Source organism: Nocardioides bruguierae (assembly GCF_023656415.1).
Lineage (GTDB): Bacteria > Actinomycetota > Actinomycetes > Propionibacteriales > Nocardioidaceae > Nocardioides > Nocardioides bruguierae.
Genome location: NZ_JAMOIL010000010.1, coordinates 1 through 55,838 on the forward strand (window position 1 = coordinate 1; position 55,838 = coordinate 55,838).

Annotated in this window: 52 protein-coding genes and 3 tRNA genes (1 of these 55 running past the window's edge); 26 read left to right on the plus strand and 29 right to left on the minus strand. The window is 73.6% G+C overall.

Translation table 11 applies throughout. From position 1 onward, the window contains the following. Positions 1-166 precede the first annotated feature (166 nt). Positions 167-1,960, minus strand: coding sequence for a methionine--tRNA ligase (metG, locus tag M8330_RS08810; RefSeq protein WP_250827035.1), 1,794 nt, complete (start codon positions 1,958-1,960; stop codon positions 167-169). Between the two features lie 56 nt (positions 1,961-2,016). On the opposite strand from metG, the gene M8330_RS08815 reads away from it, so the two are divergent. Together M8330_RS08815 and M8330_RS08820 are read left to right on the plus strand one after the other, a co-directional pair. After that, entirely contained in the window at positions 2,017-2,727 is a 711-nt protein-coding gene (locus M8330_RS08815; RefSeq protein ID WP_250827036.1) for a GOLPH3/VPS74 family protein, read from the plus strand. Between the two features lie 72 nt (positions 2,728-2,799). Continuing rightward, positions 2,800-4,140, plus strand: coding sequence for a DUF2254 domain-containing protein (locus tag M8330_RS08820; protein WP_250827037.1), 1,341 nt, complete (start codon positions 2,800-2,802; stop codon positions 4,138-4,140). A gap of 42 nt (positions 4,141-4,182) precedes the next feature. Here the strand turns inward: M8330_RS08820 and M8330_RS08825 are convergent, their stop codons facing one another. Both M8330_RS08825 and M8330_RS08830 read right to left on the minus strand, forming a co-directional pair. Further along, positions 4,183-4,818, minus strand: a complete 636-nt coding sequence (locus tag M8330_RS08825) for a mycothiol-dependent nitroreductase Rv2466c family protein (RefSeq protein ID WP_250827038.1) — start codon at positions 4,816-4,818, stop codon at positions 4,183-4,185. An 82-nt stretch (positions 4,819-4,900) separates the two neighbouring features. Beyond that, positions 4,901-6,640, minus strand: coding sequence for a CHAP domain-containing protein (locus M8330_RS08830; protein ID WP_250827039.1), 1,740 nt, complete (start codon positions 6,638-6,640; stop codon positions 4,901-4,903). Positions 6,641-6,847: 207 nt separating this feature from the next. On the opposite strand from M8330_RS08830, the gene pepN reads away from it, so the two are divergent. Next, positions 6,848-9,391, plus strand: a complete 2,544-nt coding sequence (gene pepN / locus M8330_RS08835) for an aminopeptidase N (protein WP_250827040.1) — start codon at positions 6,848-6,850, stop codon at positions 9,389-9,391. A 111-nt stretch (positions 9,392-9,502) separates the two neighbouring features. Here the strand turns inward: pepN and M8330_RS08840 are convergent, their stop codons facing one another. Together M8330_RS08840 and M8330_RS08845 are read right to left on the minus strand one after the other, a co-directional pair. Next, the gene (locus M8330_RS08840; protein ID WP_250827041.1) at positions 9,503-9,907 is read right to left on the minus strand and encodes a DUF5130 family protein; all 405 of its coding nucleotides are present in this window, start codon (positions 9,905-9,907) and stop codon (positions 9,503-9,505) included. Beyond that, positions 9,894-10,250: a hypothetical protein gene (locus M8330_RS08845; RefSeq protein WP_250053906.1), complete on the minus strand. Its 357-nt coding sequence runs from the start codon at positions 10,248-10,250 to the stop codon at positions 9,894-9,896. The genes M8330_RS08840 and M8330_RS08845 overlap by 14 nt, the downstream gene beginning before the upstream one ends. A gap of 150 nt (positions 10,251-10,400) precedes the next feature. On the opposite strand from M8330_RS08845, the gene M8330_RS08850 reads away from it, so the two are divergent. Next, positions 10,401-11,441 (plus strand): mechanosensitive ion channel family protein, encoded by a 1,041-nt coding sequence (locus tag M8330_RS08850; RefSeq protein WP_250053908.1) that lies wholly within the window; start codon positions 10,401-10,403, stop codon positions 11,439-11,441. Positions 11,442-11,511: 70 nt separating this feature from the next. Here the strand turns inward: M8330_RS08850 and M8330_RS08855 are convergent, their stop codons facing one another. Beyond that, on the minus strand, positions 11,512-11,937 hold the full coding sequence (locus M8330_RS08855; protein ID WP_250053910.1) for an OsmC family peroxiredoxin: 426 nt from the start codon (positions 11,935-11,937) through the stop codon (positions 11,512-11,514). 147 nt (positions 11,938-12,084) lie between these two features. On the opposite strand from M8330_RS08855, the gene M8330_RS08860 reads away from it, so the two are divergent. From M8330_RS08860 to M8330_RS08870, 3 genes are all read left to right on the plus strand, one after another. Further along, on the plus strand, positions 12,085-12,465 hold the full coding sequence (locus M8330_RS08860) for a globin (protein ID WP_250053912.1): 381 nt from the start codon (positions 12,085-12,087) through the stop codon (positions 12,463-12,465). Between the two features lie 187 nt (positions 12,466-12,652). Then, entirely contained in the window at positions 12,653-13,648 is a 996-nt protein-coding gene (locus M8330_RS08865; RefSeq protein WP_250827042.1) for a hypothetical protein, read from the plus strand. A 9-nt stretch (positions 13,649-13,657) separates the two neighbouring features. Further along, on the plus strand, positions 13,658-14,218 hold the full coding sequence (locus tag M8330_RS08870) for an RNA polymerase sigma factor (protein WP_250053916.1): 561 nt from the start codon (positions 13,658-13,660) through the stop codon (positions 14,216-14,218). A 35-nt stretch (positions 14,219-14,253) separates the two neighbouring features. Here the strand turns inward: M8330_RS08870 and M8330_RS08875 are convergent, their stop codons facing one another. Then, a complete protein-coding gene (locus M8330_RS08875) occupies positions 14,254-15,156 on the minus strand; it encodes an acyl-CoA thioesterase (protein WP_250827043.1) in 903 nt (300 codons plus the stop codon). A gap of 109 nt (positions 15,157-15,265) precedes the next feature. Between M8330_RS08875 and M8330_RS08880 the strand changes: the two genes are divergently transcribed. Both M8330_RS08880 and M8330_RS08885 read left to right on the plus strand, forming a co-directional pair. Further along, positions 15,266-16,480 (plus strand): acetyl-CoA C-acetyltransferase, encoded by a 1,215-nt coding sequence (locus M8330_RS08880; RefSeq protein ID WP_250827044.1) that lies wholly within the window; start codon positions 15,266-15,268, stop codon positions 16,478-16,480. A 91-nt stretch (positions 16,481-16,571) separates the two neighbouring features. Continuing rightward, positions 16,572-17,099: a MarR family winged helix-turn-helix transcriptional regulator gene (locus M8330_RS08885; RefSeq protein ID WP_308195983.1), complete on the plus strand. Its 528-nt coding sequence runs from the start codon at positions 16,572-16,574 to the stop codon at positions 17,097-17,099. An 86-nt stretch (positions 17,100-17,185) separates the two neighbouring features. Here M8330_RS08885 and ettA read toward each other — a convergent pair whose 3' ends face one another. The 5 genes from ettA to M8330_RS08910 form a co-directional block, all read right to left on the minus strand. Further along, a complete protein-coding gene (gene ettA, locus M8330_RS08890; protein WP_250053922.1) occupies positions 17,186-18,868 on the minus strand; it encodes an energy-dependent translational throttle protein EttA in 1,683 nt (560 codons plus the stop codon). A 68-nt stretch (positions 18,869-18,936) separates the two neighbouring features. Then, entirely contained in the window at positions 18,937-19,443 is a 507-nt protein-coding gene (locus tag M8330_RS08895) for a single-stranded DNA-binding protein (RefSeq protein ID WP_250827045.1), read from the minus strand. Between the two features lie 171 nt (positions 19,444-19,614). Further along, on the minus strand, positions 19,615-21,258 hold the full coding sequence (locus M8330_RS08900; protein ID WP_250827046.1) for a GTPase: 1,644 nt from the start codon (positions 21,256-21,258) through the stop codon (positions 19,615-19,617). 87 nt (positions 21,259-21,345) lie between these two features. After that, entirely contained in the window at positions 21,346-23,091 is a 1,746-nt protein-coding gene (locus M8330_RS08905; RefSeq protein ID WP_250053928.1) for a dynamin family protein, read from the minus strand. Further along, complete coding sequence (locus M8330_RS08910; protein ID WP_250827047.1) at positions 23,088-24,209, minus strand: PrsW family intramembrane metalloprotease; 1,122 nt, start codon at positions 24,207-24,209, stop codon at positions 23,088-23,090. Before M8330_RS08910 ends, M8330_RS08905 begins: the two co-directional genes overlap by 4 nt. Before the next feature lie 203 nt (positions 24,210-24,412). Here M8330_RS08910 and M8330_RS08915 point away from each other — a divergent pair, with 203 nt between their 5' ends. Both M8330_RS08915 and M8330_RS08920 read left to right on the plus strand, forming a co-directional pair. Beyond that, a complete protein-coding gene (locus M8330_RS08915) occupies positions 24,413-25,834 on the plus strand; it encodes an aminopeptidase P family protein (protein ID WP_250827048.1) in 1,422 nt (473 codons plus the stop codon). Positions 25,835-25,983: 149 nt separating this feature from the next. Continuing rightward, on the plus strand, positions 25,984-27,105 hold the full coding sequence (locus M8330_RS08920; RefSeq protein ID WP_250827049.1) for a YibE/F family protein: 1,122 nt from the start codon (positions 25,984-25,986) through the stop codon (positions 27,103-27,105). A 7-nt stretch (positions 27,106-27,112) separates the two neighbouring features. Here the strand turns inward: M8330_RS08920 and M8330_RS08925 are convergent, their stop codons facing one another. After that, a complete protein-coding gene (locus tag M8330_RS08925; RefSeq protein ID WP_250827050.1) occupies positions 27,113-29,485 on the minus strand; it encodes a TPM domain-containing protein in 2,373 nt (790 codons plus the stop codon). Positions 29,486-29,695: 210 nt separating this feature from the next. Here M8330_RS08925 and M8330_RS08930 point away from each other — a divergent pair. Next, positions 29,696-29,769: transfer RNA gene (locus tag M8330_RS08930), tRNA-Arg, on the plus strand. A gap of 96 nt (positions 29,770-29,865) precedes the next feature. Here M8330_RS08930 and M8330_RS08935 read toward each other — a convergent pair. Then, positions 29,866-30,600, minus strand: coding sequence for a helix-turn-helix transcriptional regulator (locus tag M8330_RS08935; protein ID WP_250053938.1), 735 nt, complete (start codon positions 30,598-30,600; stop codon positions 29,866-29,868). 172 nt (positions 30,601-30,772) lie between these two features. Between M8330_RS08935 and M8330_RS08940 the strand changes: the two genes are divergently transcribed. Further along, complete coding sequence (locus tag M8330_RS08940; RefSeq protein WP_250827051.1) at positions 30,773-31,555, plus strand: PIG-L deacetylase family protein; 783 nt, start codon at positions 30,773-30,775, stop codon at positions 31,553-31,555. A gap of 15 nt (positions 31,556-31,570) precedes the next feature. Here the strand turns inward: M8330_RS08940 and M8330_RS08945 are convergent, their stop codons facing one another. The 3 genes from M8330_RS08945 to M8330_RS08955 form a co-directional block, all read right to left on the minus strand. Then, positions 31,571-32,692 carry an adenosine deaminase gene (locus tag M8330_RS08945; protein ID WP_250827052.1) on the minus strand — a complete coding sequence of 374 codons (1,122 nt, stop codon included), beginning with the start codon at positions 32,690-32,692 and terminating at the stop codon, positions 31,571-31,573. A gap of 110 nt (positions 32,693-32,802) precedes the next feature. Further along, a complete protein-coding gene (locus M8330_RS08950; RefSeq protein ID WP_250827053.1) occupies positions 32,803-33,537 on the minus strand; it encodes a DsbA family protein in 735 nt (244 codons plus the stop codon). A gap of 94 nt (positions 33,538-33,631) precedes the next feature. Next, the gene (locus M8330_RS08955) at positions 33,632-34,195 is read right to left on the minus strand and encodes a MauE/DoxX family redox-associated membrane protein (protein WP_250827054.1); all 564 of its coding nucleotides are present in this window, start codon (positions 34,193-34,195) and stop codon (positions 33,632-33,634) included. Between the two features lie 158 nt (positions 34,196-34,353). Between M8330_RS08955 and orn the strand changes: the two genes are divergently transcribed. From orn to M8330_RS08970, 3 genes are all read left to right on the plus strand, one after another. Beyond that, the gene (orn, locus tag M8330_RS08960; RefSeq protein ID WP_250053948.1) at positions 34,354-34,980 is read left to right on the plus strand and encodes an oligoribonuclease; all 627 of its coding nucleotides are present in this window, start codon (positions 34,354-34,356) and stop codon (positions 34,978-34,980) included. Positions 34,981-35,105: 125 nt separating this feature from the next. After that, positions 35,106-35,181, plus strand: a tRNA-His gene (locus M8330_RS08965). Between the two features lie 148 nt (positions 35,182-35,329). Further along, a complete protein-coding gene (locus M8330_RS08970; protein ID WP_250053950.1) occupies positions 35,330-35,554 on the plus strand; it encodes a hypothetical protein in 225 nt (74 codons plus the stop codon). A gap of 160 nt (positions 35,555-35,714) precedes the next feature. Here M8330_RS08970 and M8330_RS08975 read toward each other — a convergent pair whose 3' ends face one another. Then, positions 35,715-36,575: a sigma-70 family RNA polymerase sigma factor gene (locus M8330_RS08975; RefSeq protein WP_250827172.1), complete on the minus strand. Its 861-nt coding sequence runs from the start codon at positions 36,573-36,575 to the stop codon at positions 35,715-35,717. A 172-nt stretch (positions 36,576-36,747) separates the two neighbouring features. Between M8330_RS08975 and M8330_RS08980 the strand changes: the two genes are divergently transcribed. The 3 genes from M8330_RS08980 (at position 36,748) to M8330_RS08990 (ending at position 39,443) form a co-directional block, all read left to right on the plus strand. Beyond that, complete coding sequence (locus M8330_RS08980; RefSeq protein ID WP_250827055.1) at positions 36,748-37,647, plus strand: GNAT family N-acetyltransferase; 900 nt, start codon at positions 36,748-36,750, stop codon at positions 37,645-37,647. Positions 37,648-37,668: 21 nt separating this feature from the next. Beyond that, a complete protein-coding gene (locus tag M8330_RS08985; protein WP_250053954.1) occupies positions 37,669-39,255 on the plus strand; it encodes a phytoene desaturase family protein in 1,587 nt (528 codons plus the stop codon). Between the two features lie 115 nt (positions 39,256-39,370). Then, positions 39,371-39,443 (plus strand) — tRNA-Lys (locus M8330_RS08990). 75 nt (positions 39,444-39,518) lie between these two features. Here M8330_RS08990 and M8330_RS08995 read toward each other — a convergent pair. Continuing rightward, entirely contained in the window at positions 39,519-39,869 is a 351-nt protein-coding gene (locus M8330_RS08995) for a winged helix-turn-helix transcriptional regulator (protein ID WP_250827056.1), read from the minus strand. 99 nt (positions 39,870-39,968) lie between these two features. Between M8330_RS08995 and M8330_RS09000 the strand changes: the two genes are divergently transcribed. The 3 genes from M8330_RS09000 (at position 39,969) to lplB (ending at position 42,156) form a co-directional block, all read left to right on the plus strand. Beyond that, positions 39,969-40,580 carry a malonic semialdehyde reductase gene (locus tag M8330_RS09000; RefSeq protein ID WP_250827057.1) on the plus strand — a complete coding sequence of 204 codons (612 nt, stop codon included), beginning with the start codon at positions 39,969-39,971 and terminating at the stop codon, positions 40,578-40,580. Between the two features lie 62 nt (positions 40,581-40,642). Further along, positions 40,643-41,065, plus strand: coding sequence for a PPOX class F420-dependent oxidoreductase (locus tag M8330_RS09005; protein WP_250827058.1), 423 nt, complete (start codon positions 40,643-40,645; stop codon positions 41,063-41,065). A 38-nt stretch (positions 41,066-41,103) separates the two neighbouring features. Continuing rightward, positions 41,104-42,156, plus strand: a complete 1,053-nt coding sequence (gene lplB / locus M8330_RS09010) for a lipoate-protein ligase small subunit (RefSeq protein WP_250827059.1) — start codon at positions 41,104-41,106, stop codon at positions 42,154-42,156. Between the two features lie 93 nt (positions 42,157-42,249). Here lplB and M8330_RS09015 read toward each other — a convergent pair whose 3' ends face one another. From M8330_RS09015 to M8330_RS09035, 5 genes are all read right to left on the minus strand, one after another. Beyond that, positions 42,250-42,951 (minus strand): nucleoside/nucleotide kinase family protein, encoded by a 702-nt coding sequence (locus tag M8330_RS09015; RefSeq protein ID WP_250827060.1) that lies wholly within the window; start codon positions 42,949-42,951, stop codon positions 42,250-42,252. Positions 42,952-42,998: 47 nt separating this feature from the next. Beyond that, a complete protein-coding gene (locus M8330_RS09020) occupies positions 42,999-43,868 on the minus strand; it encodes a sugar phosphate isomerase/epimerase family protein (RefSeq protein WP_250827061.1) in 870 nt (289 codons plus the stop codon). Positions 43,869-43,915: 47 nt separating this feature from the next. Further along, positions 43,916-44,701 (minus strand): ATP-binding cassette domain-containing protein, encoded by a 786-nt coding sequence (locus tag M8330_RS09025; protein WP_250827062.1) that lies wholly within the window; start codon positions 44,699-44,701, stop codon positions 43,916-43,918. Then, positions 44,698-45,702: an ABC transporter permease gene (locus M8330_RS09030; RefSeq protein ID WP_250827063.1), complete on the minus strand. Its 1,005-nt coding sequence runs from the start codon at positions 45,700-45,702 to the stop codon at positions 44,698-44,700. The genes M8330_RS09025 and M8330_RS09030 overlap by 4 nt, the downstream gene beginning before the upstream one ends. Positions 45,703-45,847: 145 nt before the next feature. Next, positions 45,848-46,732, minus strand: coding sequence for a substrate-binding domain-containing protein (locus M8330_RS09035; protein WP_250827064.1), 885 nt, complete (start codon positions 46,730-46,732; stop codon positions 45,848-45,850). A gap of 242 nt (positions 46,733-46,974) precedes the next feature. Here M8330_RS09035 and M8330_RS09040 point away from each other — a divergent pair, with 242 nt between their 5' ends. The 3 genes from M8330_RS09040 to M8330_RS09050 all read left to right on the plus strand — a co-directional run bounded on the left by M8330_RS09040 (position 46,975) and on the right by M8330_RS09050 (position 49,672). After that, positions 46,975-48,153 (plus strand): ROK family transcriptional regulator, encoded by a 1,179-nt coding sequence (locus tag M8330_RS09040; RefSeq protein WP_250053973.1) that lies wholly within the window; start codon positions 46,975-46,977, stop codon positions 48,151-48,153. A 305-nt stretch (positions 48,154-48,458) separates the two neighbouring features. Continuing rightward, positions 48,459-49,235: a GntR family transcriptional regulator gene (locus tag M8330_RS09045; protein WP_250827065.1), complete on the plus strand. Its 777-nt coding sequence runs from the start codon at positions 48,459-48,461 to the stop codon at positions 49,233-49,235. Between the two features lie 35 nt (positions 49,236-49,270). Then, positions 49,271-49,672: a DoxX family protein gene (locus M8330_RS09050; RefSeq protein WP_250827066.1), complete on the plus strand. Its 402-nt coding sequence runs from the start codon at positions 49,271-49,273 to the stop codon at positions 49,670-49,672. A gap of 4 nt (positions 49,673-49,676) precedes the next feature. Here M8330_RS09050 and M8330_RS09055 read toward each other — a convergent pair whose 3' ends face one another. Then, positions 49,677-50,156 carry a DUF1501 domain-containing protein gene (locus M8330_RS09055; RefSeq protein WP_284704490.1) on the minus strand — a complete coding sequence of 160 codons (480 nt, stop codon included), beginning with the start codon at positions 50,154-50,156 and terminating at the stop codon, positions 49,677-49,679. 877 nt (positions 50,157-51,033) lie between these two features. Further along, on the minus strand, positions 51,034-52,515 hold the full coding sequence (locus M8330_RS09060) for a DUF1800 domain-containing protein (RefSeq protein WP_250827067.1): 1,482 nt from the start codon (positions 52,513-52,515) through the stop codon (positions 51,034-51,036). Positions 52,516-53,134: 619 nt separating this feature from the next. Here M8330_RS09060 and M8330_RS09065 point away from each other — a divergent pair. Then, positions 53,135-54,430 (plus strand): hypothetical protein, encoded by a 1,296-nt coding sequence (locus M8330_RS09065; RefSeq protein ID WP_250827068.1) that lies wholly within the window; start codon positions 53,135-53,137, stop codon positions 54,428-54,430. A 119-nt stretch (positions 54,431-54,549) separates the two neighbouring features. Here the strand turns inward: M8330_RS09065 and M8330_RS09070 are convergent, their stop codons facing one another. The 3 genes in view from M8330_RS09070 to M8330_RS09080 are tightly spaced (at most 35 nt apart) and all read right to left on the minus strand, a layout consistent with a single transcriptional unit that may run on beyond the window. Then, entirely contained in the window at positions 54,550-54,849 is a 300-nt protein-coding gene (locus M8330_RS09070) for a GroES family chaperonin (RefSeq protein WP_250053994.1), read from the minus strand. 35 nt (positions 54,850-54,884) lie between these two features. After that, positions 54,885-55,133 (minus strand): DUF3618 domain-containing protein, encoded by a 249-nt coding sequence (locus M8330_RS09075; RefSeq protein WP_250053985.1) that lies wholly within the window; start codon positions 55,131-55,133, stop codon positions 54,885-54,887. A 34-nt stretch (positions 55,134-55,167) separates the two neighbouring features. Beyond that, a protein-coding gene (locus tag M8330_RS09080) for an energy-coupling factor ABC transporter ATP-binding protein (protein WP_250053987.1) crosses the window boundary here: on the minus strand, positions 55,168-55,838 show its 3' portion. It continues 100 nt past the right edge of the window; only the last 671 of its 771 coding nucleotides appear in the window; its start codon lies off the right edge, out of view — the gene reads right to left on this strand; its stop codon occupies positions 55,168-55,170.

Sequence of the window (55,838 nt, forward strand, 5' to 3'; positions counted from 1 at the left end):
CCAGGACCGATGCTCAGGAACCAGCTCCCAGAAAGCTCTCTCGACGCTCCGCCGTACCCGCGGCCGGCCTCCGACACCCATACACCCCTCCAGGGCTAGGTGTTGCGACCACCGCATGAACCCAAGCGGCGTGTCGCCTGCAGAACGTCACGGACTATCGCGGGCCTCAGCCGCCGAGCCGCTCCAGCTCCTCCTCGACCACCGCGGTGTCGAGCTTGCGGAAGACGGGGGTCGGCTTGGCGACGGGCAGCCCGACGGTGATCGGGTGCCGCTGCCATGACGGCGCGGTCGTGTAGTCGCCGGTGATGATCGGGTAGCCGTCGCCACCGTCGAGGTCGTCGGCATCCACGATCTGCGGCATCGGGGCGATCTCGCCGGTGCCACCGAGCGCCTTGTCGACGTCGTTGGCGCTGAACGGCAGGAACGGGCTGAGCACGAGGTTGAGGTCGGCCACGCACTGGGCGACCACGTGCAGCACGGTGCCCAGGCGCTCGCGCTGGTCCTCGCCCTTCATCTTCCAGGGCTCGAGGTCGGAGACGTACTTGTTCACCTCGCCGACCGCGCGCATGGCCTCGCCGATCGCGGCCTTCTGCCGGTGCCGGGAGATGAGGTCGCCGACCGTGCCGAACGCGGCCTCGGCGGCGGCGAGCACGGCCTCGTCCTCGGGCTGGAGCTGGCCGGCGGCCGGGATCTCGCCGAAGTTCTTGGCGATCAGGTTCGCGGTGCGGTTGACCAGGTTGCCCCAGCCGGCCACGAGCTCGTCGTTGGTGCGACGGACGAACTCCGACCAGGTGAAGTCGGAGTCCTGGTTCTCCGGGCCCGCGGAGGCGACGAAGTAGCGGAAGGCGTCCGGCTGGTAGCGGCTGAGCAGGTCGCGGACGTAGATGACGATCTTCTTGGACGAGGAGAACTTCCTGCCCTCCATCGTGAGGAACTCGCTCGAGACCACCTCGGTCGGCAGGTTGAGCGTGCCGAGGGAGTGCTCGGTGCCGCCCTTGTCGCCCTTGCCCGAGTAGGCCAGCAGCTCGGCCGGCCAGATCTGGCTGTGGAACGTGATGTTGTCCTTGCCCATGAAGTAGTAGGACAGGGCCTCGGGGTCGTTCCACCAGGCGCGCCAGGCGTCGGCGTCCCCGGTGCGACGGGCCCACTCGATCGACGCCGAGAGGTAGCCGATCACCGCGTCGAACCAGACGTACAGCTTCTTGGTCGGGTTCTCCCGCCAGCCGTCCAGCGGCACCGCGATGCCCCAGTCGATGTCGCGCGTCATGGCGCGCGGACGGATCTCCTTGAGGATGTTCTGGCTGAACCGGATGACGTTGGGCCGCCACAGACCGGTCTCGGCCCGCTCGTCCAGCCACGCGGTCAGCGCCTCGGCCAGGGCCGGCAGGTCGAGGAAGAAGTGCTGGGTCTCGATGAACTCCGGCGTCTCGCCGTTGATCTTGGAGACGGGGTCGATGAGGTCGGCCGGGTCGAGCTGGTTGCCGCAGGCGTCGCACTGGTCGCCGCGGGCGCCCGGGGTCTTGCAGATCGGGCAGGTGCCCTCGATGTAGCGGTCGGGCAGCGTGCGCCCGGTCGACGGGGAGATCGCGCCGTAGGTCGTCTGCTCGACGAAGTACCCGTTCTCGTAGACGCCCGTGAACATCTCCTGGACGACGGCGTGGTGGTTGCGCGTGGTCGTCCGGGTGTAGAGGTCGTAGCTGCAGCCGAGCGCGGCCAGGTCCTCCGCGATGACGCGGTGGTTCTGGTCCGCCAGCTGCTGCGGGGTCAGGCCGGCCTCGTCCGCGGCGATGAGGATCGGCGTCCCGTGCTCGTCGGAGCCGGAGACCATGAGCACGTCGTGACCGGCCATCCGCATGTACCGGCTGAAGACGTCGGAGGGCACGCCGAAACCGGCCACGTGGCCGATGTGGCGCGGGCCGTTGGCGTACGGCCAGGCGACTGCGGACAGGACTCTGCTCATGCGGATGATCCTAGGTGCCACCACCGGTCCTTTACCTTCCGGCTACCGTGCCGGGCATGAGCGCACTCGTCTCGGAGGACCTGCTCCTGCTTCTGCTCGACGTCGACCGGGGCACCGTCCCGTCCGGCTACGCACCTGACCTGGGGCTGGGCGGGGCGCTGATGGTCGACCTCGCACTGGGTGGCCACGTCGACCTCGCCGAGCGCGAGGGCATGTGGCGTGGACAGGTGGTCGTGCCCCTGGACGGCGTCCCGGCCCCGGAGGACGGGCTGCTCGCCGCGGCCCTCGCGCGGGTGGCGGAGAAGCCGCGCTCGCCGAAGGACGCGGTGACGCGGCTCGGCAAGGACGCCCGCGGCGCCCTGGCCGACCGTCTGGTCGCGCGCGGCCTCGTCGAGCAGGTGGACGAGAAGGTGCTGTGGCTGTTCCCGCGCACCCGCTGGCCCGAGGCCGACGGCCGGCACGAGCGGGAGCTGCGGGCCGCCCTGCGCGCGACGCTGCTCGACGATGCCGACCCGGACCTGCGCACGGCGGCGCTCGTGGCCCTGCTCCACGCGGTCGGGCACGTCCACCGCGTCGTCCACGCCGACGGCGTGGGCGACCGCGAGGTCAAGCGCCGGGCGAAGGCCGTCGCGGACCGGCTCGGTGACGGCGGCTGGCCCGCCGCGGCGGTGACGGCCGCGGCCACGGAGGCCACCACGGCCGTCATCGTCGCCATGATGGCGACCGCTGCCGCGAGCGGCGGTGCCGCTGCTGCCAGCGGCTCCTGACGGCCCTCGGGCTCTCCGACCCGACCGGTCAGGTGTGCCGCTCGGCTCCCCTCACCCGGTAGAGGACGGGGAGTGAGCACTCCCACGAGCGGCCGGCCGCGCACCGGCGTCGCCCCCGTCACCCCGCCGCCGTCGCGTCGTCTGCCCGGTCGCGGACGCCACCTGCTGCGGCGCCTGCTGCGTCCGTTCTGGGTGGTCCCCACGCTCTGGACGGTCCTGGCGATCGCGCTGGGCCTGGCGGCCCCCGAGATCGGGGCGCTGCGCACCGAGGCGGCGATCCCGTGGCTGTTCCCCGGCGACGTCGAGGGCGCCCGGTCGGTGCTCTCCACCATCGCCGGCGCGATGATCTCGGTGACGGGCCTGGTCTTCTCCAACACCATGGTGGTGCTGCAGCTGGCCTCCAGCCAGTACTCGCCGCGGGTGCTGCGCACCTTCCTGGAGGACCGGGTCACCCAGCACACCCTCGGACTGTTCGCCGGGTCGTTCGTCTACGCCCTGACCGTGCTGCGCTCCATCGAGGGGTCGGGCGCCGGGGACGTCCCCCAGGTCGCGGTGACCCTGGCCTACGCCTGGGTGGTCGCGGCGCTGGCGATGTTCCTGGGCTTCATCAACCACATCACCGGGGCCGTCGGCGTGGACCGGGTGCTCGAGGAGACGACGCACAGCACCCGTGCGCTGCTCGAGGAGAGCCTCTCGACCCGCGCGCGCCAGCGCGGCGCACGGGCGGACGAGGCCCCGGCCGCCGGGGCGGACGACGACCTGGACGCCGTGCTGCGCGAGGCCCGCCAGGGGCGGCACCAGCTCGTCGTCGCGGGCAGCACCACGGGCTACCTGGACGGCGTGCTGCTCGCCGAGCTGGTGCGGTGCGCGGCCGAGGCCGACGTCCTCGTCGAGGTGCTGCACCCGCTGGGCACGTTCGTCGTCGAGGGCGACCCGGTCGCGCTCGTGCACGCCGACGGCGCGAGCACCGACGACGCCCGGTCGGAGCTGGAGGAGACCGTCTGCGCGCACCTGGTCGTCGAGCCGGAGCGGACCCTGGAGCAGGACGTCGCGTTCGGCTTCCGCCGGCTCGTCGACATCGCCGAGAAGGCCCTCTCCCCCGGCGTCAACGACCCGACCACCGCCGTCCAGACCCTCGACCGGCTGCACGAGCTGCTGCGCCTCCTCGCGGTGGTCGACGACCCGCTGCCCGTGCACGCCGACGACGAGGGCGTGCCGCGGGTCGTCACCCGGGAGCCCGGGTTCGCCGGGTTCCTCGACCTCGCCGTCGACGAGATCGCCCACTACGGCGCCGAGGACGTCCAGGTCCCCCGCAGGCTGGCGCGGATGCTGGAGTCGCTCGGCGCCGTCGCGACGCCGGCGCACGCCGAGGTGATCGCGGCCAAGGCCGCCGCAATCAGGTCGCTCGGCTGACCACGCCCCGCCCCCGGGCCAGGCCCACGATCAAGGGGCTGCTCAGCTGAAGTCGAGGTCCCCGGTGCGGGTGCGCTTGAGCTCGTAGAAGTGCGGGAACGAGGCCATGGCCACGGCGCCGTCCCACACGGTGCCGGCCTGCTCGCCCTTGGGGATCGCGCTCATGACCGGGCCGAAGAACGCGGTGCCGTTGACGGCGATCGTGGGCGTGCCCACCTCGGTGCCGACCTGGTCCATGCCCTCGTGGTGGCTGGTCGCGATGGCGGCGTCCAGGGAGTCGTCGTCCTTGGCGGCGAGGTACTCGGCGGGCAGGCCGACGGCCTCCAGCGCCTCGAGCAGCACCTCGTCGTCCTTCCAGCCCCGCTTCTCGTTGTGGATGCGGGTGCCCATCGCCGTGTACAGCTCGGCGAGCTTCTCCTGGCCGTGGTCCTGGGAGACCTTCATCGCGATCCGCACCGGGCCCCAGGCGCCCTCGAGCATCGTCCGGTAGTCCTCGGGGATGTCCTTGTCCTGGTTGAGGTAGGCGAGGCTCATGATGTGCCACTCGACCTCGACGTCGCGGACCTTCTCGACCTCGAGGATCCACCGCGAGGAGATCCAGGCGAACGGGCACAGGGGGTCGAACCAGAAGTCGGCCTTGTCGGGGGTCTGCTCGGTCGTGGCGGCGTCGGTGCTCATGCCGGTGCCAAGCCGGCGGCGCCCCGTCCTATTCCTGCCTGCTGGACGGGGCGCCCCGGGAGGGAGCTCGGCGTCGGGGCGCTCAGCGTCGGGGCACCCGCACCGTCACCTTGGCGGCGCTGGCCTCGACGATCTTCGTGCCGAGGTAGTCGACCCGGATCTTCTGCTTGCCGCGCGGCACGTTCGTGAGCACCAGGCGCACCGTGCCGTCCTCGAGGGTGCCCTCCACGACCTGCTGGGTGCCGTCGGCCAGCGTCAGCGTGGCGCGGACGGCCCCGTTGACGACCTTGCGGCCGGGCGCCTCGACGCCCGCGTTCACGACGACCTTGCGGTTGACCACGGTCCGGGTGCGCTGGGTGCCCTTGACCCTGACCTCCCGGGTGCGCACGCGCGGGGTGGCGTCGAGGTCGAGCACCGAGCTCGTGGTGGTCAGCGAGCCCGAGCGCAGCACGAACTCCTCCGTCGTGTAGCCGGGTCGCGAGACCGTGACCCGCACGCCGACCTGCTTGCCGACGTCTCGGGTGCCGAGGGTGTAGGTCAGCGAGTCCTCGCTGACCCCCGAGCCGTCGGTGCTGCTCGCCGAGCGCGCGTTGGAGGTGGTCTGGCCGCGCAGCCACTCGTAGCTGACGTCGGCGTCGGTGGGCCACGACACGGTGCCGGGGGCGACCGTGAGCGCGTCGCCCAGCTCCGCGCGACCGTCGAGGCCGAACGGGTCGTCGAGGCGGATGACGCCGGGCGCGACGTCCTTGGTCTCGGACGTGGTGGCGCGCTGCACCTTGTAGGCCTCCGTGCTGGCGGCGACCTTCGCGGTGATCCGGGTGTCGACCAGGTCGGGGGTCACGGTGAGCGTGCGGCCGCTCTCGCCGCGCACGCGGGTGCCGTCGGCGTACCAGGCGATCTTGGTCGCCGCCGCGGCCGGGCTGTAGCGGCCGAGGCTCGTGGTGAGCACCTGGTCGACCTGGGCGGTGCCGGTGACCACCGGGTCGGTGGTGACCTCGATGGTGCCGCGTCGCACGCCGTGCGTGCGGTCGGTGTCGATGACGGTGCGCGCGTAGCCGGTGGCCTTGGCGACGACGCGCACGGAGAGCCGCTTCTTCCACTGCGCCACGGTGGGGGTGAAGGTGAGAGCGGTGGCCCCCTTGATGCGGGTGCCGGCCGCGAACCACCGGACGCTCACGTCGGCGTCCTCGGCGTAGCTGCCGGGGTCGACGCTGAGGGTCTCGCCGACGGCGACGTCACCGCTGACGACGGGCTCGGAGACCACCTCGAGGGGCGTGTCGTTGACGTGGATGAACCCGTCGGGCCAGCCGTTGGTGCCCTTGGTGACCACGCGCCAGTCGAAGTCCCCGCCCCAGTTGTCCTCGGAGACGAGGATCTGGGTCGCGGAGACGACCTCCTCGACGTAGGCCACGTGGCCGGAGGAGCCCGCCCAGCCGCCGTTGGCCTTGTACCAGGCCACGGCACCGACGCGGGGCGTCTGGTCGACGAGGCCGGAGAGCGCGACGCCCCAGTTGGTGGCGTTGCCGCTGCCCGACCACGGCCGCTCGCTGGAGGCGCCCGACTTCACCAGCCGGTAGGCGACGTAGTTGGTGCAGTTGTGGCCCGCGTACATGCGCCACCACATCTTGGAGCCCTCGGTGCGGTAGCCGCCCGAGGGGTAGCCGGCCTTGGAGCACGCCACGTACCCGGTGCACAGGTAGGTCGAGCTCGCGGCGGACGCGCTGGGGACCGCGGCCAGGCCGGCGAGGCCCAGGAGGAGGGCGAGCAGGCTCGCGAGGAGGGCCGGTCGAGGGGGCGACGGGCGTCGATCAGGGGGGAGCACGGGGAGTATGAAACCCGAAGTCAAGCACCGACACGCCGAATCCCGAAGAAATTTCACATTGGCCACATCGGCCACACCCGGCCCCGGGACAGTACAACTGCCCCACGAGTCACGCCGGGGACGGGTTCTCGGGCGGCGGCCCAGCACGCAGGTTGTTCAGGTCACCTGCCCGTCCACCCCGTGGACAGGCAGTGAGAGGATCGCCGCATGCCTGGAACCAACCTGACCCGGGACGAGGCCGCCACCCGCGCCGCCCTCCTGGACGTCACGTCGTACACCATCGACCTGGACCTCACGACGGGCGACAAGACCTTCGCGTCCACGACCACCATCCGCTTCACCGCCGCGACCCCCGGCGAGCAGACGTTCGCGGACCTGGTCGGCGCCGTCGTCCACGAGATCACCCTGAACGGGGAGGAGCTCGACCCGAGCACCGCCTACGCCGACAGCCGCATCGCGCTGCCCGGCCTGGCCGCCGAGAACGAGCTCGTGGTCCGCGCCGACTGCGCCTACTCCCACACGGGCGAGGGCCTGCACCGCTTCGTCGATCCCGCCGACGGCCGCGTCTACCTCTACTCCCAGTTCGAGGTGCCGGACGCCCGCCGCGTGTTCACCACCTTCGAGCAGCCCGACCTGAAGTCGGTCTTCTCGTTCAACGTGACCGCGCCGGAGGACTGGAAGGTCGTCTCCAACTCCCCCTCCCCCGCCCCGCAGCCCCTCGGCGACGGCAAGGCCCTGTTCGCCTTCGAGCCGACCCAGCGGATGTCCACCTACATCACCGCGCTCGTCGCCGGTGAGTACCACGAGGTGCAGGACGTCTACGAGGGCAAGCACGGCACCATCCCGCTCGGCCACTACTGCCGTCAGTCGCTGGTGCCCTACCTCGACACCGACGAGCTGGTGAAGCTCACCCGTCAGGGGTTCGCCTTCTTCGAGGAGGCCTTCGACTACCCCTACCCGTTCGGCAAGTACGACCAGCTCTACGTGCCGGAGTACAACATGGGCGCGATGGAGAACGCGGGCTGCGTGACCCTGCGCGACGAGTACCTGCCCCGCTCGCGACAGCCGCGCTCGTTCTACGAGTTCCGCTGCTCGGTGATCCTGCACGAGATGGCCCACATGTGGTTCGGCGACCTCGTGACCATGAAGTGGTGGGACGACCTCTGGCTCAACGAGTCCTTCGCGGAGTGGGCCTGCTACCACGCCGAGGTCGAGGCCACCGAGTACACCGACTCCTGGACCGGCTTCGCCAACGCGCGCAAGCAGACCGGCTACCGCCAGGACCAGCTGCCCTCCACGCACCCCATCGCGGCGGACAACTTCGACCTGCACGCCGTCGAGGTCAACTTCGACATGATCACCTACGCCAAGGGCGCGTCGGTGCTCAAGCAGCTCGTCGCCTGGGTCGGCATCGACGACTTCATGGCCGGCCTGCGCCAGTACTTCAAGGACCACGCCTTCGGGAACTCCGAGTTCACCGACCTGCTCTCCGCCCTGGAGAAGGCCTCGGGCCGCGAGCTCTCCGGCTGGGCCGCCGAGTGGCTCCAGACCTCCGGCGTCAACACGCTGACCCCGGAGTTCGAGCTCGACGCCGACGGCGCGTACAGCCGGCTCGCCGTCCGCCAGAGCGCGCACCCCGACTACCCCACCCTGCGCCGCCACCGCATCGGTGTGGGCCTCTACGACGAGGTCGACGGACGCATCGTGCGCCGCTCCTACGTCGAGACCGACGTCGAGGGTGAGCTGACCGAGATCGCCGAGCTGGTCGGCGAGAAGCAGCCCGACCTGCTGCTGCTCAACGACTCCGACCACACCTACGCCAAGATCCGGCTCGACGAGCGCTCGCTCGCCACCGCGATCTCCGGCCTCTCGAAGCTGGACGACTCCCTCGCCCGCGCCCTCGTCTGGGGCGCCGCCTGGGACATGACGCGGGACGCCGAGATGGCTGCGTCCGACTACGTCGCGCTCGTGCTGGCCAACATCGGCGAGGAGACCGACGCCTGGGGCGTCAGCCGCATCCCCTCGACGGCCGCCACCGCCGCCGCGCTGTACTCCGCCCCGGAGCACCGCGCGGAGCTGCGGGCCCGGTGGGAGGCCGGCATGCGGGAGCTCGCCCTGGCCGCCGAGCCGGGCTCGGACAGCCAGCTGACGTTCGTCCGCACGTGGGCCTCGGCCGCGCACGGCGAGGAGTCCCTGGCCGCGCTCGAGGCGCTCCTGGACGGCACGTCCACCATCGAGGGCCTCGCGGTCGACCAGGACCTGCGCTGGTCGCTGGTGACGGCCCTGGCCGGCGCCGGCCGGGCCGGCAGCCGGATCGACGACGAGCTGGGCACGGACGCCACCATCTCGGGCCAGGAGCACGCCGCCGCCGCCCGGGCCGCCCAGCCGGACGCCGACGCCAAGGCCGAGGCCTGGCGCGCGGGCATGGAGGACGCCTCCACGCCCAACGAGACCGCCCGCTCCATCGTCCTCGCGATCATGCGCGCGGGGCAGGACGACGTCCTCGCGCCCTACGTCGAGAAGTACCTCGAGGCCGCCGAGGTGGCCTGGGAGACCCTCGGCACCCACCGGGCGTCGGTGGCGCTGAACTACGCCTTCCCGACCGTGCTCGCCTCCCCGGCCCTGGCCGAGCGGGTCGAGTCCTGGCTGGCCACCACCAGCGCGCCGACGCCGGCCCAGCGCTACGTGCGCGAGGGCCTGGCCGACGTCCAGCGGGCCCTGGCCGCGCAGGAGCGGGACGCCCGGGCCTGAGCGCCGCCGTCCCGGGGGTCCGCCCCCGGGACGACGAGGCCCCCGCGACCGATGGTCGCGGGGGCCTCGTGCTGTCGGGGTGCCGCCGGATGCTGTCGGGGCGGGCCAGGGTCAGGCCTCGACCGGCTCCTCGTCGGCGTGCAGGACACGCTGCGGGCGGGCGTGCTCGGCCAGCAGGCCGATGCAGCGCTTGAGGCCGCCGTGCACGTCGCCCGCGGCCAGGTCCGTGCTGAGCTGGATCGTGGCGATCTCGAGCTCGGCGTCGGTGAGGGTCCGGCGCACGTAGGAGCCGGCCACGATCTCCAGGGCGCGGCGGTTGCCGTCGATCATGATCAGGACGCTGCGGGCCGGGGCCGCCAGGCCGCCGTGCAGGCGCCGCGCGTAGGCGGCCGTGTCCTCGGGGGTGTCACCGACGAAGACGGAGAACTCGACGCGGCTCAGCGTCTCGGCGGCGCGGATCGCCCCCTCGAGGTCGGCGCGCTTGGACGAGGAGAACGAGATGTCACCAGCGGGCACTGGTGCCGCCGGCCTCGTCGTCGGACTTCGTGGTCAGGGCGGCGGGCGAGCCGTCCGGGCCACCCAGCCACTCGTGCTCGGGGTTGCGCGAGCCGGGCAGCACCCGCTCACCGCGAGCGAGCGCGGGGCCGAAGGTCAGAGCCACGATCACCAGGGCCAGCACGAGCGGCACGCCCGCGACCACGAGGAAGAAGTGCAGCGGGTCCACCGGGTCCGGGTCGGACCAGCCGACGGGCACCTCGGCGGAGGCCGGGGCAGCGAGGGCGATCGCGCCGGTGGCGGCCACGCCGAGGACGGCGAGGACGGCCGCCGCGCGGCGGGCGAGAGTGGTCAGCGCAGTCACGCGGAGAAGGATACCGACAGCGCGCCCACGGCCCGCACACCGGTTCACGTGGGCCGTGACACCCCTCTCACAGCCACCGCCCGGGGCCTGTGTCACGGCTGACACCCGGGTGGTTCGGCTCCACGGCCCGACGTCTGTTTACTGGGGCCCATGCTTCATCTCGCAGCACTCCAGAACCTCACGTGCGCGGACGACGCGGCCGTCTGTCAGTGGGTCACCGACACCACCGGCAACCAGACCGCCGGCACCGTGGCCGACTGGCTGGTCGGCAAGCCGCTGTCCGTGCTCGTCCTCCTCCTCCTCGGCTTCCTGGTCCGGTGGCTGCTGCACCGGCTCGTGGACCGGGTCGTGGCCCGGGCCGAGGACGGCGTGCTGCCCGACCGCGTCTCCCGGTTCTCCTTCGGCAAGGCCGCCCAGCAGGCGCAGGCCCGCGACGCGGCCACCGCGACCCGCCGGGTGCAGCGGGCGCAGACCATGGGCTCGCTGCTGAAGTCGATCGTCACCGGCATCCTCATCGCCGTCGTCGGCACCATGGTGCTCAGCGAGATCGGCGTGAACATCGCCCCGATCATCGCCTCGGCCGGCATCGTGGGCGTCGCGGTCGGCTTCGGCGCCCAGTCGCTGGTCAAGGACTTCTTCTCCGGCATCTTCATGATCTTCGAGGACCAGTTCGGCGTCGGCGACGTGGTGGACGTCGGGGAGGCCACCGGCACGATCGAGGCGGTCACGCTGCGCGTCACCCGCCTGCGCTCGCTCGACGGCACCGTCTGGTACGTCCCCAACGGCGAGATCCTGCGCGTCGGCAACCTCTCGCAGAACTGGTCGCGCGCCGTCATCAACGTGGGCGTGGCCTACGACTCCGACATCGACCGGTCCCTCGAGGTCCTGCGCGAGGTCGGCGCCGACCTCTACGCCGACCCCGACTTCCGCGACCTGATGATCGAGGAGCCCGAGGTGACGGGCGTCGAGGGCCTGGGCGCCGACTCGATCGACCTGCGCCTCATGGTGAAGACCGCCCCGCTGCAGAACTGGACGATCGCCCGCGAGCTGCGACAGCGGATCAAGGCCCGGTTCGACGCGGAGGGCATCGAGATCCCCTTCGCGCAGCGCGTGGTGTGGCACCGCAACGACGAGACCCGCGACGTGGCGGAGGCCCGCGCGGCCGAGGAGCGTGCCGGCAGCACCGACTGACCACCACTCCGGACGCACGACGGCCGCCGCCCCGGGAGGGGTCGGCGGCCGTCGTCGTCCGCGACGCGGCTCAGGCCAGCGAGGCCTGCAGCGTGATGGTGGTGCCGGCCAGGGCCTGGGAGACCGGGCAGCCGGCCTTGGCGCCCTCGGCGGCGGCCACGAAGTCCTCCGCGGAGATGCCCTCGACGGTGCCGACGACCGTCAGCGCGATGCCGGTGATGCCGGTGCCGGGGGTCAGCTCGACCTCGGCGGAGGTCTCGAGGGTGGTCGGCGGGGTGCCGGCCTTGGACAGCGCGGCGGACAGCGCCATCGAGAAGCAGCTCGAGTGGGCCGCGGCGATGAGCTCCTCGGGGCTGGTGAGGCCGTTGGGCTGCTCGGCCCGCGAGGGCCACGACACGTCGAAGGTGCCGATGCCGGAGGACTTCATCTCCACGGAGCCCTTGCCCTCGGCGAGGCTGCCGCTCCAGGTGGTGGTGGCGAGACGGGTGGTGGGCATGATTCTTCTCCTGTGCGGTGAGATCGGGGCTGCGCCGGGCGCGAGCGCCTCGGCGGGCGGACGGTGCCCAGCCAACCACGCACGCGGTGGCGCGTCCTCCCCCGGACCGGGCACCGGGCACCGGGCCGCGCGCAGGCACCCGGCACAATGACGGGCGTGACGTTCTACGACGAGATCGGTGGGGAGCCGACGATCCGCACGGTCGTCGCGCGGTTCTACGAGGGCATCGCCGAGGACGAGGTGCTGCGCCCGATGTACCCGGAGGAGGACCTGGGCCCGGCCGAGGAGCGGCTCGCCCTGTTCCTCATGCAGTACTGGGGCGGACCCTCGTCCTACTCCGAGGCCCGCGGGCACCCGCGCCTGCGGATGCGGCACGCGCCGTACCGGGTGAACCCCGACGCGCGCGACCGGTGGCTCACCCACTTCCGCGCCGGTCTCGACAGCGTCGACCTGACCCCCGAGCAGGACGAGCAGTTCTGGGGTTACGCCCAGCACGCGGCCCAGTTCATGGTGAACTCTCCGGACTGACCCGCACGCCCGAGGCGCCCCACGCCTTGGGCTGGACCACCGACACCGACCCGTTTCGGCTCGGTGCCCCGCGGGAACGTGCTGTGAAGTTCTGTGAAGATCCTCGAAGCATGTAACGCACGCCGTTGCTGGTGACAGGTGAGCGCCGACACCTCACCCCGTCACCCCCAGATGGAGTCTCCCCCAGATGCCCCCACACGACCGCCGCTCCGCCGAGCGTGGCCCGCTGCACGTCCACGCCCCCAGGCGTGAGCCCGACGACTGGTTCGTCACGCACCTGGCCGAGCTGGCGCGTGAGAGCACGCCCACGACCCGCGCGGTCGCGGCCGGCTGGCGCACCGGGCTGGTCGTGGCGGGCACCGCGGCCGTGGTCTCCGGCCTGGCCTGGGTCGGCGCGGCCGTGCCGGGCGTGCCCGGGCCGAGCGACCTCATGCCTGCCGACGACGTCATCTCCTCCACCGCGGCGGCCACCACCTCGCCCAGCGCGTCCGCCAGCGACTCCGTGAGCCCGTCGGCGGAGGAGTCCTCCTCCCCCGAGGCCGCCGCCAGCAGCTCCGACGCCACCGGGTCGAGCTCGCCGAGCGCCTCTGCCGCCGACGCCGCGGCCACCACCGCGACCGACCGCGGTCAGGGCACGCGCGACCAGGACCAGGGCACCAGGAGCACCAACCAGGGCCAGGACCGTGGCCAGGGCGCCGGCCCGGCGACCTCCGTCCCCTCCTCGGCCGGGTCGAGCAACGCCGGTGGGCAGGGCTCCGCGCACGCCAACGCGAACGGCAACGCCGGGGGCAACAGCGGCAGCGTCTCCGTCGGGAGCAACGCCGGCGGCAAGGGCTCGACCGACTCCCGGGACTCCTCCGAGGGCAGCGGTGCGGGCACCGCCCCCGAGGAGACGACCGGCAACGGGAACGGGAACGGGAGCGGGAAGGCCAACGGCAAGGCAAAGGGCAAGGGCAACAGCGGCTCCCACGCCGGGGGGGACGGCAACGGCGGGAACGGCAACGGGAACGGGAACGGTGGCTCGCAGGCCGGCGGCAAGGACAAGGGCGGCAAGTCCAACGGCAAGGGCGCCTCGAACGGCAACGGCGGCTCGAACAGCAACGGCAACGGCAACGGCAAGTCCAACGGCAAGGGCAAGGGCAACAGCGGCTCCGCCGCGTCCTCCTCCGCCGTGGGCCGGTGATCGACGCACGTGACCATCACTCGGGGGGAACGACGGGAGAGGACGCTCGTCGACCAGGCCGCCGCCGGTGACCCGTCGGCGTGGCGTGAGCTCTACCGCCGTCACCACGGGCGACTGGTGGTGTGGCTGGCGAGCCGTCCCACGGGGGACGCCGCCGTCGCGGCCGAGGACATCGCGGCCGACGCCTGGCTGACGGCCGCGCGCAGCATCAGCGACTTCCACGGGGACGACGACGACTTCGCCGGCTGGCTGTTCGGTGTGGCCCGCCGGGTCGGCCTCAACGTCCACCGGCGTGGCCAGCGGCGTCAGACGACGCCCACCGACGAGGTGCCGGAGCAGGCACCCGCCCCGGGGCCCGAGCCGGCGTCCGCCGACCTGGACTGGGCCCTCTCGGTGCTGCGCCACCTCCCCGACCGGGAGCGTGAGGTGCTCACCTGCATGGAGGTCCTGGGCCTCGACACGGCCGGCACCTCCCAGGCGCTGGGGATCAGCAGCACCGCCGTGCGCGTCGCGCGGCACCGCGGCCTGCGCAAGCTGCGCGCCGCCCCCGCCGTCGTCCGCCCTGCCTGAGCCGCACCCCGGCGAGTCCCGGCGGGGCCCGCCGGTCAGCCTCCGAGCGCGGCGACGGCCTCCTCGTGCAGCGCCACGAGCGGCGCGCGCTGTGCCTCGGTCGGCTCCGACGAGCCCTGGGTCGCGGGGTCGAAGAAGACCAGCACGCAGCGGGCCCGGGCGCACACGACGTCCCCGTCGGTGAACTCGGTCTCGACGATCACCGAGGTGCGGCCCACCCGGCTGATCCAGGACCAGGCGTCGTAGGTGCCGTCGCGGTGCACCATCGGCACCCGGTAGTCCACGTCGAGCCTCGCCACGACGACCTGGGTCTCGCCGGCCCGGTCCAGGTCGCCGCCCCAGAGCCCGGCGAGCACGGCGATCCGGGCCTCCTGGAGGTACTCGACGTACTTGACGTTGTTGACGTGGCCGTAGACGTCGACGTCGCTGAACCGGACGTGCAGGTCGACCCGTCCGCTCTCCAGGTGCACGGTCGGCGTCCAGCGGGTGCGCTCGAGGGCGCCGCCGGGCACGCCCAGCACGGGCTCCAGGTAGGGCTGGAGGCCCTCCTTCTCCTCGGCGGTGAGGCGACGCGGCCGCTCGGCGTCGAAGCGGAACGGGGAGAGCACGGTGGTGGCCCGCAGGTAGACCGTGCGTGTCCCGTCCGCGTGGGCGTCGAAGATCTCGTAGCCCAGGGTGAAGGACGCGGCGCGGACCTCCTCCACCCAGACCTCGATCGTCACCGGGGCGAGGCGGTACAGCAGCGGGGCCAGGAACTGGAGGTCGTGGCGGACCACCACCAGCGCCTCGGCGGTGCCCGCCTCCCCCGGGCGGACGCCGTAGCGCCGCATGAGGTCGACGCGGGCCTCCTGGAGGTAGTCCACGTAGACGACGTTGTTGACGTGACCGAGCAGGTCGAGGTCGGCCCACCGCAGCGGGCACTCGTAGACGTGACGCACGCACGGCATGCTGCCACGTGCCCCGCGCGACCGCCCCTACCGGGGAGTAACGTGGCCCACACCGCGCCACGTCGCGCGCCCGTCACCACCCCGCGTCAGGAGATCCCCCATGCCCGAGGCCGTCATCGTCGCCGCGTCCCGCACCCCGATCGGCCGCGCCGGGAAGGGCTCCCTCGCGGGCGTCCGTCCGGACGACCTCGCGGCCACCGCCGTCCAGGCCGCCCTGGACAAGGTTCCCGCGCTCGACCCGCACACGATCGACGACCTGCTGCTCGGCTGCGGTCTGCCCGGCGCCGAGTCCGGCCACAACATGGGCCGCGTCGTGGCGGTGCAGCTGGGCCTGGACGACGTGCCCGGCGCCACCGTGACCCGCTACTGCTCCTCCTCGGTGCAGACCACCCGCATGGCCCTGCACGCCATCAAGGCCGGCGAGGGCGACGTGTTCGTCTCCGCAGGTGTGGAGACCGTCTCGCGCTTCGCCCACGGCACCAGCGACGACCCGGCCACCTACAACCCGGCCTTCGCCGAGGCGCGGGCGCGCACGGAGGCGACCGCCGCCTGTGGCGTCGACTGGCACGACCCGCGGGAGGACGGTCTGCTCCCCGACGTCTACATCGCCATGGGGCAGACGGCGGAGAACGTGGCGCGGCTGCGCGGCCTGGACCGGCGCGAGCTCGACGAGTTCGGCGTCCGCAGCCAGAACCTGGCCGAGAAGGCCCTCGCCGACGGCTTCTGGGCCCGCGAGATCACCCCGGTCACGCTCCCCGACGGCACCGTCGTCTCCACCGACGACGGCCCCCGCGCCGGCGTCACCTACGAGGCGGTCAGCCAGCTCAAGCCCGTGTTCCGGCCCGACGGCGTGGTCACCGCCGGCAACTGCTGCGCGCTCAACGACGGCGCGGCCGCGGTCGTCGTCATGTCCGACACCCGTGCGGCCGAGCTCGGTCTGACCCCGCTGGCCAGGATCGTCTCCACCGGCGTCTCGGGCCTCTCCCCCGAGATCATGGGCCTCGGCCCGGTCGAGGCCACCCGGCAGGCCCTGCGGCACGCCGGCATGACCATCGACGACATCGACCTGGTCGAGATCAACGAGGCGTTCGCCGCGCAGGTGGTGCCCAGCTACCAGGACCTGGGCATCGACCTGGACCGGCTCAACGTCAACGGCGGGGCCATCGCCGTCGGCCACCCCTTCGGCATGACCGGCGCGCGGCTCCAGGCCACGATGCTCAACAGCCTCGACTGGCACGACAAGTCCACCGGCCTCATCACCATGTGCGTGGGCGGCGGCCAGGGCATGGCCCTCGTCCTGGAGCGGCTCTCCTGAGCGCAGGGCGGGGGACGACGGTGACGGAGGTCCCGCGCGCCGGCCCGGGCGCCGGAGCCCGACGGGACGCCCGTCGGACTAGGATCGCCCGGTGACCACCTCGGCAGAACCGCCCGCCCTGCGCCTGGTGCCGCGCCCCGAGACGCGCTGGCTGGACCACGGCCAGCAGCGCTCCTGGCGAGCCCTGATGCTCGGCATGCAGCTGCTGCTGGACCAGCTGGACGACGAGCTGCGCGAGCACGGTCTCTCCCTCCCGGAGTACGAGATCATGGTCCGTCTCTCGGAGTCCGACGGGCAGATGCGGATGGCGCGGCTGGCCGACGCGCTCGCGCACTCCCGCAGCCGGGTCACGCACACCATCTCCCGGATGGAGAAGTCCGGCCTCGTGCGCCGCACCACCTCCCCCGAGGACGGCCGCGGCATCGTGGCGGTGATGACCGACGAGGGCTGGGAGCGTCTGCGCGCCGCGGCACCCACACACGTCACCGGGGTGCGCGAGCACCTCGTGGACCTCGTCGACGCGGGCGACCTCGCTGCGGTGGGACGGGTCTTCGACGCGGTCTCGGACGCGCTCATCCACGCCCACCCCGAGCGGGAGATCCGCCAGGAGTGCGACTGACGTCGCTCGCCCGTCCGGGCGAGCAGCACGAGGCCCCCGCAGGCGCTGCCTGCGGGGGCCTCGTCGTCCAGCCGGTTCCGGGCTGATCAGTCGCGGGTGAGGCGACGGTGGGTGACGCGGTGCGGGCGGGCCGCGTCGATGCCCAGGCGCTCGATCTTGTTCTCCTCGTAGGAGGCGAAGTTGCCCTCGAACCAGAACCAGGCACCCTCATCCTCCTCGGTGCCCTCCCAGGCGAGGATGTGGGTGGCGATGCGGTCGAGGAACCACCGGTCGTGGGAGGTCACGACGGCGCAGCCCGGGAAGTCGAGCAGCGCGTCCTCCAGGGAGGACAGGGTCTCGACGTCCAGGTCGTTGGTGGGCTCGTCGAGCAGGAGCACGTTGCCGCCCTGCTTCAGGGTCAGCGCGAGGTTCAGGCGGTTGCGCTCGCCACCGGAGAGCACGCCGGCCTTCTTCTGCTGGTCCGGGCCCTTGAAGCCGAACGAGGCCACGTAGGCGCGGCTGTTCATCTCGAAGTTGGCGACCTTGATGAAGTCCAGGCCGTCGGAGACGACCTCCCAGACGTTCTTGTCCGGGTCGATGCCGCCGCGGCTCTGGTCCACGTAGGACAGCTTCACGGTCTGGCCGACGGTGAGGTCGCCCTCGTCGGGGGTCTCGTTGCCGGTGATCATGCGGAACAGCGTGGTCTTGCCGACGCCGTTGGGGCCGACGACGCCGACGATGCCGGCGCGGGGCAGCGTGAACGAGATGTCGTTCCAGAGCCGACGGCCCTCGAAGCCCTTGACCAGGCCCTTGGCCTCCAGCACCACGTCACCGAGCCGCGGGCCCGGCGGGATGTTGATGTCGGCGGTGTCGATCTTGCGGGCGCGGTCGGCCTCGGCCGCCATCTCCTCGTAGCGGGCCAGGCGGGACTTGGACTTGGTCTGGCGCGCCTTGGCGTTGGAGCGGACCCACTCCAGCTCCTTCTCGAGCATCTTGGCGCGCTTGGCGTCCTTCTGCCCCTCGATCTTGAGGCGCTCCTTCTTGGTCTCCAGGTAGGTGGAGTAGTTGCCCTCGTAGGGGTGCGCCTTGCCGCGGTCCAGCTCGAGGATCCACTCGGCGACGTTGTCCAGGAAGTACCGGTCGTGGGTGATGGCCAGGACGGCGCCCGGGTAGTTCTTCAGGTGGCCCTCGAGCCACTGCACGGACTCGGCGTCCAGGTGGTTGGTGGGCTCGTCGAGCAGCAGGAGGTCGGGCTGCTGGAGCAGCAGCTTGCACAGGGCCACGCGGCGGCGCTCACCACCGGAGAGGTTGTCCACGACCGCGTCCGGCGGCGGGCAGCGCAGGGCGTCCATCGCCTGGTCCAGGCGGGAGTCGAGGTCCCACGCGTTGGCGTTGTCCAGGTCGGTCTGGAGGTCGCCCATCTCGGCCATGAGGGCGTCGAAGTCCGCGTCGGGCTCGCCCATGAGCTCACCGATCTCGTTGAACCGGTCCATCTTGGCCTTGATCTCGCCGACGGCCTCCTGGACGTTCTCCAGCACCGTCGCGCCCTCGGTCAGCGGGGGCTCCTGCTGGAGCATCCCGACCGTGGCCTCGGGGTCCCGGATCGCGTCACCGTTGTTGGCCTGGTCGAGGCCCGCCATGATCTTCAGAAGGCTCGACTTGCCGGTGCCGTTCGGGCCCACGACACCGATCTTCGCCCCGTGCAGGAACGAGAGGGTGACGTTGTCGAGCACCACCTTGTCGCCGTGGGCCTTCCGCACGTTGCGCAGGGTGAAGACATATTCCGCCATGGTCCCCGAGCCTAGTCGCTCCCCCCTCGGGACGCCGCAACGGCTCGGGGACCCCGGTCGCCCTCCGCTCAGCCGACGGGCTGAGGGACGCGCTCGGTGGCGGTGAAGGGGTCACGCTCGAGGTCCTCGACGTCCGGCCCCTCCAGGTCCGGGTCGGCGACGTCGTCCACCCCGTGCCGCGCCTGCGTGGCGGCGAGCGCCTCGTCCTTGGCCGAGGCCGCCCGGGAGAACACGGTGGTGCCCCAGGACAGGTCGTGGCCGACCACGGAGGCGTCGACCTCCATCGTGGTGGTCTCGGCGCCCGCGCTGGTGGTCCACGTGCTGGTGGTCAGGCGCCCGTGCACGATCACGGGGTCGCCGCTGCGCAGGGACGCGGCGCAGCGCTCGGCGAGCCCGCGCCAGGCGCTGACGGTGTACCACTGGGTCTCGCCGTCGCCCCACTCCCCCGTCCGTCGGTTCAGCCGGCGCGGGGTCACGGCGACGCGGAAGCTGGCGACGGGGGTCTCGCCGGCCTGGCGCAGGCTCACGCCGCTGCCCAGCCAGCCCTGCAGGGTCACGGTGGTGTCGTTGAGCATGGGGTCCTCCTCGGCCCTCTGGTCGGAGGCCGTGCGCCTCCGGGGTGCCACCAGCCTCGGCCGCACGGCCGAGCCGCGGGAGGGCCACCGCGGGAGCGGTGGAGAACGACGTCGCCCGGGCCCCCTGTGCACGACAGGTGGCCCGGGCGAGGGGTCGGAGGGAGCGCCTGCTCAGCCGCCGAGGACGGTGTCGACGCCGCTGCGGGTGCGGTGGTGAGCACCGAGCACCTCGGAGACCGGCTGGGCCACCAGCGTGGAGACGGTGTCGTGCACGACACCGCGCAGGTTCTCGTCGGCCTTGGCCGCCCGGGTGCGGGCGGTGCCGCCGACCAGGCCGCGACAGACCAGCCCCAGCAGCAGACCCAGGACCAGGGAACCGGCGAGCAGGACCAGCGGCACCGCGATGCCGAGCACCTGCGGGGTCTCGTCGAGGGTGCCCGAGGCGGCGGTCGCGACCGTCCAGCCCGCACCGCCGAGCGCAGCCAGCACCAGCAGCCACTGGAGGACGCCCACGACACCCGCCCAGACCGGCAGCCGGGTCGCGTTGAGGGTCACGCCGGCCAGGCCGGCGTCCAGGCTGTCACCGAGCTGGCCGAGGCGCTGCGTGGCCGCGTCGCGCACGGCGACCGACCAGCCCGGCCCCATCCCGGCGGAGACCTCGTCGACCAGGGCACGGACCTCGTGGTCGACGCGCGCCCGCTCGACGGCGGTCGTCTCGGGGGCGGCGCTGGAGGACCCGCGCAGCTGCTTGCCGGCGGCGCCCAGGTCGAGCTCGAGCTTCTTGGCCGGGTCCGCCCGCAGCCGCGAGACCCAGCTGACCAGCGGCCAGCCGGTCGAGCGGGTGGCCCGCACCCGGGCGGCACGTTCCACGCCCTCGACGATCGTGGGCACGCCGGCGGCCTCGGCCACGGCCTCCTCGAGCGCCTGGACCCGGGCCGGCGGCAGCTCGCGGGACGGGGCGGTGCCGGTCGCCTCGCGCAGGCGGGTGGCCGCGGCGGCGATGTCGGCCTCGTAGCGCACGACGGTGGACTTCTTGTCCGCGACGCGACGCTCGATCTCGGCTCGCAGCGCGTCGAGACCCTGGCCGTGCCGGGCGCTCACGGGGATGACCGGGACGTCGGGCAGGCCGTCGTCCGCGAGGAGGCGGCGCACGTCGGCGACCATCGACTCGCGGCGCTCCTCGGGCACGGTGTCGATGTGGTTCAGCGCCACGACCATGACCTCGGCGTGGGTGCGCAGCGGGGCCAGGTAGCGGTCGTGGATCGCGGCGTCGGCGTACTTCTGCGGGTCGAGCACCCACACGAACATGTCCGAGAGCGCCACGAGACGGTCGACCTCGAGGTGGTGGCTGACCTCGGTGGAGTCGTGGTCGGGCAGGTCGAGCAGCACGACGCCCTCGAGCGCGTGCGACTCGCGCCGCGTGTCGAGCATCGAGTCGCGGGTGGTCTGGTGCCGGGGCGGGATGCCGAGCCAGTCGAGCAGCTCGCCGGCACCCTCGGTGCCCCACACGCAGGCGGTGGCCCACGAGGTGGTCGGACGGCGGACGCCGACCGCGGACAGCTCCAGGCCGGTGAGGGCGTTGAAGGTCGAGGACTTGCCGGAGCCGGTGGCTCCCGCGATGGCGACGACCGTGTGGCCGGCCGACAGGCGCAGCCTTCCGGCGGCGCGCTCGCAGACCTCCAGCGCGGAGTCGACGACCTCGTCGTCGACCACCCCGCGCGCGGCCTCGGCGGCCTCGGTGAGCGCCTCGATGCGCCCACCGATGTCGGTACCCCGGGTCAGCAGCTGCTTGGCCCCCTCGAGCAAGGACGTCATCTTCTCCCACTCACGTGACTGGACTTCGCTGTGCGACACCCTAGGGGGTCGCCGTGCCGATCGTGCCCTCCCCCGTCCGGGACGGGCTCAGGGCTGGTTTGCCGCGAACCGCAGGTCGTCGACGCGCCGGACGGCCTCCCGCACGGCGACGGCCGCCTCGGGAGCCACGGAGACCGCGTCCACCAGGGCGGTGTAGCGGGCCTCCTCGGCGGCGAACAGGTCACCGACCCGGTCGTCGAGCAGCTGGCGGGCCCGGGTGGCGAGGCCGCGGACGGCCTGGTCGCCGAAGACCGCCTCGAGCAGCTTCTGCCCGAGCGCGGCCGACCCGCCGGCGATGCCTGCCTCCACGCCGGTGACGCCGGCCGTCTGGGAGAACACCACGACCATCAGCGCGACGCCGAGGCCGTTTACGCCCAGGGCGAGGAACTTGGCCGTGGTGCGCCGGTCGGCGCCCTCGGCGCGGACCAGCTCCAGCACGTCGGTCTGCCACTCGCGCACGGCCTGCTCGGCACGGCGTCGCAGGTCGCGGGAGGCCCGGGAGAGGTCGGCGTCCGCCGAGGACAGGAGCTCCTGCCCGGCGGGCTGCTGGCGCCACGCCTCGGCGGCCCGCTCGGCCGCCTCCTCGGCGTGCTCCAGCACGAGCAGCTCCAGGCCGGACTCGACGGCCACGACCACGCGGTCCGCCTGCTGCGGCTTGCCCTTGACGGCGCTGACCAGCCGGTCGCGCAGGCGCCCCACCCGGTCCTCCAGGGAGCGGAGCAGCTCGCCGGTGCCGACGAACTCCTGCCAGCGGGCGAGGACCTCGCCGCGCATCAGGGTGCCGTCGGCGGTCGCGCGGCGGGTGTCGGCGAGGGCGAGGTCGTAGGCGCGCCGGCTGGACTCGCGCAGCCCGGAGGCCACCTCGGCCTGCCGCACCACCGCGTCGGCCACGGGGTGGACGTGGTGGGCGATCGAGCGCACCGCCCCGTCCAGCGTCTGCTTGACCACGGCCGTGCGGGCCGCGGTGTCGTCGGCGAGGGACTCCAGCCAGCCGCGGATGTCGCCGACGTGCCCGGGCGGCAGCAGCCCGTCGGAGTCGACCGGCGCCTCGTGGACGACGAACAGCGGGCAGTCCTTGAGCCCGCGGCTGGACAGCATGCGGGCCAGGTGGGTGGAGACGGTCTGGACGGCCTCGGCGGCCGTGCGGTCCAGCACCACCGCGACGGCGGTGGAGCGGTCGGCGGCCTGGCGCAGGAACTGCCACGGCACGGCGTCGGCGTAGCGGGCCGAGGACGTGACGAAGAGCCACAGGTCCGCCGCCGCGAGCAGCTGGGCGGCGAGCTGGCGGTTGCGCTCCTCGACCGAGTCGACGTCCGGCGCGTCGAGGATCGCCAGGCCCTGCGGCACGGTCTCGGAGGCCACGAGCTGGAGCGAGTCGGGGTCGTCGGTGGCGTGCTCGACGCGCTTGAGGTCGGGCAGCAGACGGTCCTGGCCGAACCAGTGGGCGTCGTCGGGGTGGTGGACGAGGACGGGCGAGCGCGTCGTGGGCCGCAGCAGGCCCGGCGTGGTGACCCGCTTGCCGACGAGGCTGTTGACCAGCGTGGACTTGCCGGCGCCGGTGGAGCCGCCCACGACCGCCAGCATGGGCGAGTCGAGGGTCATCACCCGCGGGATCACGTAGTCCTCGAGCTGGTCGAGCATCTGCTGGCGCGAGGCGCGCAGCTCGTCCGTCCCGGGCAGGTCCAGGGGCAGGGCTGCCTCCTGGAGGGCGCCGCGCAGCCGCACGAGCGCCGTCAGCATCTGTGCGTCCTGGCCCCCCGGGTTCGCGGAGGCGTCGTCGAGCCTGGCTGTCATCGGGTCGGAACCACCTGTCCTGGGAACTGAACGGACGGTCGCACGGCGCCGATCCGTGCGACGTAGGCGCCCCCGCGGGAGGCGAAGTCTGCCGGCGCGGTGCCGCGCAGGTAGCGATGATGCAGGAAGCCGAGCTCGATGGCCGCCTGCTGGTAGGCGCGCATGCGGTCCTCGGCCTCCTTGCCGCCGGTCTCGCGGGCGTAGCGGCGTGCCAGCCGACGGGCGCGCAGGTCGACGACCCACCCGATGTCGGTGGCCGGCAGCAGCCCGCGGGCCGCGGCGTCGCCGAGCGCACGGCCGAGCATCTGCCGCTCGGAGGTGCGCGCCCAGAACGCGAGCGCACCCACCAGGAGCAGGGCGGGCGCCATGATCACCAGGTACACGACGGCGAAGCCGCCGAGCCCGGCGAGCGTCGAGGCGTTCCAGAGACCGTGGCAGAGCACGGCCAGCAGGTACCCCGCGACCGGCGCGGCCAGTCGGACCACCCCGTGGCGCGAGGTCACCGCCAGGCCGACCCCGATGCCCGTGAAGGCGGTGAACAGGGGGTGGGCGAAGGGGCTGGCCAGGCAGCGCACCACGAACGTGGACGTGAGCGCGACCGTGCCACCGGGGCCCATCCCGTCCGTGCCGTCGTAGGCGGCGGCGAGGTAGAGGATGTTCTCGGTGAAGGCGAAGCCGGTGCCGACCATGCCGGCGTAGACCACGCCGTCGAGCAGCCCGTCCAGCTCCGCGCGGCGCCACCACAGCAGCGCCACGAGGAACGCGCCCTTGACCGCCTCCTCGGTCACCGGGGCGACCACGGCGAGGCTGCCGGCGTCCGTGACCGGGAGGAAGAGGCCGCCGATGCCCTGGAGCAGCAGCGCGGCCACGACCGCGACCGCCGCGCCCCAGCCGAGGCCGAGGAGCAGCAGCGAGCGCGGCTCGGGCTCGTAGCGGTCGAGCCAGAGGAAGACCATCACCACCGGCACCACGGGCAGTGCCGCCAGCACGGTGGCCAGCAGCACCGTGCCGGGGGCACCCGCCAGGGCCACGACCAGCAGCACCGGCAGGGCGCTCACGACCACCAGGATGCTCACGACCAGCGTGAACACCCTTCCGTCGTGACGCAGGCGGGGCATGGCAGCACCCTATCGGGCACCGACCCCGGGGGTGCGCACCTGGTGAACTGCGAGGTCAGGCGTTGCGCCACAGGTGTCGGCCTTCCCGGTCACCCACGCGCCACCCGCGCGCCACCCGCGCGCCACCCGCGCGCCACCCGCGCACCACCAGGCCGCCGCCCGGCCACCCGGCGGGGCCCACCGCCGGGACTACAGTGGCCGCCATGAGCGAGGAGAAGTCCGCCGAGTCCGCCGAGCCCCAGACCGAGTCGCACGACCCGGCGGTGCCCGAGGCCTACGCCTCCTTCATGCGCACCGGGTGGGGTGACCGCGACCTCGACCTGCCGCGCGCGGGCGTCGCCGCGTCCGCCGCCGCGCGCCGGACCGCGCTGGCCGAGGCGTTCCCCGGCGAGCGGCTCGTGCTGCCCGCGGGCACCTACAAGGTGCGGGCGAACGACACCGACTACCGGTTCCGCCCGGACACGGCCCACGCCTACTACTCCGGCAACCTCACCTCCGACGCCGTGCTCGTGGTCGAGGACGGCGACGCCGTGCTGTACGCCCGGCCCCGCTCCTCCCGCGAGACCGACGAGTTCTTCCGCGACCGCCAGTACGGCGAGCTGTGGGCCGGCCGCCGCCCGTCGCTGAAGGAGATCTCCGACTCCCTCGGCGTCGAGACCCGGCACATCGACTCCCTCGCCTCCGACCTGGCCGGCACCACCAAGACCCGCGTGCACCGTGGCGTGTCGTCCGCCGTGGACGGCCTGGTCACCGGCGACGAGCAGCGCGACGCCGAGCTGGCCCGCGTCGCCTCCGAGCAGCGCCTGGTCAAGGACGCCTGGGAGGTCGCCGAGCTCCAGGCCGCCTGCGACGCCACCACGCTGGGCTTCACCGACGTCGTGGCGGACTGGGAGAACGCCGTCCGCTACGGCGAGCGCTGGATCGAGGGCACCTTCTTCCGCCGTGCCCGCACCATGGGCAACGACATCGGCTACGACTCGATCGTCGGTGGCGGCCGGCACGCCACCACGCTGCACTGGATCGAGAACTCCGGCCCGATCACGCCGGGCGAGATGGTGCTGCTCGACATGGGCGTGGAGGGCACCAACCTCTACACCGCCGACGTCACCCGCACCATCCCGGTCGACGGCACCTACACCCCGCTCCAGCGCGAGCTCTACGAGCTCGTCCTGCAGGCCCAGGACGCCGGCATGGCCGCCGTGAAGCCGGGCGCCGCGTTCTCCGACGTGCACGCCGCGTCGATGCGGGTGCTGGCCCTCGGCCTGGAGGAGCGAGGCCTGCTGCCGGTCTCCGCCGAGGAGGCGCTGCTGCCCGACAGCCGGGTCTACGCCCGCTGGACCCTGCACGGCACCAGCCACATGCTCGGCATGGACGTGCACGACTGCGGCATGGCGGCACCCGAGTCCTATGCCCGCGGCACGCTGGCCGCCGGCATGGTCCTGACCGTGGAGCCGGGCCTGTACTTCCAGGAGGACGACCTGCTCGTCCCCGAGGAGCTGCGCGGCATCGGCATCCGGATCGAGGACGACGTCCTCGTCACCGGGTCGGGCCACCAGAACCTCTCCGCCGCCCTCCCCCGCGCCTCGGCCGACGTCGAGGCGTGGATGGCCGAGCACCGGCGCTGACGCGGGTGACGGGTCGACGGGCCGCCCCACGCTCGGCGCGTCGGCGGCGCGCCGTCCACGAGGACGCCGGGGCCGGGGGCCACGGGCACAGTCACGGGCACACCCACGGGCACGTCGCGCCGCTCGAGCTGACGCGCGCGACGCGCGGGGTGCTGCTCGCCCTCATCGCGGTGGCCCTGCTGGCGGCGCTGGCCGGCACGGTGCGGCTGTGGCCGGAGTCCTCGGCGGTGGCCGCGGTCGACGACCTCGCCGGCTCCACCGCCCCCGGCACGACCTACGTCACCGGGCGGGTCGTGACCGTCCAGGAGCCGTGCGCCGACCAGAGCCAGGTCGGTGACGGCTGCGGCGCGCTGCGAGTGACCGTCGACGGCGAGTCCTCGCCGGTGGTGGTGCCGGCCGCCGCCGAGGTGCTGGCGTCGGGCCTCGCCTCCGGCGACGAGGTGGAGCTGCTGCGCACGCAGCCGCAGGGCGACGGCGGCCAGGCCACGTACGCCTACTACGCCACCGACCGCGACGCAGCCCTGCTCTGGCTGCTGGTGCTGTTCGTGGTGGTGGCCGTGGCCGTGGCGCGGTTGCGGGGGCTCATGGCGATCGTCGGCCTGACGGTGAGCGGCCTGGTGCTGTGGCAGTTCACGCTGCCGGCGCTCCTCACCGGCGAGAACGGCGTGGCCGTCGCCCTGTGCACGGCCACGCTCATCCTGGTCGTGGTGCTCTACACGACCCACGGCCTCTCCTGGCGCACCAGCACGGCCCTGCTCGGCACGCTGGCCGGCGTCCTGATGGTGCTCGGGCTGGGCGAGGCGTGGATGCGCCTGGCGGCCCTCACCGGCGTCTCGGACGAGTCGACGGCGCTGCTCGGCGCCTACGCCTCCGACCTCGACTACCGCGGGCTGCTGGCCTGCGCCCTGGTGATCGCCGGGCTGGGCATCCTCAACGACGTGACGATCACCCAGACCTCGGCGGTGTGGGAGCTGCGGGGCGCCGCCCCGGGCCTGCCCCGCACGGCGCTGTTCTCCCGGGGGATGCGGATCGGCCGCGACCACATCGCCTCCACGATCTACACGATCGTCTTCGCCTACGCCGGCGGTGCGCTGGCCGTGCTGATGCTGCTCTACCTCTACGACCGGCCGCTGCTCGACCTGGTCTCCACCGAGCAGCTGGCCGAGGAGATCGTCCGCACCCTCACGGGCGCGGTGGGCCTGATGCTGGCGGTGCCGGTCACCACCGCGCTGGCCGCGGTGCTCGCGGGGCCGCCGCGCGCCGCCGACTGACGGGCGCTCAGCGCCCCCGACGTCCGCCGCCGCCCCCGCCGAAGCCCCGCGAGCCGCCACCGCCGCCGAACCCGCGGGAGCCACCGCCACCGCCGAAGCCGCGCGAACCGCCACCGCCGAACCCGCGGGAACGCCCGCCCCCACCGAGGCCCGAGCCCCCGGAGCGGCCCCGACCCGAGCCGCCGAGGAACGAGGCGGACGAGGCCGACGCACGACGACGACGGGCTGCGTCGCGCTCGGAGCGCGCACGGGAGGCCGCGGCGTCGGCGTCGCGCCGCACCCGGGCGGCACCGTCGGCGATCGCGGCGAGGCTCGCGAGGCGGTGGACGTCGGCGAGCTGCTGGGCCGCCAGCGCGGCGGCCTGCCGGGAGCCGGGCCCGACGTCGGCGCCCACCGTCTCGCGTCCGGCCCGCTCGACCGCCGCTCGGGCGGCGGCGAGCGCCTGCTGGGCGGCCGCGTGCTCGGCCACGACCGTGTCCACGCGCGCCCGCAGGCCCTCGATCTCACCGCCCAGGGCCACGGTCTCGGCCTCGACCTCCAGCAGCGCCGGACGCGGCAGTGCCAGCGCGGCCGTCAGCGCGCGTGCCCGGGCGAGCAGCGGACTCACCTGGGGCACCGGGGAGAGGTAGCCGACCGCCTCGGCGTGGCGGGCCACGTCCGACTCCAGCCGCGTGGCCGCCAGCCCGACCTGCTCGGCCCGGCCGGGCAGCTGCGCCGCCAGCGAGGCCAGCCGCTCACGACGCTGCGCCGGCAGGTCGCTGCGCTCCACCACGACCTCGACGTCCGCGGCGGCACCGTCCACGGCCTCCCGGGCCTGCGCGAACTGCTGGGTGTCCATCCCGGCGGCCTGCTCGGCCGCCGTCAGGCGCGCGTCCAGGCCGGCGCGGAGCGTGCGGGCCGCCCCCAGGGCCTCGCGGACGTCGGCGTGGCAGCCCTCCTCGTAGGTGCCGGCGAGGTCGGCGAGCACCGCGTCGGCGGTGGCCAGGCGTCGGTCCAGCTCGGGGAGCCGGTCGCGGACCCCGCCGAGGTCGGCCAGCACCCGGTCGCGGAAGGCGGGCAGGTCCTCCACCAGGGCCGTGTGCTCGGCGACCCGGGCCTCGGCGACGTCCAGCAGGGCAGCGGAGTCCCCGTGCCGGCGCTCGGCCGACGTCCGCTCCGCCTCCTCGGCGCCGGCGCGGGCACGCTCGCCCGCGTCGAGGCTGGTGGAGCAGAAGTACCCCTCGCCCCGGCGACGTGACACGAGCCGGTCGAGGTCGGCCGCGGCGTCGCGCAGCGCGCCGCAGCGGCCGGGGACCGCGGCACCGGCGGCCTCGTAGCCGTCGATCAGCAGGCCGACCCGCTCGAAGCCGGCACGGGCCGCGACGAGCTGCTCGGTGGCGCCCAGCACCGTCGCGGTCTCGGCGCGCGCCTCGTCGGTGCCCAGGCGCGCGACGCGGGCGCTGGTGAGCCGCTCGCCGACGTCCAGCCAGGTCCGCTCGCCGGCCTCCCCCAGCCGCTCGGCCTCGGCGTGCCCCGCGCGCACCGCGGTGAGGGCCACGTCGTCGACCGCGGGGAGCGCCGCGACCCGCGCGTGCTCCAGCTCCGAGCCCTCCTCCACGGCCAGCCACGCCGCGGCCAGCCCGTCGAGGGCGGTGGTGAGGTCGCGTCGGGCCGCGGCCCGCTGACGACGGCGGCGCAGCAGCGCCAGGCCGCCCCAGAGCCCGACGACGAGCACCACCAGCACGACGGCGGCCAGCAGCCCCCACGGCGTGCCCGCCGGCCCCGCCCCGTCCGAGGTGCCCCTGACGTCGCGCGCGCCCACCCCGCCGCCGGAGACCCCGGAGCCCGAGCCCGAGCCGGCACCCGAGCCGGAGCCCGTGCTCGCACCGGCCCGCGACCACCGCCTGTCGAACGCCTCGAGCGCGCCCACCATCCCGGCCGTCCAGGCGCCGGCGGTGAACCGGCCGGCCATGTCGTCGACGACCGCCTCGTAGCTGCGGTCGAAGGTGCTGGTGGCGGCACCGTCGAAGTACGCGCCGACGCGCTCGTCCCGGGTGGCGACGGCCAGCACCAGCAGCGAGCGCCCGCCCCCGCGGCGCCAGCCCCACTCGTCGCAGGTCGCGCGGAGATCGGCGACGGCCGCGTCGAGGCCGCCGGTGCCGGGGACGCGGCGGGTGGCGAGCACCTTCACGGTGAAGCCGGCGCGCTCGAGCGGGCGGGCAGCCCGCTGCACCCGGGCGACGTCGAGGACGCCGGCGGGGTCGCTGACCACGTCCGTGCTGCACAGGTCGACGCCCTCGACGGTGCCGCTCGCGGACGCCGGCGCGACGACCGCTCCCGACAGCAGGAGGGCCAGACCGACCAGGAGCGCGGGGAGCAGGGAGCTCGGGGCTCGGCGCACGGGCACCTCCGGTGAGGCGGCCGAGGACCGGCCGGGTGGGGCGGACCGCCCTGACGCTACCGCCCGGGGCGGCCACCGGGGGCGCATCCGTGCACCCGGCACACCTCGGGGCGTGCCGGATCGTGGTGCTGTCCCGATCGTGTCGGCAGCAGCAGGCACGGGTATTCTCCGGCCAGGCCGTGCCACGCGTCGCGACGCTGTCGGCCTCCCGCCTCCGTAGCTCAGCTGGATAGAGCAGCGGCCTTCTAATCCGCCGGTCGCAGGTTCGAATCCTGCCGGGGGCGCGCGGTGATCCCCAGGAGGGGCGAGGCCCGGTGGACCGACGGTCCACCGGGCTTCCTGCTGCGTGGGCGGGCCCGGCCGCGGGGCACCGGGCGGGCCTACTCCGCCTCGCGCTCCTGCTCGGGACCGAGGCCGTGGGCCAGCCCCCAGAGCACGGCCTGGGCCCGCGAGTGCACGCCCATCTTCTTGTAGGCCGTGCGCACGTAGGTCTTCACCGAGTTGATCGACAGGTAGCAGGCCCGGGCGATCTCGATGTTCGCCATCCCGCGGGTGACCAGTGCGATCACCTCGGCCTCGCGGGCCGACAGCCCGTGCTCCTGGGCGGGCCAGGCCGGCTGCCCGACACGCGCCTCGTCCTCGTCGTGCGGCGTGGCCACGTCGACGTGGTCGGGCACGACCATGTCGGCAGCCTCCGGCTGCTCGGGCCCGAGGAGCCGCACGGAGTCACCGGCCGCGACCTTCTCGATGGCGGCCACCAGGTCCTCGGCGCTGACCCGCTTGCTCACGAAGCCGTGGGCACCGGAGTCGAAGGCGTCGTCGGCCGCCTCCGCGTGGTCGTTCCAGGAGTAGACGAGCACCAGCCCGGCCGAGGCGACGACGTCGGGCAGCGAGAGACCCTCGCCCTGCACCTGGGCGAACGTGTCGAAGAGCGCCACGTCGACCGGACGGACCACCTCGACCCCGGCGTCCAGCTCGCGCACCACCACGCGGTCGGAGAACGGCTCGAGCAGCGTCGACAGGCCGGCCACGACCACCTGGTAGTCGTTGACGAGCGCGACCGACAGGGGCCGGTCGTCGCCGTGCGGCACACGGGCGTCGCTGGGTGAACTCATGGCGGCAGCCTATTTCACCCAGCGGGAGGATGCTCCACCATGGACGGGGGTTTACGTTCGGTCCCCCGGATCGACAGGCTCCCCCCGACACTCCTGACGACGAGAACCCACGACCAGCTCGGTCGGCCCGCCCTGGGGCCGTCCGCCCGGGCACAGCGAAGGGAACCACTCCGTGCACGAGACCTGGCAGCAGCACCCCGCCTGGGGACGTGGCCCTGCTCTCGACCTGACCAACCGGGGTCGCACCTGCGACCGGCTCGTCGTCGTCTCCGCGCACCCCGACGACGAGAGCCTGGGCGTGGGCGGGCTCATCGCCACCGCCCACCGCGCCGGCATGTCGGTCTACCTGGTGCTCCTCACCGCAGGCGAGTCGTCCCACCCGCCGCGCGAGGACATGAGCCGCCACTCCCTGGCCACCCTGCGGCTCGGCGAGCTCGACGCCGCCGTGGAGCAGCTGGCCCCGGGCGCGCCCGTCGTCTTCCTCGGCGCCCCCGACACCGGCGTCACCACGGTGGAGCGCGAGGTCGTCACCGCGCTCACCGAGATCGTCGGCGACGGCACCCGCACCCTGCTGGTCGCGCCCTGGCGGCACGACGGCCACCCCGACCACGACGCCGCCGGGCGCGCCGCCGCGGAGGTCGCCGCGGTCACCGGTGCCCGGCTGGTGGAGTACCCCCTGCTCATGTGGCGCCACCACTCCCCCGACGAGGCGCCCTGGGAGGACATGGCCGTCCTCACCCTCGACGAGGAGGTGCTCGCCGCCAAGCACGACGCGATCCGTGCCCACGCCTCGCAGGTGCGCCCCAAGGACGTCGGAGGAGACGCCGAGCCCAGCATCGGGCCGGCCAGCCTGGCGCTGTTCGAGGCCGCCGTCGAGCACGTGGTCGTGCTCCCCGAGCCGGTGCTCGAGAACGGCGAGGACGAGGCGGGCGAACCCGCCCTCGAGGCGGTCTGAGGCCACCCCGTCGGCTCAGTCGGCTGTGGGACCCGCGTAGTCGTCGATCTCCGCGAGCACCCGCGCACGCACGTCGTCCGGCGCGAACGAGGCGTCGACCGCGGCACGCGCGAGGTCGGCCAGCCCCGCCTCGTCCAGGCCGAGGAGGTCGGCGGCCACCAGGTACTCCTGGTTGAGCGTGGTGTTGAACATCGGCGGGTCGTCGGAGTTGATCGTCACCCGCACGCCGGCGTCCACGAAGGTCTTCAGCGGGTGGGCCGCCAGGTCGGTGACCGCCCGGGTGGCGACGTTGCTGGAGGGGCAGACCTCCAGCGGCACGCCCGTGGCGGCGAGGTGGGCGAGCAGCTCCGGGTCCTGCGCGGACGAGGTGCCGTGCCCGATCCGCTCGGCGCCGAGGTCGCGCAGGGCGTGCCAGACGGTCTCGGGGCCGGTGGTCTCACCGGCGTGCGGGACGCTGTGCAGCCCCTCGTTGAGCGCCTGGGTGAAGTGCCGGGCGAACTGGGGACGCGGCACGCCGATCTCGGGGCCGCCCAGACCGAAGCCGACGAGGGCGTCGACCCGGTGGTCCATGGCCATCGCGAGGGTCGCGTCGGCGGCCCGGACCCCGGCCTCGCCGGGCACGTCGTAGATCCAGCGCAGCACGACGCCGAGGTCGCGTTCCGCGGCGACCCGGGCGTCCTCGATGGCCTCGGTGTAGGCCTGGGCCGACATGCCCTCGCCCGGCCGGTAGGGCAGCACGCTGGTGTACGGCGTGCACGTCAGCTCCGCGTAGCGCACCTGCTGCGCCGCGAGCCCGCGCGCGACCTCGTAGGTCAGGAAGCGGACGTCCTCGGGGGTGCGCACCAGCGCCACCACCGCGAGGTAGACGTCGATGAAGTGCGCGAAGTCGCGGAACTCGAAGAAGGACCGGAGCTCGTCGAGGTCCGTGGGCACGCTGCCCGGGTGGCGGGCCGCCAGCCCGGCCACGATCTCGGGCGAGGCCGAGCCGACGTGGTGCACGTGCAGCTCGGCCTTCGGCAGGCCGGCCACGAACCCGGCGAGCGGGTGGGCGGCCAGCGCCGGGTCCAGGAGGCCGAGGTCCGCAGGCGTGGTGGGGCGGGACGGCGTGGTGCCGTCGTGGGGGGTCGCGGTGCTCATCGGGGCATGCTCTCACCCGCCGCCCCCTCCGGAACGGTGACGGGCCGCCGTCCACCTCGCACGAGGGGACGACGGCCCGCGGCCGCGGCGTCACGCGACGCCGGGGTGGCTCACTCCTGGACGGTGTCCAGGACCGTCTGCACGATCTGGTCGGCGGTGCCGGAGACCTGCTCGCCGTCCAGCAGGACGGTGGGGGTGCCCGAGACGCCGGCGTCGGTGGCGGCCGTGGTGGCCTCCTCGACCCAGTCGGTCATCGTCTGGTCGAGGATGCCGTCGCTGACGGTGGCCTCGTCGGCGCCGGCCTCGACGGCCCAGTCCAGCAGCTGCTGGTTGTCCGGGAACTCCTCCGCGGACTCCGAGGGCTGGTTCTCGTAGAGGATGTCGTGGAACTTCTTCGCCACGGTCGCGCCCTCCTCGGTCAGCACCACCGCGAACGCGGACGTGGCCCGCTCGGAGTAGTCGCTGATGCCGGAGAGCAGGTTGAACGGGCGGTACTCGATCTGCACCTGGCCGGCGTTGGCGGCCTCGGTGAAGTCGTCGCGCGAGGCGGCCTCGAGCTGGCCGCAGTAGGGGCAGAGGAAGTCCTCGTAGACCACGACCTCGTGGGGGGCGTCGGCGTCGCCGATCGTGACGCCGTACTCGCCCTCGCCGGCGCCGGCCGCGGCGATGTCGCCCTGATTGCCCTTGCCGAGGAGGTACACGAAGACGCCACCGGCGATGAGCACGACGACGAGGCCCACGACCACGGCGGTGATGATGTTGCGGCGCTTCTCGGCCTTCTGCTGGGCCGCCAGGGCGGCGGCAGCGCGGGCCGCGCGCTCGTTGGTGTTCTGCTTCTTGGCCATCTGTTCGGGTTCAGCCTTCCTCGGGCTCGCAGCGGCGACAGCGGTCGGAGCGAAGCGTACGGGGTCGCACCGAACGGGTGAGCCGGGGTGCGGCTCAGCCCCGATGCCCCCGCGGGGCGCTGAACAGCACCGGGTGCAGCGACATCCGCGTCCGCGGGCGAGCCACCAGCCACGCGGAGGCCAGCAACAGGCCGACGTCCCGGACGATCTCCCAGAAGTAGCTGCTGCCGGGGTCGGCCACCTGGCCGCCGCCGCCGAAGCAGCCGCAGTCGATCGTCAGGCCCCGGGCCCAGGCCTGGCTGATGGCCGCGACGAACACCACCAGGAGCACGGCGGAGACGACCGCGGCCGGGCGCGTGGCCAGCCCGAGCAGCAGCAGGAGCCCGACCACCAGCTCGATGCCGGGCAGCAGGGCCCCCAGGGTCGGCACCACGGCCTCGGGCAGCACCTCGTAGGCCCGGACGGCCCGGACCGACTGCTGCGGGTCGGGCAGCTTCAGCAGGGACGCCACCACCCAGACGCCACCCACCACGAGCCGCGCCGCCAGACCCACCCAGGGACCCACCCCGGGGCCCGGCCACGAGACCGACCCGTCGGACCGCGGCGCCGGCCCCTCGGCGTGGTGGGCGCTGTCGGGGGCACGGTGCACGAGGCTCACCCGGTCACGGTAGGCAGCACGGAGCCCGACGTGGAGGGCTGCGCCGCTCCCGGTGACCTTCGGCCCGACGGTCGTGGGCCGTCGTCCTGCCCGGGCGTGGCCGTCGTCCTGCCCGGGCGATGAGCGCCGGGGCGCAGGCCGTGGGTAGGGTCCAGGACATGAGCGACAGACTCGTGTGGATCGACTGCGAGATGACCGGGCTCGACCTGACGGCGGACGCTCTCATCGAGGTCGCCGCGCTCGTGACCGACTTCGACCTCAACGTGCTGGGCGACGGCGTGGACATCATCATCAAGCCGCCGGCCGCCGCGCTGGAGCAGATGGTGCCGTTCGTGCGCGACATGCACGAGAAGTCCGGCCTGCTCGAGGAGCTCGACGCGGGCGTCACGATGGCCGAGGCGGAGAAGCAGGTCATGGACTACCTCCGTGAGCACTGCGCCGACGGGTCGCGGCCGCCGCTGGCCGGCAACACCGTGGCCACCGACCACGCCTTCCTCTCCCGCGACATGCACGAGCTGGACGCCTTCCTGCACTACCGGATCGTCGACGTCTCCTCCATCAAGGAGCTCTCGCGACGCTGGTACCCGCGGGCCTACTACGCCTCGCCCAGCAAGAAGGGCAACCACCGCGCCCTGGCCGACATCCAGGAGTCGATCGAGGAGCTGCGGTACTACCGCGAGGCCGTCTTCGTCCCGCAGCCCGGCCCGGACTCGGAGACCGCCAAGGACATCGCGGCCCGCCACGGCGGCTCGCTCACGGGCCTCCAGGGCGACCACGGCGCCTGAGGAGGCACCGCCCCACGGCGCCCTGCACGGGCCCAGCGGCGCCGCTCCGGGGCACCAGGACGCCGATTCGTCGCCGTCCGGCCCGCTCCCCTAGTATCTACCTCGGCCTGGTCACCGGGCCCATGGTGGGCGTAGCTCAGCTGGTAGAGCATCGCGTTGTGGTCGCGAGGGTCGCGGGTTCAAGTCCCGTCGCTCACCCCATGCGCATGAGGGCCCCGATCGAGCAGATCGGGGCCCTCGCTGCGTCCGGAGGCCCTGCTCCGACACTTCTGAACCGGACCGGTCCGTCTTGTCGGAATCCTGACGATTCCTCGCTCGTGGCTAGCACCGCGCGGCCCACAGTGAAGCCATGGCAAACGTTTACGAGACCCTCCGCACCGCGACCGTCGTCCCCCTCCGTCACGCGACCTCGGCGACCGAGCGCGCCCGTTCCGCCGAGCGCGCCCGCAGCGCCGTCGTCGACCTCCTGGCCGAGGCCCGACGACGTCACGTCCTCGCCGAGGAGCGGCGCAACGCCGACCTGGCCTACGCCCTCACGCTCTCCTCGACCCGGGGCCTGGGCAGCGCTTCCTGACAGCCCCACCCCGTCCCCACGTCCCCTCACCCCCCACTCACCGACCCCGCACCTCCACGGGACACGCGAAGGGCCCCCGACCTCCTGCCGGCGAGCAGGAGGACGGGGGCCCTTCGTCCGTGAGCGGTGACAGCGCCTCGGTGGCTGAGTCGGATGGGGGTCAGGCGACCTCGCCCAGCGCCTGGCGCAGCTGCACGAGCAGCTTCTGCAGGAGACGGGAGACCTGGACCTGGGACATGCCGAGCTGCTCGGCGATCTCGCGCTGCGAGAGCTCGTCGGCGAACCGCAGGCGCAGCACGTCGCGCTCGCGGGTGCCGAGGGTCTTGAGCAGCGGCGCCAGGAGCAGGCGAGCCTCGCACTGCTCGGCGGACCGGTCGTCCGGCACCGCCACGTCGCGCGGCGCGGAGTCCTCGGTGACGGGCGCGTCGATGGAGAGCAGCGAGTAGAAGGAGCGAGCGGCGAGCGCCTCGCGCACGGTGTCGACGGACTCCTCGACCTCGGCGGCGAGGCCGGCGACGGCCTTCTCGTCCAGCTTCTCGAAGGAGGCCTGGGCCCGCAGGATGCGGGAGTGGGCACGCTGCACGTCGCGCGGCGGCCGGATCGTCCAGCCGTGGTCGCGGAAGTGGCGGCGGATCTCGCCGGTGATCGAGGGCACCGCGTAGGCCAGGAGGTCGCGGCCCTGCTCGGGCTCGAAGGAGCGGACGACCCGCACCAGCGCGAGGTAGGCGACCTGGGTGAGGTCCTCGATCGGGACGCCCTTGCGGGCGTAGCGGCGGGCGACAGCCTCGGCCACCCGCATGTTCAGCTCCACGACGCGGTCGAGCATCTGCTGACACTCGGCGTCGGAGCCGGCCGCGGCGGCCTGCTCGAGGAGGTGCTGGGTGAAGGCGGCGCGGTCGGCGTCACTGAGGCGACGGGCACGCGTGGCGTCGAGGTCGATGACCTCGGCACCCGCGTGTGCCACGACCTCGGTGCGGGGGCTGGTGCTGGGCACCGACTCCGGCGCGGAAGAGGCGGTCATGCTCACGGCTGGCTCCTGGTCGTACGGGGTGGGTCACGCTGTCAGGAGGCTTATTGACCGTCGACAAACCTTCTACACCTCTCTCACCCCTTTGGGGTGCTCAGGTCTGGACCGGGCCGGCCACGCCGACGCAGGCTTGGCGGCGGCCATTTATCTGACTAAGGTCAGAGATATGCAGGACGACGTCGCCACCCTCCGCCGCTTCAATCTCGCCTGGTCCCAGCGCACCGGCGTGCTCGAGCACTCCTTCCTCGGCCTGGGCCGCCCGCTGGCCGCCTCCCGCCTGCTGCTCGAGGTCGGCTCCTCCCCCGACGGCGCGAGCGTGCTCGACCTGCGCACCCGCCTCGGCCTCGACTCCGGCTACCTGTCCCGGCTGCTGCGCCGCCTCGAGCGCGAGGGACTCGTCCTCACCGAGCCCGACCCCGCGGACCAGCGCCGCCGGGTCGCCTCCCTGACCGAGGACGGGCGCCGCGAGCTGCGCGAGATCGACCGACGCTCGGACGCGCTCGCCTCCTCCCTGCTCATGCCCCTGACCGAGAGCCAGCGCGCGCGGCTCGCCGAGGCGCTGCGCACCGCCGAGCTGCTGGTGCGGGCCGCGACCCTCGAGATCGGCGAGCACCCGCACGACGACCCGCGCGTGCTCGCCGCCGTCGGCCGCTACGTGGACGAGGTGGCCGACCGGTTCTCCGACCTCGACGGGGGCTTCAACAGCCCCGGCGCGCTGGTGGACCCCGGCGGCCGCTACCTGCTGGCGCTCAGCGACGGCGTCGTGGTCGGGGTCGGCGGCATCCGCCCCACCCCGATGCCGGACGGCTCCGTGGCCGCCGAGGTCAAGCGCATGTGGGTGGACCCGAGCTGGCGCGGCAGCGGCCTGGGCCGCCGGCTCCTCGAGGCGCTGGAGCAGCTGGCCGCGAGCGACGGCCACCCCGCCGTCGTCCTGGACACCAACCGGGTGCTCGGCGAGGCGCTCTCCCTCTACACGCGCACCGGGTACGTGGAGGTGCCTCGCTACAACGACAACCCCCACGCCGACGCCTGGTTCCGCAAGGCCCTCTCCCCCGCGGCGGGCTGAGCACGGGTTACGTTGACGGGCGTGAGCACCGTTGCCGCGTCCCGTGACCGCTACGACGTCGTGGTCGTCGGAGGCGGCCACAACGGCCTGACCTCCGCCGCCCTCCTGGCCCGGGCGGGCCTGTCGGTGCTGGTGCTGGAGCGGCTCGGCCGCACCGGCGGTGCCGCGGTCTCGGCCCCGGCGTTCACCGGGCACGACGTGCGGCTCTCCCGCTACTCCTACCTGGTCTCCCTCATGCCCGAGGCGCTGATGGCGGACCTCGACCTGGCCGTCGACCTGCGCTCGCGGCGCACCGCGTCGTTCACGCCGACCCTGCGAGGCGGCGTGCCCAGCGGGCTGCACGTGCACCGCCCGGAGGACGAGCGCACCGCCGCGTCCTTCGCCGCGCTGACCGGCGGCACCGAGGAGTACGCGGCCTGGCAGTCCTTCTACGGCGACGTCGAGCGGTTCGCCGCCGGGCTCGCCCCGACGTTCCTCCGGCCGCTGCCGAGCGAGGCGGACGCGGCGGCGCTGGCGGACCCGCAGATCTGGACCGACCTCGTGCAGCGGCCGCTCGGCGAGGCCGTCGAGCGCCGCTTCACCGACGACACCGTGCGCGGGGTCGTCGGCACCGACGCACTGATCGGCACCTTCGCCTCCCTGCACGACCCGTCGCTGGCCCAGAACCGCTGCTTCCTCTACCACCTGGTCGGCAACGGCACGGGCGAGTGGCGCGTGCCCGTCGGCGGCATGGGCGCGGTCACCGACGCACTGCTGCGAGCCGCGACCGGCGCCGGGGCGGAGGTGCTCACCGGCGCCGGCGTCAGCGCCGTGCGTCCGGGTGCCGACGAGGTCGAGGTCGCGTGGGACGACGAGGCCGGGCACCACGCCGTGCGCGCCGGCCACCTGCTCTCGGGCGTCGCCCCCTGGGTGCTGCGCATCCTGCTGGGCGAGGAGGCGGACGAGGCGACCAAGCCCGCCGGCTCGCAGCTGAAGATCAACCTGCTGCTGGAGCGTCTGCCGCGGCTCCGCTCGGGCGCCGACCCCCGCGAGGCGTTCGCCGGCACCCTGCACATCGCCGAGGACCACTCCCAGATCGAGCGTGCCTACCACCAGGCGGCCGAGGGCGTCCTGCCCGACGTGCTGCCGGGCGAGGTCTACTGCCACTCGCTCACCGACCCCTCCATCCTCGGCTCGGCGCCCGAGGGCTGGCACACGATGACCTACTTCGGGCTCCACACCCCGGCCGCCCTCTTCGCCGACCCCGCCACGCGCGCCGAGCGCAAGGACGAGGCGGTGCGGCGCGCGATCGCCGCCCTGGACGAGCACCTCGAGGAGCCGCTGCTGTCCTGCGTGGCCACGGACGCCGACGGCCGCCCCTGCGTCGAGGCCAAGGTCCCGCAGGACGTCGAGGCCGACCTCGCCATGCCGGGCGGCCACATCTTCCACGGCGACCTGGAGTGGCCGTGGGCCCCGGGGCGGGCTCTGCTCGACACCCCGGCGCGACGCTGGGGCGTGCAGACCGACCACGAGCGCGTGCTGCTGTGCGGCTCCGGCGCCCGTCGCGGCGGGGCCGTCTCGGGCATCGGCGGCCACAACGCGGCACAGGCCGTGCTGGAAGCGCGCTGACCTGGCCTTTCACCCGGACGACCCGGACGGGTGGCTCGCGATTTTCGCGGTCCGGTCATCCGCTGGTAATGTTCTTCTCGTTGCAGCGCGGGGCGCAAGCCCAGCAAAGCAACGGGCGCCATTAGCTCAATTGGCAGAGCAGCTGACTCTTAATCAGCGGGTTCGCGGTTCGAGTCCGTGATGGCGTACAGAACGAAGGGCCAGGACGATCGTCCTGGCCCTTCGGCGTTTTCGCACGATCCCGCTCGGTCAGGATCTCCGCGTCAGCCGTCGCGCTGCGGCAGGTGGTCCCGGCTCCAGTCGGTGAGGGCGGCCAGCGCGGGGGCGAGCCCCTCCCCCGCCTCGGTCAGCGCGTAGGTGACGCGGGTGGGCGGCCCGGGGTCGACCGTCCGACTGACCAGCCCCGCCTCCGTGAGGCCGGCGAGCCGGTCGCTCAGCACGGAGTCGCTGATCCGCAGGGCCCGCCGCAGGTCGCTGAACCCGGCCGGCCCGTCGCTGAGCACCCCGAGCAGGAGGCCGTTCCACCGCTTGCCGAGGAAGGTCATGGCCCGGGCGAGCGCCCCGTCGCACGCGCGCGGGTCGTGTGCCGTCGTGGGCACGCGGGGCGCGGTCATGCGCGTCATCCTAGCCAGGGACGCCGGCCCGGGAATGTTACTTCGCAAATCGAAGTTACTCGTCTCGACCTAGCCACATCGCAGGAAGAAGCACGCCCCATGACCAGCACGACCGACCTCCGCCCCCTCGACGCCCCCGGGCGCGAGCTGCTCTTCACCGAGGCCCGCACCTCCAACACCTGGTCCGACACCCCCGTCACCGACGCCCAGCTGCACGAGATCTGGGACCTCGCCCGGTGGGCACCCAGCGCCGCCAACGGCCAGCCGCTGCGGGTCACCTTCGTCCGCGACGCCGCGGGCAAGGAGCGGCTCCTCCCGCACGTCGCCGAGGGCAACCAGGCCAAGGTCAGCGCCGCCCCGGTCACCGCGATCCTCGCCTTCGACCCCGAGTTCCACGAGCACTTCCCCACCACCTTCCCGGCGCGTGGCGAGATGATGCGGGAGAACTTCGCCGGGGACGCCGGCATGCGCGCCGGGGTCGCGGACTACAACGCCGCCCTGCAGACCGGCGTCCTGCTGCTCGCCGTCCGCTCCGCCGGCCTCGCCGCCGGCCCGATGGCCGGCTTCGACCGCGCCGGTGTCGACGCTGCGTTCCACGCCGAGAACGGCTGGCGCAGCCAGCTGCTGGTCAACATCGGGCACCCGGGCGAGGACCCGTGGTTCCCGCGGCTGCCCCGCCTGGCCGACGAGACGGTGCTGGCCTGGGCCTGAGCCCGCGAGGTCCGCGCGTGCCGGGTGAGCCCCGCCCGCCCGGCACGCGCGAGCGTGGACCCATGGAGATCGAGCAGGCCCTGACCGCCGCGCGCGGCACCCACCAGTCCGTGCTGACCACGCTGCGGCGCAGCAACGGCCGCCCGCAGATCTCCAACGTGGTGCACGCCGTCGACGAGCACGGCACCGTGCGCGTCTCGATCACCGCCGACCGGGCGAAGTACGCCAACCTGCGGCACACCCCGTGGGCGGCGCTGCACGTCTCGGGCGGGTCCTTCTGGGCCTACGCGGTGCTGGAGTGCGAGGCCTCGCTCTCGGAGGTGGTGGCCTCCCCCGACGACGCGGCCGCCGAGGAGTCGGTGGCCCTGTACCGCGCCATCGCCGGCGAGCACGAGGACTGGGACGAGTACCGTGCCGCCCTCGTCACCGACCGTCGGCTCGTCGTCCGGCTCACGCCCGTGCACGCCTACGGCCAGCTGGGCTGAGGCGGAACACACCGCCGCCCGACGCGGTTGGGGCGGGCGTGACCCACCACCACGGAGAGTTCAAGGTCCCGCAGGGCAAGCTGGTCGTCGTCGACCTGGAGGTCACCGACGAGGTGATCACCGAGGCCGTCGTCTCGGGCGACTTCTTCCTCGAGCCCGACGAGGCCCTCGGCGCCATGTCGGACGCCCTGCTCGGCCGGCCGGTCGACGTGCCGCTGGGCACCCTGGCGAGCGCCGTCGAGGAGGCCGCCGGCGACGCGGTGCTGGTCGGCTTCGACGCCCGCTCCCTCGGCATGGCCGTGCTGCGCGCCCTGGGCCGGAGCACGGCCTGGCACGACCACGACTTCACGCTGCTGGAGGCCGGGCCGCTGCACCCGCCGGCCCAGATGGCGCTGGACGAGGTGCTGCTGCGCCAGGTCGCCTCCGGCGAGCGCGGCCCGACCCTGCGCGTGTGGGAGTGGGCCTCCAACGCGGTGATCATCGGCTCGTTCCAGTCGCTCTCGAACGAGGTCGACCTCGAGGCCGCCGCCCGGCACGACGCCACGGTCGTGCGTCGGGTCTCCGGCGGCGGCGCCATGTTCGTGGAGCCGGGCAACACCATCACGTACTCGCTCTACGTGCCCGACACCCTGGTCGCGGGCCTGAGCTTCCTCGACTCCTACGCCTTCCTGGACGCCTGGGTCGTCCGCGCGCTGCGCGGCCTGGGCGTCGAGGCGTCCTACGTGCCGGTCAACGACATCGTCTCGCCCGCCGGCAAGATCGGCGGCGCGGCGCAGAAGCGGGCCTCGGGCGCCGTGCTGCACCACGTCACCATGAGCTACGACATGGACGCCGACGCGATGATGGACATCCTGCGCATCGGCCGCGAGAAGCTCTCCGACAAGGGGCACACCTCCTCGGGCAAGCGGGTCGACCCGATCCGCAGCCAGACCGGCCTCACGCGGGAGAAGGTCGTCGAGGCCATGCTCGACCACTTCGAGCAGTCCTACGGCCTGGGCCGCGAGGTCCTGGACGACGGCACGCGCGCTGCGTCCGAGGCGCTGGCGGCCGAGAAGTACGTCGGTGGGGAGTGGCTCGCCCGCGTCCCGTGACCGACGCGGCGACATCGGCCTGCGGGACCCTGCACTGCGGGACGCGGGCGAGCCCTTCCTGGTCCCCTCCCCCGTTCCCGGGGTGAGGGGACGTCAGCCGGCGAGCGGCGGCACGACCGCCACCGGCACGACGAGGTCCGCCCGAGGGGCGGTGTCGAGCACGAGCCGGGCGTTCGGCTCGTCGACGGAGGCCACCCACGCGACGGCCTCCTCGCGGGTCTTGCCGAACCGCACGTGCCGCTCCACCAGCCGGGCGCGCCGCTCCTCGTCGGGCACGGCGCAGAACCACACCTCGTCCATGGCCGCGCGTGCCCGCTCCCAGCCGGCACCGTCGAGCAGCAGGTAGTTGCCCTCCGTCACCGCCAGACGGCACTCCGGCTGCACCGGCACGGCCCCGGCGATCGGCTGCTCCAGCTCCCGCTCGAAGGTGGGTGCGTAGACGACCTCGCCCTCGCGCGGGGTCCGGATGCGCTCCAGCAACGCCGCGAAGCCGTGCGCGTCGAAGGTGTCCGGGGCGCCCTTGGCGTCGCGGCGCCCGATCCGCTCCAGCTCGACGTCGGCCAGGTGGTAGCCGTCCATCGGGACGTGCGCCACCCAGCCGTCCGTGCAGCCCTCGGGCACCGGCCCGGCTGCCAGCGCGCGCACGATCTGCACGGCGAGGGTCGACTTGCCGGCGCCGGGGGTGCCGGCCACCCCGAGGACGTGGCGGCCCGGCCGCGCCACCAGCGCGCGGGCCCGGGCCAGCAGGTCCTCGAACGTGACGTCGTCGGTGGGCAGCGCGGTCTCGGCGGTCATGGGCGTCATGGTGCCTCCTGCCTGTCTCTGCGTGGCTCGCCCGCCGGTCAGGAGCGGTGCCCGGCCGCGGTCAGGCCGGCCGAGAGGAACTGGTGGGCGTGCCCGGCCAGGTCCGCGCCGTCGTCCCAGAGGTTGCGCCACACGGCGAGGTCGGCCGAGAGGGTCGGGTGGACCACGGCGGAGGAGAACGACTCGAAGGTGATCGGGCCGTCGTAGGAGATGTCCGCCAGCGCGTGGAAGAACCCGGTGAAGTCCAGGTGCCCGGACCCGAGGTAGCCGCGGTGGTTCTCGCCGATGTGGACGTAGCCGAGGCGGTCCCCGACCTCCAGGACGGGCCGCACGAGGTCGTCCTCCTCGATGTTCATGTGGTACGTGTCCAGGTGGATGACCACGTTGTCGGCGGCGATGTCGTCGGCCAGCGCGAGCGCCTGGCGAGCGGTGTTGACCACGTTGGTCTCGTACCGGTTGCACACCTCGAGGCCGAGGGTGACGCCGCGCGTGGCGGCCTCGGCCGCCAGGTCCTTGAGCACGCGGACGACGTTGGCCCGACCGACCTCGCTCAGCGGAGCGCCGTACTTGCCGAGCGCCGAGTACAGGGCGCCGGTGAGGTAGCGGCCGCCGAGGCCCGAGACGACGTCGAGGGACTCGTGCAGCAGCGCCTCGCCGCGCGCCACGACGGCCGGGTCGTCGCTGGAGACGTCCGCGTCGAAGGCGAGGCCGCGCGAGCAGGCCACCTGCAGGCCGTGCTGCTCGAGCAGGGCGCGGGTGCCGGGCACGTCGAGCTGCTGCAGGTCGTGCAGGCTCAGCTCGAGCAGGTCGAAGCCGGCGGCCGCGGTCTGCTTGACCGCGAGCTCCACGGACGCGGGGGCGCTGTCGCCGACCCAGACGAGGGCGTGGACGCCGAGGGGGCTGGACATGGCGTTCTCCTCAGAAGGGTGGTGTCGGGGTGGTGGGGCGTGGCCGGTCAGGCGGCCTGGGCACCGGGGATGAGCGCGACGATCTCCTCGCCGGTGGTCTCGGCGGTGCGACGTCCGGCGACGCACCGGCCGGCGCGCATGACCCAGACCTGGTCCGAGAGGCGCATGACCTGGGCGAAGTTGTGGCTGATGAGCAGCACCGCGTGACCCTCGGACTTCAGCCGCAGGATCAGCTCCTCGACGCGTGCGGTCTCCTGCACACCGAGCGCGGCGGTCGGCTCGTCCATGATCACGAGACCGCTGGAGAAGCCGGCGGCGCGGCAGATGGAGACCGCCTGGCGCTGGCCACCCGAGAGGCGGCGCACCTTGGAGGTCACCTCGGGGACGTTCACGGACAGCCCGGAGACCATCCGCTGCGCCTCCCTCTTCATCGCGCGTCGGTCGAGCAGGCGCAGCGGACCCACACCCCTGGTCAGCTCGCGGTTGAGGAAGAGGTTCTGCCAGACCGTGAGGTCCTCGACGAGGGCCAGGTTCTGGTGGACGGTCTCGATGCCGGCGCGGCGCGCCTCCTCGGGCGTCTTGAAGGACACCTGGCTGCCGTCCAGCTCGATGGTGCCGGAGTCGGGCGTGTGCACGCCGCAGATGCAGCGGACCAGGGTGGACTTGCCGGCGCCGTTGTCGCCGACGATCGCGGTGACCTCACCGCGGCGCAGCTCGACGTCGACGTCCTTGAGCGCCTGGACGTTGCCGAAGGACAGGGAGACGCCGGAGGCGCGGACGAGGACGTCGGCGGGGGCGGTGGGGCTGCTGGGGTCGATGGTCGTCTGGGTCACTTCTGGTACCTCGAGAGGAAGGCGGCGGCCACGACGACGCAGCCGACGGCGACGGGCTGGTAGTACTGCGAGACCCCGACGAGGGTGAGGCCGTTGGTCAGTCCGGTCAGCAGCAGGGCCCCGAAGAACGGGCCCACGATGGTGGCGCGGCCGCCGACGAGCGCCACGCCACCGAGGACGACGGCAGCGACGCAGTTGAGCAGGAACTGGGTGTTCGCCGCGGGCTCGTCAGCACCGATCCGGGCGACGAGGAGCACGCCCGCGATGCCCGCGCAGCTCCCGGAGATCGTGTAGACGGCCGTCTTGACCCGGGCCACGCTGATGCCGGTGGCGGTGGCGGCCTCCTCCGAGCCGCCGGCGGCGAGCACGTGGGTGCCGAAGCGGGTGTGGAACAGGACGACGTGGGCCAGCACGGCGACGAGCACGGCGACGAGGACCGGGTAGCCGATGATCCACACCGAGCCGGTGGCGAAGCGGAGCAGGAAGCGGTCGATGATCGTCGTCGGCTGCCCGTCGGAGACCACGAGCGCCAGGCCCGAGGCCACCGAGAACCCGCCGAGGGTCACGATGAAGTCGGTGATCCGACCGCGTCCGATGAACAGCCCCTGCACCAGCCCGAAGCCGGTCCCGGCCGCCACGGAGGCGAGCATGGCGACGCCGACCGGGGCTCCGGCGGCGAAGACGGTGCCGAAGATGATGGCCGAGAAGGTCATGGTGGAGGCCACGGCCAGGTCGATGCCGCCGGTCGCGACCGTGAAGGTCTGGCCGGTGGCCAGGACGATCAGGATCGCCGCCGCGGCGAGCATCGCCTCGATGTTGCCGAGGCTGAGGAACGTGGTGTTGAGCGACTGGAAGATCAGCACCATCACCAGGAAGCCGAGGGGCGCCGCCCACTCCGCCCAGGAGCCGGGGTCCTTGAGCCGGGTGCGCCAGCCGGTCGTGGGTGGCGAGGGCTGGGTGCTCTCGTCGGTCGGGGACGCTGCGTGCGTCACGGTGGTCATGCGCGCTCCTTGCTCTGCGGGACGGCCGGGGGACGGAGGTGGGACGGACGGGGTGGGGCCGGCGAGGTGACGGGTGGTCACCCGGGGGTCGGGGCGGGATCGCCACCCCGACCGCCGGTCCGTCCCCGTGAGGGGTCGGGGTCGCTCAGTCGAGCGGGTTGTCGAACTCCTCGAACGGGGCGGGGAAGGCGCCCAGGGCCTCCTCGGCCACGTCGGGGGTCACGAGGGCGACGGGGGCCTCGATGCTCTCGGGGACGTCGTCACCCGCGACCAGCGCCTCGCAGGCCTGCATCCCGAGCTGACCGATGGCGTAGGGGTACTGCGCGACGGTGGCGTCGAGCGTGCCGTCGGCCACGGCCTGCAGCGCCTCCTCGTTGCCGTCGAGGCCGATGACGGCGATCTCGTCGGTCTTCCCCGCGTTCGCCACGGCGCGCGCGGCGCCGAGTGCCATGTCGTCGTTGGCCGCGAAGATGCCGACCAGGTCGGGGTTCGCCGTCATCAGGTCGGTGGCCGCGGTGAGGGCCTGCTGGCGGTTCCAGTCCGCCGAGACGACGGGCAGCAGGTCGAGGGTGTCGCCGGCGGCGTTCTCGAAGCCGGTCAGCCGGTCCTCCGAGGTGATGTTGCCGGCGATGCCGCCGATCATGCCGATGGAGCCGGAGCCCACGAGCTCGACCATGTGCTCGCCGGCGAGCTCGCCCGCGGAGACGTTGTCCGTGCCGATGTAGGTGGCGGCCTCGACCCCCGCCGCCTCGGCGGCGTCGCTGTCGAGGGGCTGGTCGATGTTGACCACCGGCACGTCGATGCCGGCGAGCCCCTGGACCAGGTTGTTGCCGCTGATGGGGTTCACGACGAAGCAGCCGAAGTCCTGCTGCGCCAGGGCGGTCAGGCGCTCGGCCTGGCCGGTGGTGTCCGAGATGTCCTGCGCCGCCTGCACCTCCACGGAGATGCCGTCCGCGTCGGCCTCGTCCGTCAGGCCGTCACGCATGGCCTGGAAGAACGGGTTGTCCAGGCCCTTGATGACGGCAGCCACGCTCTCGGAGTCGGAGCCCGAGCCGGCGTCGGAGTCGCTGCCTCACGCGGTGAGCAGCAGGGACGGGACGGCCAGCGCGGCCACGAGGTAGCGGGTACGGGTCGGGATCATGTCGCCTCCTTTTTGACTTGTGATGCGCATTAAGTGGGCTCGATCACACCCGTCAAGACCCAAAATGTCCGCTTGAATCTGAACTCCTGTGCCTAATAGGGTGACCCGCACGACAGACGAAGGAGGCGGACGTGCCTGACGTGTCAGAGGGCGCCACCGAGCTGCTGCGCCTCGTGGCCAGCAGTCGCAGCGAGACCCGCGCGAGCATCGCCCGGGTCACCGGATGGGCCCGCAACACCGTCAACGCGCGCCTCGACGAGCTGCTCGACCTCGGCCTGGTCACCGACACCGGTGCCGTGGGCGGCTCGCGGGGACGGCCCGCCGCCCGCTTCTCCTTCGACGCCTCGGCCGGCAGCCTCCTGATCGCCGACGTCGGCGCCTCGGCCGCCCGCTTCGCGCACGTGGACCTGCGGGGTGCCGTGCTCTCCCAGCAGGAGGTGTCGCTCGACATCACGGCCGGCCCCGAGCCCGTGCTCGACGCCGTCGTCCGCGGGCTGGAGGCACTGCCGACCCGCGACGACCTCCCCGCCTGGGCCCTGGGGGTCTCCCTGCCCGGCCCGATCGAGCAGCCGGCCGGCCGCGTGGTCAGCCCGCCGATCATGACCGGGTGGGACGGCATGAACGTCCCGGAGGTGCTGGGCCCGCGGCTGCGGGTGCCCGTGCTGGTCGAGAACGACGTGAACGCCATGGCGTGGGGCGAGGTGGTCTCCACCGGACGCATGCGCGACCTGTTGTTCGTCAAGGTCGGCACCGGCGTCGGCGCCGGCCTCGTCCTCAACGGCGCACTCCTGTCCGGTGCCCGCGGCGCCGCCGGCGACCTCGGGCACACCCACGTGGGCGTCGGCGACGGCGCGGTCCAGCCCCTGTGCCGGTGCGGCAAGCGCGGCTGCGTCGAGGCCTACGCCGGGGGCTGGGCGATCGCCCGCGACCTGAACGACGCCGGCGTCGACGCCGCCGGGGCGGCTGACGTCGTCGCCCGGCTCCAGGCGGGCGACCCCGTGGCCGTGGACCTCGTCCGCGAGGCGGGGCGGGTGCTGGGCGCGGGCATCGCCGCCGCGGTCAGCCTGGTCAACCCGGCCGAGGTGGTCATCGGCGGGCAGCTCAGCCACGCCGGTGAGCACCTGCTCATGGGCATCCGCGAGAAGGTGGCCGCCTACGCGCTCCCCCTCGCCACGCAGGAACTGGTCATCCGCACCGCGTCCCGGCCGCACGACGTCGGGCTCGTCGGGCTCGTCGACCGGATGACCCGCTGGGCGCTCGAGCACGCCCATCTCTCCGAGATCCTCCGCCGGGTCGGCGTGGCCTCCTGACCCTCCGCCTCGCCCGGCACGGCGACCGGCGTGTCGCCGCCGTCCCGCCGCCCACGCGGGGCACGCTCGTGGTCGTGCCGGCGGTGGCAGGCGCACGGGCCGCCAAGACGCGGATCGGTGCGGACGGTCCCGCCTGACCGGTCCGACCGCCTCGTCCGGGCGGTGTGGACGACGTACCTCGTCCGGCCCGGCCGCACCGGACGGACGGTCGGCACGACCCTGGTCAACCGGTCACCGGGCTCCTAGGCTCCGGTCACGCCGCCCGCGCACGTTCCCCCTCCGGGCGGTCGTGCCAGGAGGCTGCCGTGCCGGACCCGTCCATCGACCGTTCCTCCCCCGTGCCCTACTACCGACAGCTGGCCGAGGCCCTGGCCGCGCAGGTGGCGGCCGGCGACCTGGGGCCGGGCGACCGCCTCCCCAGCGAGTCCGACCTGGGCGGGCGCTACTCGCTCTCCCGCGCGACCGTGCGGCAGGCGCTCGCGCACCTGGAGGAGCAGGGGGTGGCCCGCCGGGTCGCCGGCCGCGGGGTGTTCGTGCGCGGCGACGAGCCCGACGCACCGACCGGCTGGCCCGTCACCGACCCCGCCGCCGTCCTGGAGGCTGCCTACGGGCCCGAGCACCCCCTGGTCGAGCTGGAGGTCCGGACCCGCGGCGAGGCCGTGCTGCCGCCCTGGGCCACCCGGTTGCTGGAGGTGCCGGACGGCACCCGCGGCCACGAGCTGGGCCGGCTGCACCTGCTCGACGGCACACCCGCGCTGCTCAGCACCCACCTCCAGCCGCCGCCCGTCGACGCCGTGGTCGCGGTGGCCCTGGACGCCGGCGCTGCCGCCGGACGGGACGACCCGCTCGCCGTGGCGCTGGCTGCCGGCGGCCACGCACCGGTCGGCACCCGACGCTCCCTGCACGCGATGAGCCCCCGGGGAGCCGTGGCCGAGGCCCTGGAGGCCGGGCCGGCCACCCCCGTCCTGCGCATCCGCGCCGTCTCCTGGTCCCGCACGGGGGCCCTGGTGGACGCCGCCGAGAGCTGGGTCCGCACCGACGTCGCGCCCCTGGACCTCGAGGTGGGCAGCCCCCGCGGGTGACCCTCGCCGGCCGGAGGCGGTCGTAGGTTCGAGGCATGCTCCGCACCCTCGCCCGGATCGTCCTGGGCTCGCTGATGACCGCCGCCGGCACCGCGCACCTCACGGTGCTGCGCGAGGAGTTCCAGGCACAAGTGCCCGACTGGGTGCCGGTCGACGACGACGCGGTGGTGCTCGGCTCCGGGGTCGTGGAGATCGCGCTGGGCTCGGCGTTCGTGCTGCTCCCCCGGCACCAGCGGCTCGTCGGTGGGCTGCTGGCCGCGTTCTACGTCGCGATCTTCCCGGGCAACGTCGCCCAGTACGTGGAGCAGACCGACGCGTTCGGCCTCGACACCGACCGGGCCCGGTTCCTGCGCCTGTTCTTCCAGCCGGTGCTCGTCGCCTGGGCGCTGTGGGCCGGCCGCACCCTGACCAGGCGGAAGCCCGCCGACCGGGACTGAGCGCTCACGCCTGCCGCAGGAACCCCAGCGGCTCGTAGTGCAGGCCGGGGAACACGTCGGCGACCGCGGTGGCGCTGAACCGCTTCTGCACGATCTCCCCCAGCACCTGGCGGTAGTCGGTGGTGACGGTGAGGTCGGAGTCCACGCCCATCGACAGGCCCGGCCAGGTGCCGTAGTGCTGCCCGCCGCGCACCCCGGCGCCGGCCACCATCATCACGTTGCCGTAGCCGTGGTCGAGGCCCTGGTTCTGGTTCTCCTCGACCCGGCGGCCGAACTCGCTGAGCGCCACCAGGGTCACCTTGTGCCGCTGGTCGCCGAGGTCGGAGAAGAAGGTCGCGAGCGCCGAGGCCAGCTCGTCGACGTTGCGGATCATCTGGCCCCACTCGAGGGTCCCGAGCCGGCTGTGCATGTCCCAGGCGCCCTGGTCGAGGGTGATGACGTCCGTGCCGATGTCGGCGCGGATGAGGCGAGCCGCGTCGGCCAGCGCCGCCCCGAGGTCGCCCTGCCGGGTAGTCGGCGGTCCGCGAGCGCTGCCGCCGGGCGGGCGCGAAGTCGTCCACGGCGCCGAAGGTCTGCTGCATCGCGCGTCCGAGCACCCCCTTCTCGCCCTTCCACATCGTCCGCAGCCCCCGCTCGCGCTGGCGGGCGCGCGCGGCGTCCCACGACGGCCCGGGGATCTCGATGTCGTCGATCGCCTGGGTGACGAAGGTGGGCTGGCGGCCGAGCAGGGAGGTGGGAGCCGCCCCGGAGATGAGGCCCACGCCCTCGGTGGCGCTGCGGACGCTGTCGGTGCCCACGAGCCGGTTGAGCCACCCCTCGCGCCGGGCCGAGCCCGGGGCGGCGTCCTCCAGCTCCTCCATGGCGGCGAAGTGGGAGCGGTTCACGCTCGGCAGACCGGCGGCTTGCACGAACGCCAGCTCGCCGCCGTTCCACAGCGGCAGGAGGGGCTTCATCCGGGGGTGGAGCCCGAAGAACCCGTCCTTGGCGAGCAGCTCGGTGCGGGGCACGGCGATCCGCGGCCGCGCCTCGTAGTAGACGTCGTCGCCGTAGGGCACGACGACGGACATGCCGTCCATGGCCCCGCGCAGCGAGAGGACGACCAGCACCGACTCCGCGCTGGCGGCGGCCGACGGGGACGCGGTGAGCACGGCGGAGCCGAAGGTCGCGGTGGTGCCGGCGGCGACCAGCCCGCCGCGCAGCAGGCCGCGGCGGCTGAGGGCGGCCATGCCGGCCATCTCCGCGCAGCAGGACGGGGTCGTGGGCGCGAGCGTGGGGGCGGACGGGGCGGGGCGGGTGGTCATGCGGACTCCTGGCGGGGTCTGTGCAGGTCGACGGGGCGCGCGGCGGGCAGCGACGCAGCATCAGCGAGAGAGGTGGGTGGGGCTGTCGAGCAGCGTGGTGAGCACGAAGCCGAGGCGGTGGACGATGACCGGGTGCTCGGCGTGGACCACGTCCGAGGCGGAGACGTCCGCGGCCCGGCAGCAGGCCACGACGACCCTCCGCGTGGCCGGGACCCCGAGCATCGTCCGGGAGAGGTGGTCGACGAAGGCACCGAACCGCATGCGCCGCTGCGGCAGCCAGGCGGTCGGCTTGCGGTAGACGATGCCGCGGCTGGGCCAGTACGAACCGGCCATGAGCCAGTGGTTGCGAGACCCGCCCAGCATCCGCGAGGGCGTCGCCCACGCGTCGTCGGTGATCGGGGCACCGTCGGGCCGGGGCCAGTCGAAGGGCTTGAGACCGAGCCGCTGGCACTGGGTCGGGAGGGTGTGGGCGGCCCAGCCGTTGCCGGTGCCGCGGGCCTTCTCGCCGGGCTCGGTGACCCGGACCCCGAGGGCCCGGTGCGTGGCCACCACGTCCTCGCCCGCGTCGCGCACCTTCTGGCCGCGCGCGTCGCGGAACTCCTCGGAGCGGACGAGCGCCCGCAGCACCGGGCGGATGTCGGTGTCGTGCTCGAGGTAGATCCGTGCCAGACGCCGGACGAGGGTCTGCGGCGCCGCGTCCGAGACGAGCTTGACGACGAGCTTGCGAGCGATCCGCTCGGCGGTCGCCGGGTGGTGCGCCAGGTACCGCACGAGGCTGCGGGCCGCGGCCCGCCCGTCGGCGTCGGCGTTGGCGTGCTTCCAGCCCATGACGTTCACCGGACCCACCGCGTGGTCGGCCGTGCTGTAGGAGAAGGCGAAGGTGCCCCAGAGGTCCACGTGGTACCCGGTGAGGACCTGGGCGGCCTGCTTGACGTCGTCCTCGGTGTACTCGCCGCGGCCCACCGTGTGCAGCTCGAGCAGCTCGCGGGCGAGGTTCTCGTTCGGGTGCTGCCAGGTGGAGATGCCGGCGTCCAGGGCCAGCAGCATCGCGGGGTGCAGCACGGCGGCCTGCAGCAGCCGGTCGACGCGACCCAGGGCGTGCTTGCGGATGACGTCGCCGTAGCGCTTGCGCCAGGTGAAGGCGGCGTCGGCGCCGACCGGCACGTGCAGGTGGTTCTCCCAGAGCTCCGTCATCAGCTCCAGCACCTGGCGCTGGGAGTAGGTGCGGCGCAGGATCACGTAGGACTGGTAGTCGTTCATGACCTCCCAGTTCTCCTCCACACCGGACTTCTTGCGCTGGTAGAGGTCCTCCGGGGTGCGGGAGAGGCTGGGGAACCAGGTCAGGTAGGCGCCCGTGCCGCGGTCCTTGACCTTGCGGGGCGTGAGCTGTCGCTCGAACCAGCGCAGGCCGCCACCGGCGTTGCGCACCTGGCGGGCGAGGGCGGGCGTGTGGCCGTAGGACAGGCGGTCGACGATGTGCCGGTCGCCCGCGAGCAGCACGCGGGTCGTGGCGCGGCCCGCGGGGGTCGTGCGGTCTGACATGGATGGCTCTCCAAGGTGTGGGACGGGCAGCGGCCGTCCTCCCTCCCCAGGGACGGGCGGCCCGCGCGTCTCTTCCTCACCTGCTTCGGAGCCGCGACGCCGGGCCTTGAGCCCACCGACGGAATCTTTACGAGTTCGCTGTGAGACGCCGCTCACGCCTCCGCGGCCCACGGGGGCGTCTCGTCGCCCTGCCGGCATCGACACCGGCCCGTGCCTCTCGGCTGGTGCACGGACGAACTCCGACTCCGGACCTCGTCCCTCGCCTTCCGCGCGCAGAAGGGCCTGACCCGCGGCGACGCAGGCGGACGAGGCGGGCCACTGCCCGGCACGACGGCTACACGAGTGCTCCCGGGCCACGACTCGACGACCTTCTTCTCCGCCGCGGACCCGCGCCCCTGACTTACGGAACGGGCCCCTGTCCCCTCATCGGACGCGGCCGTCCTGTCCCCGGGGAGCACCCGCCGCGGGACGGGCACCTGAGCCTCGCCTCGTCATCAGTTCATCCACGAAACACCTACATTCGCAGTACAACCGTCCCCTGACACCGCGCGATCTGACATCGTCACCCTGACGGACGTTCCGTCGCCCCGCACCAGCCCTGACCTGCACGAGGACGTCGATGACCCGCACCCGCACCCTGGCCGCCACCGCACTGACGGGAACGACCGTGGCCGCACTCGCCGGAGCCCTGGCCCTCGCCGGCCTCTCCGGCCCCGCCACCGCGGGCTCGGTCGCCTCGCGCAGCGCCGTGGACGACGACAAGGTCTGCGTGGACTACCTCGCCACCACCGGCAGCGGCTCCGGCAAGATCGACGTGACCGGCAGCGTCACCTCGCTGACCGTGAGCGCCCCCGAGGGCTACGTCATCGACTACTACTGCGTGAAGTCCGGGTCCTCGAGCCAGGGCGACGGCCCGCGGGTCGTCGAGACCACGGACCCGCACCCGGCCAGCGTGACGCTGACCTACGAGACCACGCTGAAGAACGGCAAGACGGTCTTCAAGGACCTGAGCCACTACTCGCTCCACTACGTGCCGGCCGCTGGTACGACGCCGTCGGAGGAGCCGTCCGGGACGCCGTCCGAGGAGCCCACCGAGACCCCCTCGGAGACCCCCACCGAGACGCCGTCCGAGGAGCCCACCGAGACCCCCTCGGAGACCCCCACCGAGACACCGTCCGAGGAGCCCACCGAGACGCCGTCCGAGACCCCGTCCGAGCCGGGCCCGGTGTTCGCCACCAACCCGCCGGCCACGACCGGTGACGGCTCGTTCGACTGGAACTGGCGCTACCCGGACCCGACCTGCACCGCGCTGACGGTCCCGTACCCGTCCAACTTCCCGGTCGACCAGACGACGGACATCAACGTGCGTGTCCGCTTCCCCGACGGCAGCACCCGGACGTTCAACTGGCACGCGAACGAGGGCGTCCAGCACACGATGAGCTTCCAGTTCGCCCAGCACCCCGACTGGCCGGCCGGCGTCACCGAGTACCAGGTCGAGTGGACCCAGGTCGGCGGCTCGAACTACCACTTCGGCGAGTCCTTCCACAACGCCGCGATCGCCAACCCGGTCGACTGCGTGGTCACCGACGGTGAGGTCGGCCCCCGCGCCGTCACCTCGCTGAAGGGCTTCTCCAGCGAGCGGGTCGTCGTGGCCGCAGGCCGCCGGGCCGCCTCCGACCGGGTGCTCGCCGACGCGCTCTACTCCGAGCCGCTCACCCTGCAGCGTCGCACCGCCCGCGGCTGGCGCACCGTCAGCACCGTGGCCCGCAACGACGGCCGCGCCGTCGTCCGCTACCCGCGTCTGCGCAAGGCCGGCCAGACCGTCCGGTTCCGCCTGCACGCGGCGGGCAGCGGTCTCGCCACGGGAGAGACGAGCAAGGTCCTGAAGGTGCGCGTGGTGCGCTCGCGCCGCTGACGCTCGACGGCCCACCGGCCGCACGCACGAAGGGCCCCGCCGATCGGCGGGGCCCTTCGTCGTGACTGGGTGGAGCAGAAGTGGATGGGTGGTCGACCAGGTGGGTGGCCGATCTGTGATCAGAGGTAGAGGCCGGTGCTCTCGTCGCCGACGCGCTCCGCGGCCACCGCGTGCACGTCGCGCTCGCGCATGACGACGTAGGTCTCGCCGTGCACCTCGACCTCGCCGCGGTCGTCGGGGTCGAAGAGCACCCGGTCGCCGGCCTGCACGGCCCGGGCCTGCGGCCCGACGGCCACGACCTTGGCCCAAGCGAGCCGCTTGGCGCCCATGGCCGCGGTCGCGGGGATGACGATGCCGCCGGAGGACCGGCGCTCGCCGGCCTCGGCGTCGATCTCCACGAGCACCCGGTCGTGGAGCATCTTGATCGGGGTCTTGTCGCTCACGCCCACCCCGGTCAGGCGGTGAGCCGGCGCACCACCAGGATGGCGGCGGCGACCCCGACGACCGTGCCGACGGTCTTGAGGATGTTGTCGGTACGGGGCTGGCCGGTGGCCGGGTCGACGTAGTGGGCCTTGATGCTCCAGGCCTGCCGCGAGGCGACCGTCTTGGGGCTGGCGCGGTGCAGGAGCTGGTCGATCGTGCCCGCCAGACGCTGGCGGGTCTCCTCCATCTCGCGCTCCAGGGCGCTCGGGTCGGTGCTCACGGTCAGAAACCTACCAACTCAGCAGGTCCGGGGGTCACCCGGTCGTGAGGCGGACGGCGGCGGCCGGGTCGAACCCCCACGGCAGCTCCAGACGGTGCCGGGTCATGAGCGCCTCGTCGGTGAGCACCTCGATCGTGGGGGCGTCCGCGACGACGCGTCCCTCGCTCAGCACGACGGCCCGGGGGCACAGCTCGAGGGCGTACGGCAGGTCGTGGGTGACCATCAGCACCGTCACGTCCAGGCTGCGCAGCACGTCGGCCAGCTCGCGGCGCGAGGCCGGGTCCAGGTTGGACGACGGCTCGTCGAGGACGAGGATCTCCGGCTGCATCGCCAGCACGGTGGCCACCGCGACGCGGCGCCGCTGCCCGAAGGAGAGGTGGTGCGGGGGACGGTCGACGAACTCGGTCATGCCGACCTGCTCGAGGGCCTCCATGACGCGGCGGTCCAGCGCGGCGCCGGTCAGCCCGAGGTTGGCGGGGCCGAACGCCACGTCCGCGCGGACGGTGCCCATGAACAGCTGGTCGTCGGGGTCCTGGAAGACGATCCCGACGCGCCGACGGATCTCCCGCAGGTGGTCCTTGGCCACCGGGAGGCCGCTGACCGCGACCGAGCCGGCCGCCGTGCCGGCGTCCGGGCCCAGGATGCCGTTGAGGTGCATGACGAGCGTGGTCTTGCCGGCGCCGTTCGGGCCGAGCAGCGCGACCC

Bases quoted from the DNA above. Each gene is read 5' to 3' on its own strand.
- metG (WP_250827035.1), bottom strand. From the start codon at position 1,960: ATGAGCAGAGTCCTGTCCGCAGTCGCCTGGCCGTACGCCAACGGCCCG.
- M8330_RS08815 (WP_250827036.1), top strand. From the start codon at position 2,017: ATGAGCGCACTCGTCTCGGAGGACCTGCTCCTGCTTCTGCTCGACGTC.
- M8330_RS08825 (WP_250827038.1), bottom strand. From the start codon at position 4,818: ATGAGCACCGACGCCGCCACGACCGAGCAGACCCCCGACAAGGCCGAC.
- pepN (WP_250827040.1), top strand. From the start codon at position 6,848: ATGCCTGGAACCAACCTGACCCGGGACGAGGCCGCCACCCGCGCCGCC.
- M8330_RS08850 (WP_250053908.1), top strand. From the start codon at position 10,401: ATGCTTCATCTCGCAGCACTCCAGAACCTCACGTGCGCGGACGACGCG.
- M8330_RS08855 (WP_250053910.1), bottom strand. From the start codon at position 11,937: ATGCCCACCACCCGTCTCGCCACCACCACCTGGAGCGGCAGCCTCGCC.
- M8330_RS08860 (WP_250053912.1), top strand. From the start codon at position 12,085: ATGACGGGCGTGACGTTCTACGACGAGATCGGTGGGGAGCCGACGATC.
- M8330_RS08865 (WP_250827042.1), top strand. From the start codon at position 12,653: ATGCCCCCACACGACCGCCGCTCCGCCGAGCGTGGCCCGCTGCACGTC.
- M8330_RS08880 (WP_250827044.1), top strand. From the start codon at position 15,266: ATGCCCGAGGCCGTCATCGTCGCCGCGTCCCGCACCCCGATCGGCCGC.
- ettA (WP_250053922.1), bottom strand. From the start codon at position 18,868: ATGGCGGAATATGTCTTCACCCTGCGCAACGTGCGGAAGGCCCACGGC.
- M8330_RS08895 (WP_250827045.1), bottom strand. From the start codon at position 19,443: ATGCTCAACGACACCACCGTGACCCTGCAGGGCTGGCTGGGCAGCGGC.
- M8330_RS08900 (WP_250827046.1), bottom strand. From the start codon at position 21,258: ATGACGTCCTTGCTCGAGGGGGCCAAGCAGCTGCTGACCCGGGGTACC.
- M8330_RS08905 (WP_250053928.1), bottom strand. From the start codon at position 23,091: ATGACAGCCAGGCTCGACGACGCCTCCGCGAACCCGGGGGGCCAGGAC.
- M8330_RS08910 (WP_250827047.1), bottom strand. From the start codon at position 24,209: ATGCCCCGCCTGCGTCACGACGGAAGGGTGTTCACGCTGGTCGTGAGC.
- M8330_RS08915 (WP_250827048.1), top strand. From the start codon at position 24,413: ATGAGCGAGGAGAAGTCCGCCGAGTCCGCCGAGCCCCAGACCGAGTCG.
- M8330_RS08935 (WP_250053938.1), bottom strand. From the start codon at position 30,600: ATGAGTTCACCCAGCGACGCCCGTGTGCCGCACGGCGACGACCGGCCC.
- M8330_RS08945 (WP_250827052.1), bottom strand. From the start codon at position 32,692: ATGAGCACCGCGACCCCCCACGACGGCACCACGCCGTCCCGCCCCACC.
- M8330_RS08950 (WP_250827053.1), bottom strand. From the start codon at position 33,537: ATGGCCAAGAAGCAGAACACCAACGAGCGCGCGGCCCGCGCTGCCGCC.
- orn (WP_250053948.1), top strand. From the start codon at position 34,354: ATGAGCGACAGACTCGTGTGGATCGACTGCGAGATGACCGGGCTCGAC.
- M8330_RS08970 (WP_250053950.1), top strand. From the start codon at position 35,330: ATGGCAAACGTTTACGAGACCCTCCGCACCGCGACCGTCGTCCCCCTC.
- M8330_RS08975 (WP_250827172.1), bottom strand. From the start codon at position 36,575: ATGACCGCCTCTTCCGCGCCGGAGTCGGTGCCCAGCACCAGCCCCCGC.
- M8330_RS08980 (WP_250827055.1), top strand. From the start codon at position 36,748: ATGCAGGACGACGTCGCCACCCTCCGCCGCTTCAATCTCGCCTGGTCC.
- M8330_RS08995 (WP_250827056.1), bottom strand. From the start codon at position 39,869: ATGACCGCGCCCCGCGTGCCCACGACGGCACACGACCCGCGCGCGTGC.
- M8330_RS09000 (WP_250827057.1), top strand. From the start codon at position 39,969: ATGACCAGCACGACCGACCTCCGCCCCCTCGACGCCCCCGGGCGCGAG.
- M8330_RS09005 (WP_250827058.1), top strand. From the start codon at position 40,643: ATGGAGATCGAGCAGGCCCTGACCGCCGCGCGCGGCACCCACCAGTCC.
- M8330_RS09015 (WP_250827060.1), bottom strand. From the start codon at position 42,951: ATGACCGCCGAGACCGCGCTGCCCACCGACGACGTCACGTTCGAGGAC.
- M8330_RS09020 (WP_250827061.1), bottom strand. From the start codon at position 43,868: ATGTCCAGCCCCCTCGGCGTCCACGCCCTCGTCTGGGTCGGCGACAGC.
- M8330_RS09030 (WP_250827063.1), bottom strand. From the start codon at position 45,702: ATGACCACCGTGACGCACGCAGCGTCCCCGACCGACGAGAGCACCCAG.
- M8330_RS09050 (WP_250827066.1), top strand. From the start codon at position 49,271: ATGCTCCGCACCCTCGCCCGGATCGTCCTGGGCTCGCTGATGACCGCC.
- M8330_RS09060 (WP_250827067.1), bottom strand. From the start codon at position 52,515: ATGTCAGACCGCACGACCCCCGCGGGCCGCGCCACGACCCGCGTGCTG.
- M8330_RS09065 (WP_250827068.1), top strand. From the start codon at position 53,135: ATGACCCGCACCCGCACCCTGGCCGCCACCGCACTGACGGGAACGACC.
- M8330_RS09070 (WP_250053994.1), bottom strand. From the start codon at position 54,849: ATGCTCCACGACCGGGTGCTCGTGGAGATCGACGCCGAGGCCGGCGAG.